61 protein-coding genes and 2 pseudogenes (1 of these 63 only partly in view) are annotated in these 56,449 nt (G+C 43.9%); 37 read left to right on the forward strand and 26 right to left on the reverse strand.

Translation table 11 applies throughout. The features are described 5' to 3' along the window. Both LAY57_RS04110 and LAY57_RS04115 read left to right on the forward strand, forming a co-directional pair. A pseudogene (locus LAY57_RS04110) lies at positions 1–858 on the forward strand (DUF4912 domain-containing protein); the annotation flags it as partial. A gap of 252 nt (positions 859–1,110) precedes the next feature. Beyond that, positions 1,111–1,269 (forward strand): YqaE/Pmp3 family membrane protein, encoded by a 159-nt coding sequence (locus LAY57_RS04115; protein ID WP_249065031.1) that lies wholly within the window; start codon positions 1,111–1,113, stop codon positions 1,267–1,269. Positions 1,270–1,450: 181 nt separating this feature from the next. Here the strand turns inward: LAY57_RS04115 and LAY57_RS04120 are convergent, their stop codons facing one another. The 4 genes from LAY57_RS04120 to LAY57_RS04135 all read right to left on the reverse strand — a co-directional run bounded on the left by LAY57_RS04120 (position 1,451) and on the right by LAY57_RS04135 (position 8,603). Next, on the reverse strand, positions 1,451–4,135 hold the full coding sequence (locus LAY57_RS04120) for a CHAT domain-containing protein (protein ID WP_249065032.1): 2,685 nt from the start codon (positions 4,133–4,135) through the stop codon (positions 1,451–1,453). 253 nt (positions 4,136–4,388) lie between these two features. Next, positions 4,389–7,799, reverse strand: coding sequence for a two-partner secretion domain-containing protein (locus tag LAY57_RS04125; RefSeq protein WP_249065033.1), 3,411 nt, complete (start codon positions 7,797–7,799; stop codon positions 4,389–4,391). A gap of 265 nt (positions 7,800–8,064) precedes the next feature. After that, positions 8,065–8,262, reverse strand: coding sequence for a hypothetical protein (locus LAY57_RS04130; protein WP_249065034.1), 198 nt, complete (start codon positions 8,260–8,262; stop codon positions 8,065–8,067). Next, on the reverse strand, positions 8,259–8,603 hold the full coding sequence (locus tag LAY57_RS04135) for a hypothetical protein (RefSeq protein ID WP_249065035.1): 345 nt from the start codon (positions 8,601–8,603) through the stop codon (positions 8,259–8,261). Before LAY57_RS04135 ends, LAY57_RS04130 begins: the two co-directional genes overlap by 4 nt. A gap of 11 nt (positions 8,604–8,614) precedes the next feature. Between LAY57_RS04135 and LAY57_RS04140 the strand changes: the two genes are divergently transcribed. The 3 genes from LAY57_RS04140 to LAY57_RS04150 are packed head-to-tail and all read left to right on the forward strand — an operon-like array spanning position 8,615 to position 9,476. Next, positions 8,615–8,848 (forward strand): hypothetical protein, encoded by a 234-nt coding sequence (locus LAY57_RS04140; protein WP_249065036.1) that lies wholly within the window; start codon positions 8,615–8,617, stop codon positions 8,846–8,848. Positions 8,849–8,904: 56 nt separating this feature from the next. Further along, positions 8,905–9,171 (forward strand): type II toxin-antitoxin system ParD family antitoxin, encoded by a 267-nt coding sequence (locus LAY57_RS04145; protein ID WP_249065037.1) that lies wholly within the window; start codon positions 8,905–8,907, stop codon positions 9,169–9,171. Then, entirely contained in the window at positions 9,168–9,476 is a 309-nt protein-coding gene (locus LAY57_RS04150; RefSeq protein WP_249065038.1) for a type II toxin-antitoxin system RelE/ParE family toxin, read from the forward strand. Before LAY57_RS04145 ends, LAY57_RS04150 begins: the two co-directional genes overlap by 4 nt. A gap of 148 nt (positions 9,477–9,624) precedes the next feature. Here the strand turns inward: LAY57_RS04150 and LAY57_RS04155 are convergent, their stop codons facing one another. Continuing rightward, positions 9,625–10,401, reverse strand: coding sequence for a DUF928 domain-containing protein (locus tag LAY57_RS04155; RefSeq protein ID WP_249065039.1), 777 nt, complete (start codon positions 10,399–10,401; stop codon positions 9,625–9,627). A gap of 361 nt (positions 10,402–10,762) precedes the next feature. On the opposite strand from LAY57_RS04155, the gene LAY57_RS04160 reads away from it, so the two are divergent. Next, a complete protein-coding gene (locus LAY57_RS04160; protein ID WP_249065040.1) occupies positions 10,763–11,029 on the forward strand; it encodes a hypothetical protein in 267 nt (88 codons plus the stop codon). Continuing rightward, positions 11,026–11,493 carry a PIN domain-containing protein gene (locus LAY57_RS04165; RefSeq protein ID WP_249065041.1) on the forward strand — a complete coding sequence of 156 codons (468 nt, stop codon included), beginning with the start codon at positions 11,026–11,028 and terminating at the stop codon, positions 11,491–11,493. Before LAY57_RS04160 ends, LAY57_RS04165 begins: the two co-directional genes overlap by 4 nt. 52 nt (positions 11,494–11,545) lie before the next feature. Here LAY57_RS04165 and LAY57_RS04170 read toward each other — a convergent pair whose 3' ends face one another. Further along, positions 11,546–13,816, reverse strand: a complete 2,271-nt coding sequence (locus tag LAY57_RS04170; protein WP_249065042.1) for a CHASE2 domain-containing protein — start codon at positions 13,814–13,816, stop codon at positions 11,546–11,548. Between the two features lie 117 nt (positions 13,817–13,933). Here LAY57_RS04170 and LAY57_RS04175 point away from each other — a divergent pair, with 117 nt between their 5' ends. From LAY57_RS04175 to LAY57_RS04190, 4 genes are all read left to right on the forward strand, one after another. After that, on the forward strand, positions 13,934–15,001 hold the full coding sequence (locus LAY57_RS04175; RefSeq protein ID WP_476727007.1) for a multicopper oxidase domain-containing protein: 1,068 nt from the start codon (positions 13,934–13,936) through the stop codon (positions 14,999–15,001). Between the two features lie 359 nt (positions 15,002–15,360). Beyond that, positions 15,361–16,395 carry a chlorophyll a/b binding light-harvesting protein gene (locus LAY57_RS04180; protein WP_249065043.1) on the forward strand — a complete coding sequence of 345 codons (1,035 nt, stop codon included), beginning with the start codon at positions 15,361–15,363 and terminating at the stop codon, positions 16,393–16,395. Between the two features lie 96 nt (positions 16,396–16,491). Next, a complete protein-coding gene (locus tag LAY57_RS04185; protein WP_249065044.1) occupies positions 16,492–16,785 on the forward strand; it encodes a hypothetical protein in 294 nt (97 codons plus the stop codon). 109 nt (positions 16,786–16,894) lie between these two features. Next, the gene (locus LAY57_RS04190; RefSeq protein ID WP_249065045.1) at positions 16,895–17,113 is read left to right on the forward strand and encodes a hypothetical protein; all 219 of its coding nucleotides are present in this window, start codon (positions 16,895–16,897) and stop codon (positions 17,111–17,113) included. A 236-nt stretch (positions 17,114–17,349) separates the two neighbouring features. On the opposite strand, the gene LAY57_RS04195 is transcribed toward LAY57_RS04190, so the two are convergent. Further along, positions 17,350–17,631: a GGDEF domain-containing protein gene (locus LAY57_RS04195; RefSeq protein ID WP_249065046.1), complete on the reverse strand. Its 282-nt coding sequence runs from the start codon at positions 17,629–17,631 to the stop codon at positions 17,350–17,352. Positions 17,632–18,045: 414 nt separating this feature from the next. On the opposite strand from LAY57_RS04195, the gene LAY57_RS04200 reads away from it, so the two are divergent. The 4 genes from LAY57_RS04200 (at position 18,046) to LAY57_RS04215 (ending at position 21,482) form a co-directional block, all read left to right on the forward strand. Then, complete coding sequence (locus tag LAY57_RS04200; RefSeq protein ID WP_249065047.1) at positions 18,046–19,065, forward strand: ComEA family DNA-binding protein; 1,020 nt, start codon at positions 18,046–18,048, stop codon at positions 19,063–19,065. A 123-nt stretch (positions 19,066–19,188) separates the two neighbouring features. Beyond that, positions 19,189–19,989: an EAL domain-containing protein gene (locus LAY57_RS04205; protein ID WP_249065048.1), complete on the forward strand. Its 801-nt coding sequence runs from the start codon at positions 19,189–19,191 to the stop codon at positions 19,987–19,989. 34 nt (positions 19,990–20,023) lie between these two features. Next, the gene (locus LAY57_RS04210; RefSeq protein WP_249065049.1) at positions 20,024–20,458 is read left to right on the forward strand and encodes a ferritin-like domain-containing protein; all 435 of its coding nucleotides are present in this window, start codon (positions 20,024–20,026) and stop codon (positions 20,456–20,458) included. A 49-nt stretch (positions 20,459–20,507) separates the two neighbouring features. Then, positions 20,508–21,482 (forward strand): FTR1 family iron permease, encoded by a 975-nt coding sequence (locus LAY57_RS04215; RefSeq protein ID WP_249065050.1) that lies wholly within the window; start codon positions 20,508–20,510, stop codon positions 21,480–21,482. Positions 21,483–21,948: 466 nt separating this feature from the next. Here LAY57_RS04215 and LAY57_RS04220 read toward each other — a convergent pair whose 3' ends face one another. Beyond that, complete coding sequence (locus LAY57_RS04220; protein ID WP_249065051.1) at positions 21,949–22,368, reverse strand: DUF6220 domain-containing protein; 420 nt, start codon at positions 22,366–22,368, stop codon at positions 21,949–21,951. Between the two features lie 112 nt (positions 22,369–22,480). On the opposite strand from LAY57_RS04220, the gene LAY57_RS04225 reads away from it, so the two are divergent. Both LAY57_RS04225 and LAY57_RS04230 read left to right on the forward strand, forming a co-directional pair. Further along, positions 22,481–23,200 (forward strand): helix-turn-helix transcriptional regulator, encoded by a 720-nt coding sequence (locus tag LAY57_RS04225; protein WP_249065052.1) that lies wholly within the window; start codon positions 22,481–22,483, stop codon positions 23,198–23,200. A gap of 142 nt (positions 23,201–23,342) precedes the next feature. Next, positions 23,343–24,230, forward strand: coding sequence for a bifunctional transcriptional activator/DNA repair enzyme AdaA (locus LAY57_RS04230; protein ID WP_249065053.1), 888 nt, complete (start codon positions 23,343–23,345; stop codon positions 24,228–24,230). Positions 24,231–24,348: 118 nt separating this feature from the next. Here LAY57_RS04230 and LAY57_RS04235 read toward each other — a convergent pair whose 3' ends face one another. Then, complete coding sequence (locus LAY57_RS04235) at positions 24,349–24,597, reverse strand: hypothetical protein (RefSeq protein ID WP_249065054.1); 249 nt, start codon at positions 24,595–24,597, stop codon at positions 24,349–24,351. Between the two features lie 277 nt (positions 24,598–24,874). On the opposite strand from LAY57_RS04235, the gene LAY57_RS04240 reads away from it, so the two are divergent. From LAY57_RS04240 to LAY57_RS35715, 5 genes are all read left to right on the forward strand, one after another. Continuing rightward, entirely contained in the window at positions 24,875–28,318 is a 3,444-nt protein-coding gene (locus LAY57_RS04240) for an NACHT domain-containing protein (RefSeq protein ID WP_249065055.1), read from the forward strand. Between the two features lie 73 nt (positions 28,319–28,391). Continuing rightward, positions 28,392–28,625, forward strand: a complete 234-nt coding sequence (locus LAY57_RS04245; RefSeq protein WP_249065056.1) for a hypothetical protein — start codon at positions 28,392–28,394, stop codon at positions 28,623–28,625. After that, entirely contained in the window at positions 28,622–29,077 is a 456-nt protein-coding gene (locus tag LAY57_RS04250; protein ID WP_249065057.1) for an HNH endonuclease, read from the forward strand. The genes LAY57_RS04245 and LAY57_RS04250 overlap by 4 nt, the downstream gene beginning before the upstream one ends. A 49-nt stretch (positions 29,078–29,126) precedes the next feature. Beyond that, complete coding sequence (locus LAY57_RS04255; RefSeq protein WP_249065058.1) at positions 29,127–29,336, forward strand: hypothetical protein; 210 nt, start codon at positions 29,127–29,129, stop codon at positions 29,334–29,336. Further along, the gene (locus LAY57_RS35715; RefSeq protein ID WP_275993580.1) at positions 29,333–29,464 is read left to right on the forward strand and encodes a hypothetical protein; all 132 of its coding nucleotides are present in this window, start codon (positions 29,333–29,335) and stop codon (positions 29,462–29,464) included. Before LAY57_RS04255 ends, LAY57_RS35715 begins: the two co-directional genes overlap by 4 nt. A gap of 7 nt (positions 29,465–29,471) precedes the next feature. On the opposite strand, the gene LAY57_RS04260 is transcribed toward LAY57_RS35715, so the two are convergent. From LAY57_RS04260 to LAY57_RS04275, 4 genes and pseudogenes are all read right to left on the reverse strand, one after another. Next, positions 29,472–30,008 (reverse strand): hypothetical protein, encoded by a 537-nt coding sequence (locus LAY57_RS04260; protein ID WP_249065059.1) that lies wholly within the window; start codon positions 30,006–30,008, stop codon positions 29,472–29,474. Further along, positions 30,009–30,206, reverse strand: a complete 198-nt coding sequence (locus LAY57_RS04265; protein WP_249065060.1) for a hypothetical protein — start codon at positions 30,204–30,206, stop codon at positions 30,009–30,011. 165 nt (positions 30,207–30,371) lie between these two features. After that, positions 30,372–30,578 carry a hypothetical protein gene (locus tag LAY57_RS04270; RefSeq protein WP_249065061.1) on the reverse strand — a complete coding sequence of 69 codons (207 nt, stop codon included), beginning with the start codon at positions 30,576–30,578 and terminating at the stop codon, positions 30,372–30,374. 62 nt (positions 30,579–30,640) lie between these two features. Continuing rightward, positions 30,641–30,836: pseudogene (locus LAY57_RS04275) on the reverse strand (transposase); the annotation flags it as partial. 160 nt (positions 30,837–30,996) lie between these two features. Between LAY57_RS04275 and LAY57_RS36395 the strand changes: the two are divergent. From LAY57_RS36395 to LAY57_RS04295, 5 genes are all read left to right on the forward strand, one after another. Next, positions 30,997–31,137: an NACHT C-terminal alpha/beta 1 domain-containing protein gene (locus tag LAY57_RS36395; protein WP_420839060.1), complete on the forward strand. Its 141-nt coding sequence runs from the start codon at positions 30,997–30,999 to the stop codon at positions 31,135–31,137. A gap of 146 nt (positions 31,138–31,283) precedes the next feature. Further along, complete coding sequence (locus LAY57_RS04280; protein WP_249065062.1) at positions 31,284–31,502, forward strand: type II toxin-antitoxin system HicB family antitoxin; 219 nt, start codon at positions 31,284–31,286, stop codon at positions 31,500–31,502. Continuing rightward, positions 31,502–31,741 (forward strand): type II toxin-antitoxin system HicA family toxin, encoded by a 240-nt coding sequence (locus LAY57_RS04285; RefSeq protein ID WP_249065063.1) that lies wholly within the window; start codon positions 31,502–31,504, stop codon positions 31,739–31,741. Before LAY57_RS04280 ends, LAY57_RS04285 begins: the two co-directional genes overlap by 1 nt. Positions 31,742–31,950: 209 nt before the next feature. Further along, on the forward strand, positions 31,951–32,151 hold the full coding sequence (locus LAY57_RS04290) for a hypothetical protein (protein ID WP_249065064.1): 201 nt from the start codon (positions 31,951–31,953) through the stop codon (positions 32,149–32,151). After that, positions 32,151–32,411 (forward strand): ParE family toxin-like protein, encoded by a 261-nt coding sequence (locus tag LAY57_RS04295; protein ID WP_249065065.1) that lies wholly within the window; start codon positions 32,151–32,153, stop codon positions 32,409–32,411. The genes LAY57_RS04290 and LAY57_RS04295 overlap by 1 nt, the downstream gene beginning before the upstream one ends. A 42-nt stretch (positions 32,412–32,453) precedes the next feature. Here the strand turns inward: LAY57_RS04295 and LAY57_RS04300 are convergent, their stop codons facing one another. From LAY57_RS04300 to LAY57_RS04330, 7 genes are all read right to left on the reverse strand, one after another. Beyond that, complete coding sequence (locus tag LAY57_RS04300) at positions 32,454–32,729, reverse strand: BrnA antitoxin family protein (protein WP_249065066.1); 276 nt, start codon at positions 32,727–32,729, stop codon at positions 32,454–32,456. Continuing rightward, positions 32,692–32,967, reverse strand: a complete 276-nt coding sequence (locus LAY57_RS04305) for a BrnT family toxin (protein ID WP_249065067.1) — start codon at positions 32,965–32,967, stop codon at positions 32,692–32,694. Before LAY57_RS04305 ends, LAY57_RS04300 begins: the two co-directional genes overlap by 38 nt. Before the next feature lie 144 nt (positions 32,968–33,111). Beyond that, the gene (msrA, locus tag LAY57_RS04310; RefSeq protein WP_249065068.1) at positions 33,112–33,705 is read right to left on the reverse strand and encodes a peptide-methionine (S)-S-oxide reductase MsrA; all 594 of its coding nucleotides are present in this window, start codon (positions 33,703–33,705) and stop codon (positions 33,112–33,114) included. Positions 33,706–34,162: 457 nt separating this feature from the next. After that, positions 34,163–34,900, reverse strand: coding sequence for an anti-sigma factor (locus LAY57_RS04315; protein WP_249065069.1), 738 nt, complete (start codon positions 34,898–34,900; stop codon positions 34,163–34,165). Between the two features lie 6 nt (positions 34,901–34,906). Then, complete coding sequence (locus LAY57_RS04320) at positions 34,907–35,497, reverse strand: sigma-70 family RNA polymerase sigma factor (RefSeq protein WP_249065070.1); 591 nt, start codon at positions 35,495–35,497, stop codon at positions 34,907–34,909. A gap of 543 nt (positions 35,498–36,040) precedes the next feature. Then, complete coding sequence (locus LAY57_RS04325; protein ID WP_249065071.1) at positions 36,041–36,733, reverse strand: cytochrome c biogenesis CcdA family protein; 693 nt, start codon at positions 36,731–36,733, stop codon at positions 36,041–36,043. Between the two features lie 4 nt (positions 36,734–36,737). Then, positions 36,738–37,325, reverse strand: coding sequence for a thioredoxin family protein (locus LAY57_RS04330; RefSeq protein WP_249065072.1), 588 nt, complete (start codon positions 37,323–37,325; stop codon positions 36,738–36,740). Between the two features lie 328 nt (positions 37,326–37,653). On the opposite strand from LAY57_RS04330, the gene LAY57_RS04335 reads away from it, so the two are divergent. Then, on the forward strand, positions 37,654–38,262 hold the full coding sequence (locus LAY57_RS04335; protein WP_249065073.1) for a cytochrome b/b6 domain-containing protein: 609 nt from the start codon (positions 37,654–37,656) through the stop codon (positions 38,260–38,262). Between the two features lie 9 nt (positions 38,263–38,271). Then, positions 38,272–38,994, forward strand: coding sequence for a molybdopterin-dependent oxidoreductase (locus LAY57_RS04340; protein ID WP_249065074.1), 723 nt, complete (start codon positions 38,272–38,274; stop codon positions 38,992–38,994). A 201-nt stretch (positions 38,995–39,195) separates the two neighbouring features. Here LAY57_RS04340 and LAY57_RS04345 read toward each other — a convergent pair whose 3' ends face one another. Both LAY57_RS04345 and petG read right to left on the reverse strand, forming a co-directional pair. Continuing rightward, positions 39,196–39,384, reverse strand: coding sequence for a CsbD family protein (locus tag LAY57_RS04345; RefSeq protein WP_249065075.1), 189 nt, complete (start codon positions 39,382–39,384; stop codon positions 39,196–39,198). A gap of 347 nt (positions 39,385–39,731) precedes the next feature. After that, positions 39,732–39,845, reverse strand: a complete 114-nt coding sequence (gene petG, locus LAY57_RS04350; protein ID WP_249065076.1) for a cytochrome b6-f complex subunit V — start codon at positions 39,843–39,845, stop codon at positions 39,732–39,734. A gap of 228 nt (positions 39,846–40,073) precedes the next feature. Here petG and LAY57_RS04355 point away from each other — a divergent pair, with 228 nt between their 5' ends. Next, on the forward strand, positions 40,074–40,463 hold the full coding sequence (locus LAY57_RS04355; protein ID WP_249065077.1) for a c-type cytochrome: 390 nt from the start codon (positions 40,074–40,076) through the stop codon (positions 40,461–40,463). 55 nt (positions 40,464–40,518) lie between these two features. Here the strand turns inward: LAY57_RS04355 and LAY57_RS04360 are convergent, their stop codons facing one another. Next, positions 40,519–42,243, reverse strand: coding sequence for an ABC transporter ATP-binding protein (locus LAY57_RS04360; RefSeq protein WP_249065078.1), 1,725 nt, complete (start codon positions 42,241–42,243; stop codon positions 40,519–40,521). Between the two features lie 468 nt (positions 42,244–42,711). Between LAY57_RS04360 and LAY57_RS04365 the strand changes: the two genes are divergently transcribed. Beyond that, positions 42,712–46,050: a two-partner secretion domain-containing protein gene (locus LAY57_RS04365; protein WP_249065079.1), complete on the forward strand. Its 3,339-nt coding sequence runs from the start codon at positions 42,712–42,714 to the stop codon at positions 46,048–46,050. A 15-nt stretch (positions 46,051–46,065) separates the two neighbouring features. Beyond that, entirely contained in the window at positions 46,066–46,902 is an 837-nt protein-coding gene (locus tag LAY57_RS04370) for a hypothetical protein (RefSeq protein ID WP_249065080.1), read from the forward strand. A gap of 78 nt (positions 46,903–46,980) precedes the next feature. Here the strand turns inward: LAY57_RS04370 and LAY57_RS04375 are convergent, their stop codons facing one another. Together LAY57_RS04375 and LAY57_RS04380 are read right to left on the reverse strand one after the other, a co-directional pair. Beyond that, the gene (locus LAY57_RS04375) at positions 46,981–47,352 is read right to left on the reverse strand and encodes a hypothetical protein (protein WP_249065081.1); all 372 of its coding nucleotides are present in this window, start codon (positions 47,350–47,352) and stop codon (positions 46,981–46,983) included. A 92-nt stretch (positions 47,353–47,444) separates the two neighbouring features. Continuing rightward, on the reverse strand, positions 47,445–47,711 hold the full coding sequence (locus tag LAY57_RS04380) for a hypothetical protein (RefSeq protein ID WP_249065082.1): 267 nt from the start codon (positions 47,709–47,711) through the stop codon (positions 47,445–47,447). Positions 47,712–47,959: 248 nt separating this feature from the next. Between LAY57_RS04380 and ahcY the strand changes: the two genes are divergently transcribed. From ahcY to LAY57_RS04405, 5 genes are all read left to right on the forward strand, one after another. Next, complete coding sequence (gene ahcY / locus LAY57_RS04385; RefSeq protein WP_249065083.1) at positions 47,960–49,237, forward strand: adenosylhomocysteinase; 1,278 nt, start codon at positions 47,960–47,962, stop codon at positions 49,235–49,237. 75 nt (positions 49,238–49,312) lie between these two features. Beyond that, positions 49,313–49,945, forward strand: coding sequence for a DedA family protein (locus LAY57_RS04390; RefSeq protein WP_275993585.1), 633 nt, complete (start codon positions 49,313–49,315; stop codon positions 49,943–49,945). A 96-nt stretch (positions 49,946–50,041) separates the two neighbouring features. Further along, positions 50,042–52,768, forward strand: coding sequence for a pentapeptide repeat-containing protein (locus LAY57_RS04395; RefSeq protein ID WP_249065084.1), 2,727 nt, complete (start codon positions 50,042–50,044; stop codon positions 52,766–52,768). A 92-nt stretch (positions 52,769–52,860) separates the two neighbouring features. Next, complete coding sequence (locus tag LAY57_RS04400) at positions 52,861–54,555, forward strand: DUF262 domain-containing protein (protein WP_249065085.1); 1,695 nt, start codon at positions 52,861–52,863, stop codon at positions 54,553–54,555. Between the two features lie 212 nt (positions 54,556–54,767). Beyond that, on the forward strand, positions 54,768–55,301 hold the full coding sequence (locus tag LAY57_RS04405; RefSeq protein ID WP_249065086.1) for a hypothetical protein: 534 nt from the start codon (positions 54,768–54,770) through the stop codon (positions 55,299–55,301). A gap of 402 nt (positions 55,302–55,703) precedes the next feature. Here LAY57_RS04405 and LAY57_RS04410 read toward each other — a convergent pair whose 3' ends face one another. Beyond that, positions 55,704–56,449 carry the 3' portion of a TRC40/GET3/ArsA family transport-energizing ATPase gene (locus LAY57_RS04410; RefSeq protein WP_249065087.1) on the reverse strand. The gene runs 442 nt beyond the window's last position, so only the last 746 of its 1,188 coding nucleotides appear in the window; its start codon lies off the right edge, out of view; the stop codon is at positions 55,704–55,706.

Consider the following 56,449-nt stretch of genomic DNA (forward strand, 5'->3'; position numbering starts at 1 on the left):
GCTGTCAGTTCCTACGGCGTCAGTTCCTACGCGGTAAGTTCTTACGAACAAGCGCTGAGTTCCTACGGTGTCAGTTCCTACGCCCTAAGTTCATACGAACAGGCGGCAAGTTCCTACGCTTTAAGTTCTTACGCAGTGCCGGTAAGTTCCTACGCCCTAAGTTCCTATGCCCTAAGTTCATACGAACAGGCGGCAAGTTCCTACGCTTTAAGTTCTTACGCAGTGCCGGTAAGTTCCTACGCCCTAAGTTCCTATGCCCTAAGTTCATACGAACAGGCGGCAAGTTCCTACGCTTTAAGTTCTTACGCAGTGCCGGTAAGTTCCTACGCCCTAAGTTCCTATGCCCTAAGTTCATACGAACAGGCGGCAAGTTCCTACGCTTTAAGTTCTTACGCAGTGCCGGTAAGTTCCTACGCCCTAAGTTCATACGCCCTAAGTTCATACGAACAGGCGGCAAGTTCCTACGCTTTAAGTTCTTACATCATCCCCTCTGGTGTAGGAATGTGGGCGCTTCCCACTGAGTCTGGGATGGGGATGTCGGGTGTCGGGTTCTCGGCTTCAATACCTCCTATCCGTCCTCGCCAGTTCTGGTTAGTTGCTGATGCTGAGCTAATTGTTTACGGTGCAACTGAGCCGGATGCTACGGTGACGATCGGCGGTCGTCCGATTAAGCTGAATCCAGATGGTACTTTCCGCTTCCAGATCTCATTCCAAGATGGTGTAATTGACTTTCCAGTCCTGGCGGTGGCGGCTGATGGAGAGCAAACGCGATCGATTCACATGGAGTTTACCCGCGAGACGCCATCGCGGCAGACCAACACTAAGGAAGAAGCTGTTCAAGAATGGCTCCCCGCTTAGTACCTTTTGTTAGGCAGGGGTTTTCCCCTGCTTGCAAAGTTACAGCCTTCTTCTTCTTTGTAAGTTTGCTGTTTCTGAAGCCGAAATCATGGCGATGACAGGAGTTCGCAGTGATTCGTAACAAGCCGCTTTCGTTAATATCGCATATTCGGGCCTTGGCGAAAAATCTGGCATTGTGCTTAAGATTTCTTCAGCGACAGCGATCGCTATTATAGAACTGTGTCTGGAGATAACCGGAAAAGGAGATTTATTATGGATATCGTTCGCATTATCATCGCGATTTTCCTACCCCCGCTTGGTGTATTCTTGCAAGTTGGTTTGGGAGGACATTTCTGGCTGAATATTCTGTTAACGCTTCTGGGCTATGTTCCGGGACTGGTTCACGCCATATGGATTATCGCGAAGAAATAAGCAAATTCGATCGCAAAGAAGCCGAAGATAAGTAGGTGGGCCTAATTAAAAATAAAACTGCCGCGCCCTTAGAAACCCGGTAACTCCTGCGAAACCGGGTTTCTGGGTGTTCAGTTTATTTACGCCTACCTACTTAGAACCTTAAGAATACCAATCATCAATCACCAATCACCAATCACTATTATCGCCAATTACCTACCAAAACGTAGGGGGCCCAATAAAAGGGAAGTCTGTAGCGAGAGTCTTGCAAAAGAGTTTGCTGAGCTAGCCGAAGTGCCTCGGATTTAGTAACTCCTGGTTTGCCTAATTCACTGTAGAATTTAGTCATTAAGGTAGCTGTAGATTCATCGCTGACTTGCCACAGAGTTGCTAGGGTGCTGCGTGCGCCTGCTCTCATTGCTACTCCAGCTAATCCCAAAGCGGCTCGATTGTCTCCTGCTGCGGTTTCGCAAGCACTGAAAACGAGTAATTCAATTGGCCGCGACTCGTCTTGTTCTCTCCTACGCAATAAGTTATCTAACTCTTTGACATTAATCTTCTTATCCCAAGTCAGAATAAAAGTTTTTTCAGCTAACGAACTAAATTGACCGTGAGTGGCGATATGCACTACCGGAAAAGGAAATGATTTGAGTGCTGTTTGCAGGTTTATGCTGGTAAATTCTTGATTCAACAACTCTTGATTTGTGGATGGTTGAGTTTTGATTTCTGCCAACTCTCGCGTTACATTCGGAAGCGCAGAAAATCCTTGGCGTGCTTCCGATAAACCCACTGCCAGTGTCCTTAATTGTTCGCGTTTTAAAGGTTGCGGAGGGAGTAACTGCAATCCTGGGGTGAGGGCGATGCTGTATTTTTCTATTAAATATTGTTGTCCGTCGTGCAATGCTGCCATCGGAATATTCCGCAACAAACCATCAAGGACAAATACTAAGGTTTGGACTTTGGCGTTTTTTATATCTGCTTCGGCGGCGCGGATAATCCAATCGTATAATTGTTGGGAAAGACGCAAAACTTGCTGATTATTGCCGGTAAGTCTGCCTATGTCTTGTTGCAGTTGATCGAGTACAGTTACGATCTCTTGTTCGGGTTTAATTATAGCATAGTAGCGCAAGGGAGATTGAGGCAATGCCAAAATTATTGCTAATTTATCTGGTAATATAATTGGGTAAATTACAGCGGCGGTGGAGTCTACTTGGTCGATCTGCACTGGTTTGGCATCGAGACAAGCTTCTTGAAAGAAGTTGTCTAATTCTGCTAACTGGAGAGACTCAATTATAAAACGGGCTTGAAGCAAATTTTCTTGACTGGGTTCTACTTCTGTACTAAGCAATAAATCGACTAATTGTCGATAAACTGGCTCTACACTTTCGCGAAAAGAAAACTGCACATCTGGGTTATCGGGATTGATGGCAACTAAGTCGCTACGCAGGGATTTGAGGGTTTCTACTGCTGTGGTATAAGCTGCGATCGCATCTTTCCTATTCCCCTGATTTTTCGCCAGTCTTCCTAACTGCCATTGCCATAAATAGGCGATATCTGAAGCGTCGATTGATTGAGCGGAAATAAGGGCGTGCTGGGTGAGGTTTTGCGCTTCTTTATATTGTTTATTTAGTTCGTAAAGTCTGCCTAAGCTTCCGACAGCGTATGATTCAGCTTGTGTATCTTTTAAAGTTTTTGCTTGTTGTACAGCTTTTGCTAAAATTTGGGCAATGTCAGTTGTCCGTTTTTCGTCGCCACTCACAATTGACGACTGACGACTGACGACTGACATTTTCATCAAAGTTTGTGCGAGATTAACTTGTGCGTAGATTGCACTGCGACTGGGAGGTAATTGGTTGAATTGAATTTGCGATCGCAATTCTTCAGCTTCTGCGAATTGCTGGTTTTCTACTAACAAACTAAGTAGACTCAGTTGTGCTTGCACCTGCATCTTTGGTGATGTGGATGATTTCGCAGCTTCTTGATAAGCATTGACAGCATTTTGAATTTCAGTTTTGGCTGCTGTATCATCCGATTGTGCTGCTCTTTTGGCTAAGGCGCGGGCAGTATTTCCCAAACTGAATTGGGCGGCGCTGATAGCTGCTGGCGATCGCAATTCTTGGGCTATCTTCAAACTCTGCTGCAACAATAGGCGGGATTTTTCCAATTCGCCGATCGCACGCATGATACTGCCTAAACTGTGCAATCCTGTCGCTTTTATCGAAGAATCGGGTTGATTTTGGAGAGTAGTTTCTAGCTGTTCTAAACTTTTCCTAGCTTGGCGATAAAGCCCCAAATATTGCATTGCTTGGGCTTGATTGATTTGGCTGCCAATTATCCCTTCTGGGTGTTTAATTTGGGAGTAGATGGCAGCAGCTTCTTGCCAAGTAGTTAAAGCGTCTTCCGGTTTCCCCAAGGCTAATTGCAAATGACCTTGGGTATTCAAAGCTTGTGCGAAAATTGATAATTTATTTGTGGAATCGCCGCGATTTTCTGGCGATCGTAATAGTGATAAACTAGAAGCTATAGCCTCTTGAGCTTCTGGCAATTTTCCCAGTTGTTGATAAGCCGCAGAGAGGAGATTATAGGCACGAGCTTGATTTAGTTTATCGCCAGAAACTTGGTATGCTAAAACAGCTTGTTGCCAAACTGTGAGCGCTTCGGAAAATTGTTCGGCTTGGAAGAATTCTTTACCTTGTTGCAGTAATTGTTGGGGATTGGCGATTGGCGATTGGGAAATGGGAATAGGGGATAGATTAGCGGTGATTGTAGATTTGGGAACCGCAGTGGCAATGTTGGTGCTGAAAAATGCTGCCAAAAGTGCAAGTGCGATGCGGGTTAACCACTTTTTAACTTGGGATATATTGCAAAGTGAATAGTGCTTACTCATGGTAATGATGGAATAACGGGTATAAAAGTTCTATATTGGGTTTTTTTTAGGCCAAATATGCTGTAGGGGCACGGCATAATTAAACCTTGGTATAACCAACATATTGATGATGCCGTGCCCTACAATAATGTTCATGGTACACATTAGCATAATAATTCCAAAAAACACGAAAAATTTCCTATTTCTGCTGGTAGCAAATCCCGCTTGGGAATTGAATCCCCTTCGGGTGAAATGGTTAGTGCCAAATATCAGATTAACGCTCATTGCATTCTGGTGATGAAAAGCTGGGACTGTGAAGAGTTGCGGTTGGCGCTTGTGCTACGAGTTCCACTTGTCCAGAAGAGTTAATCGTCCATCCTTGCGCCTCCACAATTTGGGAATTGTTGGCTGTGGATTCCACCCCTATTCTCGTGGGATTCTGCGACCCTGCGACTTTGCTAGAAAGCGAGGCTACTGTTAAATCTATCCAAGTGGCTTCATCGCTAATTCCTTCAATTGGATTAGGCGGTAAACCACCTCTACCCGTGACGATAAATTGGTTTTGTTCTCTTCTTTGGCGGCGACAGCTAGAAGCGACTAACCTGGTGGCATCAACGAGATTATCAGGCAAAGTTAGTAAGCCAGAACTGGGGTCAACATCGGGAGTGTTGACGGTGATAGTGCCTTCAAATTGCGGCCCACCCTGTTGGGAAATGGCAGTGATGTCGCTAGTTTCTAATAGTGTGGGATCTACATCATTAACATCTTCTGTGTTGAGGAGAAGTTGTAGTTCTTGTCCTGTACGCGGAATTGCACCAAAGATAGCTTGAGCGTTAATCGTAATTTCGCCACCTTTGCCTTCTTGTGCGTTGGCGGTGATATCGCTGTTTTCCAGAGCGGCTAATACACCTGTGTTGAGGATGATGTTACCGCCGCCGATATCTTTGCTTCCAGTTGCGTTGGTGGTGATGCGACTGTTTTGACGTAAGATTAGAGAACTAGAATTCAGTTTGATATCGCCTTCACCCGCTACAGTATTGGAGCTTATTAAAGCTTGGTTGTCCAGACGGATGTCCGTAGCATCAACTACTATGTCACCTGCTGCCCCTTTCCCAAAACTGCTGCTACTCAGTGCAGCGCCATTAGTAACGAAAAGGGATTTGGCAGTAATGCTCACCCCCCCCGCATCCCCCACTGCATCTAGTCCCACCGAGCTGAAGGCTATACTGGAGAATTTTCCGTCCTTGCTCAAACCATCAAAGGTAACCGTATCGCTGGCTGTAATCGTGATGCTCCCCGCATTCCCTTGCCCAGAGGTGGTGGCATCTAGTCCAGCGCCATTAGTAACGAAAACGGATTTGGCAGTAATGCTCACCCCCCCCGCATTCCCTACTGCATTCCCTACTCCATTATATGATATCACCGCGCTAGCGGCTCCACTGGGGATTTCATACTTGTTGCTCTCACCATCAAAGGTAACCGTATCGCTGGCTGTAATCGTGATGGTCCCCGCATTCCCTTGCCCAATGGTGTTGGTATCTAGTCTAGCGCCATTAGTAACGAAAACGGATTTGGCAGTAATGCTCACCCCCCCCGCATTCCCTACTGCATTTGGTGCCACCAGGCTTCCGGCTCTGCTCACGAAGCTTCCATCCTTGCTCTCACCATCAAAGGTAACCGTATCGCTGGCTGCAATCGTGACGCTACCCGCTTTCCCTCGCCCAAAGGTGCTGGCACTTATTTGAGCGCCATTAGTAACAAAAAGGGATTTGGCAGTGATGCTCACCCCCCCCGCATCCCCTACTGCATCTCGTTGCACCCCGCTTGCGGCTGCACTGGAGGAGCTTCCATCCTTGCTCTCACCATCAAAGGTAACCGTATCGCTGGCTGCAATCGTGACGCTCCCCGCTTTCCCTCGCCCAAAGGTGTTGGCACTTATTTGAGCGCCATTAGTAACAAAAAGGGATTTGGCAGTGATGCTCACCCCCCCCGCATCCCCTACTGCTTTTGATGCCACCGTGCTGTAGGCTCCGCTCACGAAGCTTCCATCCTCGATCTCACCATCAAAGGTAACCGTATCGCTGGCTGTAATCGTGACGCTCCCCCCTTTCCCTTGCCCAAAGGTGCTGGCATCTAAGTAAGCGCCATTAGTAACGAAAAGGGATTTGGCAGTGATGCTCACCCCCCCCGCATCCCCTACTGCATCTCGTTGCACCGTGCTTGTGGCTCCGCTGGAGAAGCTTCCATCCTTGCTCTCACCATCAAAGGTAACCGTATCGGTGGCTGTAATCGTGACGCTCCCCGCATTCCCTTGCCCAAAGGTGCTGGCATCTAGTTGAGCGCCATTAGTAACGAGAAGGGATTTGGCAGTGATGCTCACCCCCCTCGCATCCCCTACTGCATTTGGTTGCACCGAGCTTCCAGCGGAGCTGGCGAAGTTTCCATCCTTGCGCTCACCATCAAAGGTAGCCGTATCGCTGGCTGTAATCGTGACGCTCCCCGCATTCCCTTGCCCATAGGTGCTGGCATCTAGTTGAGCGCCATTAGTAACGAGAAGGGATTTGGCAGTGCTGCTGATGTTGCCGCTATTTCCCACTGCATCAGGAGTGACGTTGTTTTGTATTAGGCTCTCATCAATTGCGATACCTTCAGTAGCACTTAGCTCGATATCCCCTGCTATACTCTCACGCGACCCCAAACCAGTTGCTATCCCAGCACTCAGCAAACTGTCTCCCGAAATATCTATATTCCTCCCGGTAATGGCAATACTCCCGCCACCACCAGCTAGCACGTTAATTCCCGCTTTATTGATAATGGAAACATCTCCACGCGCCACGCCTTCAGGGAAACTCAAACTACCATCAGCATTGATTCCTACTGTTCCCTCTCCTGCTAATCCGCCCAACTGCAATCGACCGCCAGGAGCCTGTAAAATCCCGCCATCAACGATTACATTGCCACCAACTATAGTTAAATTTTTGCCGGGGGTAACTTCTAAGGGATTTAAGGAAGTATCGAAACTTTCTGTCGCGCCATCAGCACCCAATTCTTGACCTTTCCCCTGTACGCGAATCTCTCCAGGATTGTTTCCATATTGCAATCCCATAGGAACATTAATACTTAACAGGGGTGAAATTTGAGGATTAGTAGCACTAAACTCTATCCCATCCCCAAATTTGATACTATTCGCCGTACTCCCCAAAAACGAACCACCAATATTCAATCTCGCATTTGGCCCGAAAATAATCCCATTCGGATTAATCAAAAATAAGTTAGCCGCGCCGTTTGCTCTTATCAATCCATCTATATTGGATATCGATATACCCGTCACCCGACTAAATATATTCTGAATATCGACAGCGTTATTAAAAAATGCCTCACCGCCAGTGGGAACAGAAAACTCGCGAAAGCTATGGAACAGATTATTTCCGGCTCGGTTGCCGTCATTTATCGTAAAGTTAAGATTATCTGGGGTTGTAACGTTGGTAGATAAAGTGCCGTCTGGGGCAATTTGCGATCGCACTTCCCCTCCCCATCCCAAATAAAACAGCGCCAAACCACTTGCCAACCAAAACTTGACGCTAACTTTAGGACAGGCTTGCAGAGATACTTGTGCGTAGGGCGATCGCTCTTGCATAAATGAACCATGAACGATTTCAGGATTATATCTCGATTCATTAAACATTTACCCAGGCGCAACAAAATGTTACCCAAGTAGGCGCGATCGCTTGTAATATTGACCTAAAACTAATGAGCGCGATCGCAATTAAGCTAACACGCATCTAATTCGGATATTTCTAATCCGGCAATCAAACCTTCAATTCCTCTCCCACTCCCCCACTCCCCCACTCTCCCACTCCCGCTAAACATACAAATTAAATGCGTAGCAGCTTACTATATGGGAAGGTTACGTCTATGCGATCGCTTTACCGTATCATTACAAATACTTCTTAATTAGAACTCTCTTCCATCTTTTGACGCACTTTTTCTAGCCTATTCCTCTTTTGTTCGCGAATATGTTTTTCTAATCCAGCCTCAATCTCCTCCAATTGCAAGCCAAATTCTTGCAATTGGAAGATACTTTTGCGTAGGTTATTTGAGAGGCGTTTTCTCGTTTTTTCATCAGGAATACGCGGTTGTTCGGTCATGGCAAGTTCCACTCCATCTTTATTTCTTGTATGCTGCGCTTCCAAGCTGGAATTCTCAACTCAGTCTCGGTTATAGCTCGCTCCAATAATCTTAGCATATCAGCAGAAGCGGCGGGCTGAGCTTGCCCGATGCGAAGTCGGATGTTGGAAAGTCGAAAATATCTAGCTGCTGCTTCTTCGCCAACTGTTTTAAGATCGGTCAAATTTTCAATTGTGCTGTCTATTTCGCCAAATCGTTCAAACAAAATAAATTCTGCTTCGCTGGCATCTTCTACAATTTCCATTAGTTGTTCTAGCTGGTTCCTAATTGTTTCTCTTGTTTCTGAAGGTAATCTTGCCATACTAAAATTTCTTGCGTACCAGCGATCGCTCTTGCGATGAACACGAACGATGGCAAATATTATATCTCATTCGAGTTAAACATTCACCCAGATGTAACATTTTGTTACCCAAGCAGGTGCGATCGGCAAAGGAGCTACAATTACCATCAGCGATCGATCGGGTAATAAAAGAGCGTCCAGCTCCATTTGGCTCTGGTTTTGGTCGTTTCACCGCCCAAACCAGAGCCGGACTCGATCAAATGTAGGCATGACTTAAGCGATCGCGTTAGGTAATTCAGGTAAAACAGGTAAAAATTGACTTATGAACATATCTTTAACCCCAGAATTAGAGCAACTTGTTTGCGAAAAGGTCAAAAGTGGCAGATATCTGTCTGTTAGTGACGTGGTGTATGAAGCACTACAATTGTTAGAAGAACGCGATCGCCAGCAACAAATGCGTTTGGAAACCTTACGACAGGAAATTGCTATTGGTATCGAACAAACCGATAAGGGAGAAGTATTCGATGGCGAAGAGGTTATCCAAGAATTACTAGATGAAATTGTTCAAGCTCGGCAAGGTAATCAATGACCAAGCGTTACACCCTTAGTAAACAAGCAAAGCTTGACCTTAAGGATATTAAAAACTACATCGTCCGCGACAGTTTAGATAATGCTGAAACATTTGTTAGGGAGATCGCAGAGCGTTTTCAATCACTAGCTGATTTCCCCGGTATGGGTCGAAGTTACGAAACGTTGATGCCTAATTTACGAGGCTTTATTGTGGGAAATTACATTATCTTTTATCGTCCTACAAAGAATGGTATTGCCATTGAACGAATTATCAGTGGTTATCGAGATATTGAAGCAATTTTCTTACAAGACAACGAAGGATGAGTCAAATCAACTTACAAAATAAAAAAATACTCCCCTCTCTGTGCCTCCTCTCTCCGACCTCGGAGAGGGAGGGTAAAGAAATACTCCCCTCCCTGTGGCGGGGAGGGGTTCAAGGGTTCAAGGAGAATGCTTCGTCCCTACCCACTAATTATTCGCCTTCTAACTGAGTCACAGTAAACGGAACATCGCCAATTTCCTTAACTTTCGCTGATTCTAATAACTTTTTCCACTCAGCTGCTAATTCTGAATCGTTAGGAGCTTTGCGGCGTTCCTCAGCTAAGGTTGACACTGCCTCATGCCAGATGCCATTTTGGGCGTAGAGATTGGCCCGATCGCGCTCTGAACTACTCTTTAACTTATCCACCAAGTTAGCAGGCATTTCAACTCGCCGACTCCATCCGTCTACAGTAAGATCTTTTCGGCGATTTCTAGGATTGCAAATTATTGAAAAATACCAATGATAATTTTTGCCCACCTCTAGTTTAACAGTGTTAGTCGGTAAACTCAAGCCCACAATTCCAGCCTTGCCATTTATCGGTAAATTAGCTCTGTAAAGATCCTTCTCCTCTTCGTCTTTTAAAACAAACTCCACACTACCTGCCAAAGTTTGCGGCACATATACAAAAAATTGAGGATTTTCTGATACCGTCAATCCCAAGCCATTTGCTAAACTCGCATCTGGGATTATGGGAGTTAAACCGGGCTGAGAAACATTAGCATCTTGGTCGCATTTTTTTCCACTTCTCGATCCCCCTGGAACCGTAGGAGGTGCCCCTATGCCTTTTGGAGGTTCATATTCTGCAACCACACCAATTTCTCGGCGCATCGCTGCTGTTGCTAGGTGAGCATTGTCAGCCAAATTTGGAATCAAAATTATCGAAGATATCGCTAGATGCAACAGCGAACTTTGCTTGGGTAGAATCATTTTAACAAATTGCTTATCTTGGCGTTATTCTAACCTTGGCAAAGTAAGATCGTCAAGATAATATTCAATATAAACTTGGAGCTTACCCCTGGTAAACACTCTACTTAAGAAAAAGCTTTCATCGTAAATTACGTATTGTTACGTAATTTTATATAAAGCAACCGCCAAGGCGGTTAGGGCATTCTGAATTCCTGAAACGTTGGCGGATTCTAAACCCTTCTTCCCCCAGTCCCTAGCCCCTAGTCCCTTGCTATAATATTTTTACCATTTTACACTCTTTAGTTAGAAATGGGCGAAAATTTATGCTAAGATACATTAGGTGTTAGGTATCGTAACAGCTTTATGGAGGCAAGCAATTTGTATGGCAACTAATCATAATCAAGCCGAAGAATCATTAATAGAATTTAACTCTACTCCTAATGGTTTATCTCAATATCTAAAACATTGGGGGAAAACGGAAGCCGAACAAATTGAGAAAAATCAAGCAGCGATTCGGTTACTCAGGGATTGGCACTTAGAAAAGCTGGAAGCGGAGGAGTTAGAGAAACAGCAAGCGGCATTTGAAGTCTTTAAAAATATTATCGACGATAATCGCACCCCTGAACGCAAATTATATAGCTCTTTATGATTGTTTTGTTAGATACGGGAGTTTTAGGTACGCTGTGTAATCCTAATTTTTCTCAGGAAGTTTATGATTGTCAGAGTTGGTTGGAACAATTACTGGCAAGAGGAGCTTATGTTACCACTTCTGAAATCTGTAATTATGAAGTCAGGCGGGGATTAATTCTGGCTAGAAAAATGGGGCGTGAAAGTTCTGGAATTAGCAAACTCAATGCCCTCAGAAAAGTAATTGACTTTTTGCCAGTTACTACAAATATCATCCAAGAAGCCGCAGAATTTTGGGCAGAAGCACGTTATCAGAGTCAACCCACATCAGAGGATAAAAATATTGATGTTGATATGATTATATCTGCACAGTGGAGACTTTTAATGCGGGAGTTTCCAGGCAGATATATTGTTGTAGCCACGACGAATTTGAAACATTTACAAATATTTACTCAAGCTGAAAATTGGCGAAATATTCGATATTAATTTGTTACGTTATACTGAGTTAATCCGATCGTAAAAATTAAGAAGCGAAAAGTTAGCCACTCGCTGAAATCGATTTGTAAAGAGTATCAAGCTTTACTTTTACATCCGGCGGCAGCGAAGTAAAACCGATGTAAAAATTGCCACTATCCGCAGGTTTTTCCAAAACTTTTGCATAGATATCTTCGCTGACTTCTCCTGGATTATGCGGTGTTAAAAAATTAAGCTTGATATTGTTTATACCTAACACCGCTTCCGCAGCTTCCACCGACTCAGCCCTAACTAAAGCTTGCTTAGCGGAAAGTTTAATTAAACTTCCCTTGTACAGAGTATCGTTAATGTGCTTGCCATCCAAAACCGAGTATTGCAAAGGGATTTCTTCAGGAACGAGAAAGAAAACTTGTTCTTGTTTAGGCAGAAACAGATTATATTCTCCGCCTAGCCCACTAACTTCATATATAGTAATAGGGTGTCTGATTCCTTTTGGTTTTACTTCCCTTTGCGAATCAACGCTTACAATTGAGTTCACCTCATTTAAAGTAGATTGTGAAATAAAAACTTCCCCATCTTTTGTATAAGTTTCGATGCGAAAAGCCAAATTAACTTCGGAGCCAATAGCAGTGTACTTAGTGCGTTTTTCAGAACCGATATTCCCTAACAAAGAAATACCCGTATTAATGCCAATACCCATTTCCAGGTGCTGCAAACTAACCACATCGCTGATCTTTTCGTTCACAGCAGGCATTGCCAATTGCATCGCTACGGCACAAGCAACAGCCCTTTTCGCATCATCTTCTTGGGATGTAGGGATACCAAAAATAACCATAATACCATCGCCAATGAAATCATTAATACTTCCCCGGTACGATGTAATTATCTCCGTCATGGATTCCAAATAAATATTGAGGACTTTAACCCCTTCTTCCGGCGAAAGTCGTTCCGATAAAGCTGTGAATCCTCTCAAATCCGAAACTAACACAGTGATTTTACGCCGTTCGCCTCCCATTTTCAATCCAGAAGGACTTTCCAGCAAAGTTGGCACAATTGCATCGCTCAAATAACGCCCAAAAATCTGGCGAATTACTCCCGCCGTGTGGGCAACATAACCTATAATAACTACAGCCGATCCTGCGAACGCCAAGAAAGGGGGTACAACAGGTATCCACCAACTCCACAAAAAAGCTACATAACTGCTGCCCACCAATACAGTCGCTGCTAAAATTAAAATACCTACTTTTTTTAAAGATAACTTCCTAACTTTATCTGCATATCGCCATTGCCAAGTGAGAGTGGCACCAACGCCAGACCAAAATAAAATCCACAACCACTCGAAGGGATCAGACCAAACTTTAATCAAAGGTCGCTCATTAAGTGCCGCACTGATAAATTGGCTGGTTAAATTCGCGTGAATTTCTACTCCAGAAGTGCGGCTGGGAGAGGCGATCAAACCGTGATCGTAGGGAGTTTGGAAGAAATCTTGCAAACTGGGTGCGGTTGAACCGATTAAAACAATGCGATCGCGAAATAAATCTGCCTTAACTCGGTTTGACAAAACATCTGTCAACGAGACTATTCGGAAACTTTTTCGTGGGTCCCTAAAATTCATTAAAATCTGATATCCTTGAGCGTATGTGCGTACATAACCGCCATCATTCTCACCCAACGGCACAAACACTGCTTGACCTAATTGCATATATTTAGGGTTTACCGCTGCCTTTTGAGGGACAACACCTTTACCCTTCAGATAAATAAAAGCCAGCTTTAGCGCCAAACTCGGTACAACTTTGCCATTTTTAGATTCTAGATACAACAAACCGCGACGGACTTTGCCATCAGCATCCAACACCATATCGGCAGCAGCAATTTGACCGAGTTTCTGCAACTCTGGTGGTGGATTAATGCCAACGCGATCGCTGTTACTACTTACTTTCTCGACACCAATCAAATTAGGCGTTGTCTGAAAGACTTTTACCAAATTTTTATGACCTGGTTCTACTGGTAAATCTCGATAAATATCGATGCCAATGGCTCTAGGCTGCTGCTGTTTTACTTTCTCAAGTAACTGTGCAATAACAGCATCAGGGAAAGGCCATTTTCCCACTTTTTGGAGATCTGATTCAGAAATTCCTATAATAATAATCCGGTGATCGGCAGGTTCTGGCGGACGCCAGTGAAAAAAGCGATCGAGCGCTACCAATTCCAAAAGCTGTAACAATCCGGCTAAACGTAGAACAATTAATAGTCCCGCTATACTCGGAGCTGTAATTAGTACGCCGCGCCATTGCCTAACTAAACTTTTATAGCCTAAATAGCTAAAACCCTTCATAGTTCATTCCTGTTTCGGGCTTGCTTCTTAGCTAGTTTCTCTGCTTTGGTAAAGTTTAACACAGTAGGTATGAGAGCAGCCTAGAGGCATATTACCAAAGCCATTGGCAATACAGAAATGGTAAGGATTCTTCCTCAGTTGGAAATTATTTGCAATAATGTTCTGAGAACTACTGAGAATGAGATGGGTCATCACTTTGTGCCAGAGAAAGGAAAACCTTGGAGCCGACGACAAGTTTTGCAGCTGGGATTGGCAGGCGGTATTGGGATAGCCGGTGCTGGAATAGCACTCCAAACTCTGATATCAAAACGAACATCACAGGTAAAGGTGCCGCCAATACCCAGCGATACACCAAACTTTGGCAATGGTATTAACCCAATGGCGATGCTGCGCGATTTTGACTACGGCACCGTCAAGCGGGAAAACGGGCGTACCATCCGGGAATTTCGGATGGTTGCCAGTACTTCCACGCTTCAGCTCAATAGTGCTGTCACCTTCAATACCTGGAATGTGAACGATCGCGTACCTGGGCCAACGCTGCGGGCGCGTGAGGGCGATCGCATCCGAGTCCTTTTCCACAACAAAGGCGGACATTCCCACTCCCTGCATTTTCATGGCGTCCACCGTTCGGAGATGGATGGCGTAAAACCGATCGCAAATGGTAGCGCCACAATTTATGAGTTTGACGCCGAACCTTATGGCGTCCACCTTTACCACTGCCACGTTGAGCCCGTCACTCGTCATATTGGCAAAGGGCTGTACGGGATGTTCATCATCGATCCACCGGGTGGGCGTCCCCCAGCTGATGAGATGGTGCTGATCATGGCTGGCTATGACATAAATGACGACAAACGCAACGAACTCTATGCCTTTAATGGGTTGCCGCATTACTATATGCACCATCCCATCCCCATTTACAAAGACCAACTAATCCGGCTGTACGTCCTCAACATGATTGAGTTGGAAGCTGCTGTAACCTTTCATCTGCACGCCAACTTTTTTGATGTTTTTCGCACGGGGATGACCTTAACGCCTAGCGAGAAGGCGGATGTAATTACGATGGGCGTAGCTGAACGTCACATTCTAGAGTTTGTCTTCCGTTATCCGGGGAAATATATGTTTCATCCCCATCAAGATGCGATCGCCGAAGCAGGTTGCATGGGCCAGTTTGAAGTGATTAACTAGGTAGCCATAATTAAACGTAAAACTGCCGCGCCCTTAGAAACCCGGTTTCTGGGTGTTCAGTAAAGCACTATAGCCTTACTGCAAGTGATTTTAAATATATTTGATAATTTATCTCATTAAATTTACTTAATAAAAGTACATATTTTAAATAATTTGCCGTTATACAAGGGTTTCAGAGTTAATTTACAAAATTTAATAGAAATTATTTGCAAAAAACTTGCTAGTGATGCTTTACTTTGTACAGAAGCTTATTGACTAATTTTTGCAATAAAAGCTGCCATGACAACCGTAGTGATGTCGCCCGACACCGGGGGCGGACAAGTGGACTTATTGCAATAACTCAAAGTAGAGGATACCTCATGCAAACCTATGACAATCCCAATGTGAAATACGACTGGTGGGCTGGAAACGCCCGCCTCGCAAACCTTTCCGGCACATTCATAGCCGCCCACGTAGCGCAGGCGGCGCTGATCGTTTTTTGGGCTGGAGCCTTTACCCTGTTTGAACTTTCTCAGTATTCGCCCGATCTGCCCATGTACGAACAGGGGCTGATTTTGCTCCCCCATTTAGCCACTTTGGGCTTTGGTGTGGCAAAAGGCGGTCAAATAGTTGACACCTATCCCTATTTCGTTATTGGAGTCTTGCACCTAATTTCATCCACTGTTCTGGGTGCGGGCGCGCTTTTCCATAACTTTAAAGGCGCAGCCGACTTGAAAAAAGAGTCCGGTCGCGCTCGCAAATTTCACTTCGAGTGGAGCGACTCCAAGAAGCTGGGCTTCATCTTGGGACATCACCTGATTTTCCTGGGAGTGGGCGCTATGCTGCTAGCAGCTAAAGCCATGTACTTTGGCGGACTATACGACAGCACAATTCAAGACGTTCGCGTAATTACCGACCCAACTCTTAACCCGTTTGTAATTTACGGCTATCAAACACACTTTGCGAGTGTGAACAACTTAGAAGATTTAGTCGGCGGTCATATCTATGTTGGCTTACTTCTAATTGCAGGCGGTATTTGGCATATCATCATACCGCCGCTTCCCTGGGCGAAGAAGCTTTTGATCTTCTCCGGCGAAGCTATTCTTTCTTACTCTCTTGGCGGTATTGCTTTAGCAGGATTTGTTGCGACTTACTTCTGCGCCGTCAACACCTTAGCCTATCCCGTGGAATTCTACGGGCCAGTGCTGGAAGTAAAACTGGGTATCACCCCATATTTTGCTGACACCATACAGTTGGCGAACGGCGCTCACACGCCTCGTTCTTGGTTGGCAAATGCCCATTTCTTCTTGTCATTCTTCTTCCTACAAGGTCATCTGTGGCACGCACTGCGAGCGATCGGTTTTAACTTTAAGGAAGTTGAAAAGGCATTGGATACTGCTGTAACCGAGGTGTAAAACCTCAGAATTATGTAGGGTGGGCAATCTCCACCCTACTCCTAATCTTCGCATCCAAAATTGATATCGGGATTTAATTAGCTTGAAGGTATGCAAATGCTGACTGTGATTTTTTGTTCTTTCTGTGCTTGGATGTTGCCGGTCTTATTTTTTGTGAGTGTATTTGTTACGCTCAATAAAGGAGTAGCTTATGTGAAACGTCTGCATCAAATTCCCTGCGCGGGTTGTGATTTTTTCACTAATGACTACCGTCTCAAGTGTACGGTGCGACCATCGATTGCTTGTTCGGAAGAAGCGATCGGCTGTCGTGACTTTGAACCGAAAACTTCAGCTTGTAATGCTTGTCAGAAATACGCAGGATCTGATGTAATACGTAAGTTTAAAGCATAAACTTTCAAAATTCAGGAATTATAGCTAGGGATCGGCGGCGTCTGATTGTTTTAAATTAATCAGTTATCCTCGCATGGTGCTACATACACGAAGAGTTCAAAAAAATACCATGAATACTTGTCCTTGTTGTTCTGCCAAGATGCTACGCCACGTTAATCGTAGTGGCGTTTATTGGTTTTGCCCCCATTGTCGTCTGGAAGTAACGGATTTGTCTAATTTGAGTTTAATGGTTGAGCGGAAAATTCCTAATTATTCCCTTACTATCCAAAGAATACCAATGAAGCAGCGGCTGCATCCGACTTTGGAAAAAATACCTGGCGATTTCTAATCGCGGCTACACAAACTCTTGTCCGCAGCACGCACTTTTACAGCGGCTTGCAGCCCTTATGAAGTACACGCCAGAAACCCGGTTTCTATGTACCTCACCGATCCCAAAGGCGCTGTAGGCGAGGCTGAGCCTCCTGTGTCCGCACTAAACTTAGTGCCATTTATATATAGCCTGGGTCGGCAAGCTTTGTTTGTGTAGCCCCAGTATGAGAGGCTAGTGGGCGATTTAGTGAAATTTTACGACATCCGCAAACAGTTGCGACCATCTTGTTTAGCTTTGTACAAGTTGGCGTCAGCTTGAGCGAGTAAAGTTTCACCGTCGAGTTTGTTGGTTTGGGTGGCGAGCGCTCCCCCAATACTAACTGTAATTGATAGCACCAACTCGTCAGAAACCACAATCGGATCGTTAGCAATGTTCCACTGTTCCCAGTTCCGCACCATCAAGCTAGCCGCCACAGTTAGAACAATGCCGATACAAATTGCCAGCTGCACTGGTACGTCCCGATACGCAGCTGGCATACTCTGATAAAGCGATCGATAGCGTCGCATTTATAGTTCAGGCTTTTATTTATAAATTTTATCAATTACTTCCATCCGCAGAACCCTAATATTCAAGAATCTTTTCCGGCGTAACGATCGTCCATTAGAGCCGGAAACCTATGCAGGCTGGTAGATTGGTGACCCAGGCGATCTAGAAAGTCCTTACCAAATAATTGTAAGCTTATTAATAAATTTTATCAATATATTATAATAAAATTTGCCCACTTCAGAAGCGGTGCTGGGTTGCACCGCTTCTGAAGTGCTGAGTGGTGAGTTTAGTGAAAAAGATTTTTAACTGTATTGAAAATCTTTCTCACTAGCTATAAAATAAAAATTTTCAAACTCCCAAGCCCTAACCCCCCGCGCTATAGACCCCCAACCCCTAGAATTAACATGATGTTTACTTTTCGTTCTTTGTCACTAGCCGTTTCGATCGCCAGCCTAGTTGCCCTCACCTCCTGTGGCGGTAGTCAAAATACAGAGAGTACGTCAACCCCAGCCGCCACTTCCAGCCCTGTAGCCGCCACGGAGATGGGAAGTAACAATATGACAAGCACTGGCAAGCCGAAAATCAATATTAATACGGCAATTTTGTCGGAATTAGATAAGTTAGAGGCCAAATTAGGTGTTCCAGCCCTATCCAACAAAATTCAATCCAGTCGTCCCTACGGCAACATCGAGGAACTGGTGTCTAAAAAGGTGATCGACCAGCCGCAATTTGACCAGATTAAAGATATGGTGACGATCGAAGATGTCGTACTCACGGGTGAAGCCAAAGATGTTGACTACATGACCAAACTCGGCTTGATGAAGGGACATCTTCTGGTAGCTAAGGAACTGCTGGATTTGCAACAGCCAAAGCAGGCTGAACCTCACATCGGTCATCCGGTAGAAGAGATTTATGTCGATGTGGAAGATCAGCTTAACGAACGCAAAGTCAAAGAGTTCAAGACGACTTTAGCTGGTCTGCAAGATTTGGTAAAATCTAAGCCGAAGGATGCCAAGGTGGGTACGGAGTTTGCCAATTCCATGCAGGCGGTGGATGGAGCGATCGCATCCCTACCAGACACTCAACGTCAGTCTCCTCAATTTGTATTGAAGGTGATTAATGGGTTGCTGGATACCGCTAACTCCGAATATGGAGCTGCGATCGCAAATGGCAAAGTGGCAGCTGCAATTGAGTATCAAGACTCACGCGGCTTTGTCAACTACGCCAATACCCTTTATAAGACGATCGCCTCTAGCGTAGCTAAGGAAAATCCAGAAGCTCACAAAGCGATCGAAACCACTATGGCTCAGCTGAGCAAAGCTTGGCCCACCGCCACCGCCCCAGCTGCCCCAGTGCTGACCCCAGAGGAAGTGTCACAGCTGATTAAGACAATTGAGCAAAATACCCAAAAGGTAGGAAAATAACATCACGTTTGTGTTGCCAATGTTAGCAGGGAGCGTTTGAGTTTTGGCTTCTAGCTTCCTACTGACACTTTTTTTGGCCCGATCGCAAATAACCTTGAATAGCTGGGACTATACTTTTTTATCATGAGCTTAACCGAGTCTGGAAACTCTAAAATAGATAATATTTACCTTAAAGAAGATTTGATGAAAGCAAATATTTTTCAAATTTTAGAGCAAAATTTATTTTTTTGTGAATATCAGCCAATAGTTTGTCCAACAAATAATATCATTCATGCTTATGAAGCATTGGCCAGATTTAAAATAAATGGCGAATACATTCCACCAGACTTAGTGTTTGGTTCCCTACATCAAGACAAAATGCTATTTTTTAAACTAGAATCTCGAATAAAAAACTTTCAAATCTGCCATAGACCAGCAAATTTTAATCTATTTTTAAACTTAGATCCCCATGTTTGCGAAGAAGATTATCAGTTAGAATATTGGTTATCTACCTTTTCCAACCAAGTAAACCTCGTAGTCGAAATTATTGAAAATACCAGCGTCAGCAATCTTTATAATATTAAAAAATTCATGCAATTATTAGGAAAATGTGGGATAAAAGTTGCTTTAGATGACATCGGAGGGATAAATAACTTATTTTCTTTTGAATTGCTGGAATATGCCAATTACCTTAAATTTGACAGGAGGTGGTTTGAACTAATATATTATAGTGAGTCATACAAAATTATCCTCCAAGGTTTGATTGCCTTTGCCAAATCCAAAGGCAATCTGTGTATATTTGAAGGAGTTGAAACAGAAGAACAATTGAAATTAGCTGGCGAATTAGGTGTAGACTATGTACAGGGGTTTTTGTTCCGAGATCGGTTTATACTAGCTCAAGGGAATGAAAGCCCAAACTTGATGGATGAAAATTCCATTTTCTAATTGTTAACTCATCACTTTATAAGGATGAAAAATCGTGAGAGAACTTGACCACAAAAAGACTGTAGACCTGCTAAATACCATCATGGAATTTGAACTGGCAGGCGTCGTGCGTTATACCCACTACTCCTTGATGGTCACTGGCCCCAACCGAATTCCAATTGTGGAGTTTTTCAAATTGCAGGCAAATGAATCATTAACCCATGCCCAGCAAGCCGGAGAAATTCTCACTGGTTTAGAGGGACATCCTACCCTGCGGATCGCTCCTATGGAAGAAACCTACAAACACACAGTGCGAGATATTTTGGAAGAAAGTTTATCCCACGAAAAAAAGGCGCTCGATCTTTATAAAGCCTTACTAGAGACAGTTGAAGATGCCAGCATTTATCTGGAAGAATTTACCCGTACCATGATTGGTACAGAAGAAATGCACAACATCGAAATCAAAAAGATGTTACGCGATTTTAGCTAATGTTTATTCAGATATTAGCGATCTTTTGACTTTTGACTTTTGAGTTACTATGGATTTTAGTTCTGCTTTACCTACGTTTATCATTACCCTGCGAGAAGGGGTTGAAGCGGCTTTAGTTGTGGGAATTGTGCTAGCTTTGCTCAAAAAAGCCAAGCAAAGCAAACTCAACCCGTGGGTTTATGCCGGGATCGGGGTTGGAATTATAGCCAGTGCTATGGTGGGTGTGCTATTTAGCTGGATAATTCAATGGCTAGGCACATCGAATACCCAGTATGCGCCTGTAATAGAGCCGCTGCTAGAGGCTGTTTTTGGCGTGGCGGCGATCGCAATGCTCAGCTGGATGCTAATCTGGATGACCCAGCAAGCACGTAGCCTGAAAGGTCAAGTCGAAGGAGCCGTAACCGCTGCTCTCAAAGACGATGCGGCAGCCGGTTGGGGCGTTTTTAGCCTCATTTTAATCGCGGTTTTGCGCGAAGGCTTTGAAACCGTTCTGTTCATAGTAGCCAAATTTCAACAAGGATTAATTCCCGCGTTGGGCGCATTAGGCGGTATAACAATGGCAGCTGGGATTGGCGTACTTCTATTTAAATGGGGAGTCAAGATCGACATCCGCCGATTTTTCCAGATAATGGGAGTTTTTTTGCTCCTAATTGTAGCTGGTTTGGTTATTTCGACAATGACAGATTTTGACACTGCTGTTAAAACTCTCTCCCAGATGAATCGCGAGTCAGAATCTCTTTGTTTTTACTATGAAAGGTTTACCAAAAACTCCTCCTGCATTTTGGGGCCGATGGTTTGGAATACTACCCAAGTCCTGCCACAAAATAAGTTTCCCGGCATTATTCTGCATACCCTGTTCGGCTACGCCGATAAGCTGTATATCGTGCAAGCAGTGGGTTATCTAGTGTTTTTATTTACCATCGGCGGTCTTTACTTCCGCAGCTTAAACAGTCGAAATCCTTTGCCTGCGAAAAATGGTAAAAGCAGTTCCACAACTGGTGACAAATCAGTCAGTTCTCGATAGCCATAAAGATAATCGACTTTTCTGGCGCTCTTAATCTCTCATTTTTGTCAATAAGCCCCGTCTAATAGACCTCTCCAAAAAAGATTGTAGAGACGTTTCTATCAACGCTCTCTACAAGGGTTTCAGCTAACGCACCTTTAATTTTTGGAGATGTCCAATACAATTTAAAACTAGCATATTGATAAAAGACGGGACTTATTGACAAGCTGGCGAGGGCTAGGGCAACTCCAACTCTTGCTTCTTTTCCAAATCCCTTACGGAGTAGTAAGCTAACACGCATCTAATTCGGATATTTCTAATCCGGCAATCAAACCTTCAATTCCTCTCCCACTCCCCCACTCCCCCACTCTCCCACTCCCGCTAAACATACAAATTAAATGCGTAGCAGCTTAACCTTTCCCCTCTTCCCTAGCCCCTAGCCCCTAGCCCCTAGCCCCTAGCCCCTAGCTATATATTCAATTTGCGCTTATTCTTCATCAAGGCTGGGGGAAATAGTGCGCCACACTCGATGAACTAAACTTGTAGAAGCAGAAAACAAGGCGAATCCAATTAGCGGGTGAAGTATTCCCAAAGGCAGGGGAAATTTCAGGTGAATTGTCAGGAATTGCAGCCCTAGTAGTACTGGCAGACTTACCGTAAGGCTACGAACTCGGCGCGAAAATGGAACCCAGTATACCCATACCAGCAGAATGAGTGATAGCCCACTGTATCCTCGTACCAGCCAAACATGGGTGTTCCACCACTCAGGGTTGTAAAAGTGTGCCAGTCCGACTGTCAGTACTTGAGCGATCGAGCAGAGGTTGAACAGTACTGCTACGATGTAAAAAAACATTTGACTCTGGCGTTCTGATGCCTGTACGCCATCAGAACTAGAACTTGCAGTCATGCTAAAAATATCCTTTAAGCTGGATTGGTAGAGGATTTACCTCTACTAAAGCTAAGGTAGAATGTGCTACCTAACTCCGCCTAGACCTCGATCGGGTACACTTTGCTGTGTTATGGCTAACTTGCAATCTTTATTTCAAACCGTCACTCAAGCCAAAGACGAACAGGAGTTGCGATCGCACATTTACGCAGAAGTGCGCGAGTATTTCGCCGCCAAACGATCGGGATTATTTTTCTTCGACGCGCCTTACAGCACAATACCCGATCAGGCTCCGCAACGCTGGCGCGATCGCAATCTTCAAAACCTCGTGCAACTGGCGTTATCCACCGAATACAACCCGATTTTGCGCTACCTGGTGGAACGACACGCCCCTGCTCACGAAGCTTTGGTCGGATCGCCGAAAGCATGGCAATTGATTTGTCCGCGTGCCGACCACTGGCACGTCATGGCTGGCCCGATCGTAAACCAAGGACAATTAGTTGGTGCAGTTGGCTTTACTCGCGTGCAAGGAATGCCCTCTTTCGATCCGCAAAATTTGATGGATTTGAGTGCCCTTTGTCTTCACCTCTCGACTTGGGTGGCAACAGTGCGATCGTCACAGCAAATGTTCAAGACAAATCGCCTCACATCCCGCGAACTGCAAATTGCTTCACTCGTAGCGCAAGGGCGAACAAACGCAGAAATTGGTGTTGAACTTTGGATTACTGAAAACTCGGTGAAGCAAGCTTTAAAGAGAATGTTTCGTAAGCTTGAGGTTTCCTCTCGTACCCAGATGGTTACTCAACTTTCTGCCAATACAAAACTTTTCTCAGCTAGCAGCAAACCTGGCTGATTTGCGTTCGATTTATCGAAAAATTTGCATCCCCAACCCACAAATTCATAGACTCAATTTATACACCGCAAGAAACGGGTGGTTTTGGGCTTACACCATCAGTAAAATCAGGGAATAGAAAAACTCTCTTGACTCAGCCTATATGACTTCAATGAAGAGTGTGAGTGTCTATAACAGCAAAGACTACAGCCGAATTGCAGGTGCGATCGCATTCATGCGGAAACATCATCTGACCCAACCCGATTTGGCAACTGTGGCACAGCACATCGGTCTTAGTGAGTATCATTTTCAACGGCTATTTAGCCAATGGGCAGGCATCAGTCCCAAGCGTTTTTTGCAATATCTCACTGTTGAATATGCCAAATCAAAAATCACCCAGACTAAAAGCCTTTTAGACCTGACCCTAGATGTGGGACTCTCAAGTCCAGGACGATTACACGATTTATTTGTGAACATAGAAGCAATGTCTCCTGGTGAGTTCAAGACAGGAGGAGCAGGGAAACAAATTCGTTATGGGATTCATGATAGCCCATTTGACAAATACCTACTTGCCACAACATCTCGTGGTATTTGTAATCTGTATTTCTTAGATTCATCAGATCAGCAGACTGCCGAGCAAATGCTTCGTCAGTCATGGGGAAGTGCTGAAATTATCTACGATCCACAAGCCACTCAACCTCTGCACGATCTGATTTTCAATCCAGATGGCTTTATTGATAAGAAACCATTAACGCTTTTGGTCAAGGGCACCAATTTTCAGATTCAAGTTTGGCGGGCACTTTTGAGAGTACCATTTGCAGGCATCGCAACTTATCAGAATATCGCCTCACTAATTGGTCGTCCAACTGCTGCTAGAGCCGTGGGCAATGCTGTGGGTAATAACCCTCTAGCCTATCTCATTCCCTGTCATCGTGTGATTAGGGAATCTGGGGAACTCGGCGGCTATCACTGGGGCAAGGAACGTAAGGCAGCCATTTTGGGTTGGGAAGCCAGTCGTACTTCAGGGGGCGAATCTTTCAATCAAGTCTGATGTGGCAACGCATTTTCATGCTCAATAGCCTGATGGCTGTAGGAAACCACACATTTAGAGGAAGGACGTATGGGTGTTGCGCGATCGTTAAATTAACCGTTGGTAGCAGTTTTCCAGGTTAGTTTTTTCGAGGCGATCGCATCCAAACACAATATAACATTGTCAGCAGTAACCATCCCGATGCACAGCAAAAACCAGGAAATGCAACGGGAATGGGTAAAAACTGTGCGTTAACTTCAATCAACTGATTAACATAAGGTTGAACAAAATTGTCATAGGCATTTTCTAAGGCTTCCCGTTGTTTGATTTTATTGATAGGCGCTTGGTCGATCCCAAACCCAAGTTTATTTTCAGGTAAAATATCCATATTTGTCTCTCCAGAAGTATTGATGGAATCAAGCTTTTTTGCTTGTTAATTTCACCGTAGGAGAGAAGAAATAGAGATAAAATTAGTAATAAATAGAAATCAAATAGAAAAATTCTATTTGACGCTGGAGGCTTCAGCAGTCCAATTGTTTCTGGAAAAATCCGTCAAATTACAGGACTGACGCATCGCTTAAAAATTATTAATGAAGATAAAAAAAATAATCTCGTTTCCTGGTAAATGTCGTAAAATAAAATATAGTTGAGCGATTGTGGGCTAGATGAGCGATCCAAAGTATCAACGGCAGTTTTTAGAAGACTTGGCAACCCAGTACAAGTTTTATGGAGATACGCGGACGGCTTTTTTGGGTCGCTTCGCCCAAGAGAATGCGGATAAACAAAATAACCAACTGCGCCTGACTTGGACAAAAGACGACCTTTTAAATAAAGAACAGAAGATCCAAGATGAGTTAAAGAAAATTTATCCTGCTTTGCGAGAAAATGGCTGTGACATTCCAGAAACCAAGCAAGGGAGATATAAAAAAGGTGAAAGTCCTTGGGAACTGGCGTATAAGTGGCTATGGGAGGTAAAGTTTCCAGAGTGGAAACAAAAACAACCGGAAACGGATAAACCCACAGAAATCCTCAAGCGTTGCGTATTAGGACTCAAGGGAAACTATCAACAAGCACAACAGAAAATCACCGAAATTACCCAACATCTGCAAACACTCCTCAACGATGACACCCTCTCGATTACCGTAGAAGAAGGCAGTATTATTATCATTGTCGAGAGTTCCCAAAGCGACTACGACCAAATCAAAAAACGCCTCATTGGTCGAGAGATTGCGGGTTTTCCGGTAGAATATGTGATTGATGAGTGGCAAGATGTCTGTCGTCGGATGTTGAAAAGTCAGACTCAGTTAAGCAGTAATAGTGTCTTACGTCGCGCTTATTGTAATCGTAATTTAATTGAAGAAGAGTTATTTGTTGATTTGGCACTGGTGCAACCGAAAAAAGACCGCAATAAAGCACACAAACAGGATATCGAACCTCATCGCGGTTCCGAATATTACACCCGACAAGAAGAAGCAGTAGAGAAACGGTTTGCCTACCCGGAGTTTCTCAAGGAAGTGATTAGCAAACCCACTCAGAAAAATATTGCCATTATTGGGGAACCCGGAGCGGGAAAAACCACTTTATTACAGAAATTGGCGTTTTGGTTATTACAAGAAACCGATGATTTGGTAATTTGGATACCCCTGCGAGATTTAGGCGAGAAACGCTTGGGGGACTATTTACAAAAAATTTGGCTCAAAGATGCTTTGAGGTCTGCTAGAGAGGAAATTAAGGCAGACTGGGAGCAGAAATTTAAGGATGGTAAAGTTTGGTTACTGTTGGATGGTTTGGATGAGATGGGGGATACAGCTAGGAATGCCTTATCGTTCCAAGGTTGGGTGACACAAGCTCAGTTAATTATCTCCTGTCGGTTGAATCTGTGGCAAGCAAACCCCGTGCAGTTACAGGGGTTTCAAACCTATCTCACCCAACCGTTTCAGGATGAACAAATGCAGCAGTTTATCCAAAAGTGGTTTCGGGTTTTGTCAGGGGAAGGACAGGATGTGAGGTTAGCTGAATCCTTGTGGTCAGCACTGCAAACTACAGGTAAGGAACGGATTCAGGATTTATGCCGCAATCCCCTCCGTTTAACGTTATTATGCTCGATTTGGCAAGGGAGAAAGGGAGATTTACCGGATACCACTGCTAAGTTATATCAGAAGTTTGTGGACTATATTTATGAGTGGAAGAAAAAAGAGTTTCCGGTGACAGATGAGGAAAGGCAACGTTTAAATTCAGGTTTAGGAGAGTTGGCGAAAGCATCCCTAGAAAGGGAGGTAACTCGGTTTCGGTTAACCCATCGGTTTGCGTGTAAATATTTGGGAAAACCGGATAATAATTCTCTGTTAGACACGGCGTTAAGGTTGGGTTGGTTGAATGAGGTGGGGGTGGATGCGGATGAACCGGAAGATCCGGTTTATGCGTTTTATCATGCTACTTTTCAGGAGTATTTTGCAGCGTTGGCAGTGGATGATTGGGATTATTTTTTACCTCGGAATCATGTTAATTTTCTGGTTGAGGGGAAGAAATATCGGATTTTTGAAGTGCAGTGGAAGCAAGTGATTTTGTTGTGGTTGGGGCGTGGGGATGTTGCGGATGAGGAGAAAGAGAAGTTTATTCAGACATTAGTTGAGTTTGAAGATGGATGTGGAGAGTGGAATTTTGACAAAGTAGATAAAGGATTTTATGAATATAGAACTTATTTTATAGTAGCAACAGTAGTTGCAGACTTTAAACAATGTACTTTATTTAAAGAAATCATAGACAAAATTGTTCAATATTCTTTTGGTTCTTTTAATGAACAGAAAAAAGATCGTGAAAAATATTTATCGCCGATCTTTTCTGCCTCAAGAAATGTATTACTAGCAGAGATAGATAAAAAAAGCGCGATTGCTGTATTAGAGCAAATGTTAGATCGTTCCGATATTGACGTTCGTCTCCAGTGGCTAGCATCTGACGCTTTAAGAGAAATTGCTCCGTCAAATAACCAAGTCATACTTTTCTCAAAGAAACTTTTATCTAGCTTAGACTCTAACACATTAGTATCCTTAATTTTGGAGGAAGCTGAATCAGTTAATGACCAGACTATTTCTACCTTATTGTCACAGTTAACCAACCCTGATTTTCACACTTGGCGTGAAGTAACCAGCAGTTTAATGCAAGTAGCACTAGGAAATAATCAGCTTATTTCTGCATTAGAACAACTGAGAAATGATGCTAACGTACTAGATACAGTATTTGAAGTTGCAAAGAAAATTTTACCCGAACACTATCAGGTAATTCAAGCATTATTTGGCGTGATAAAAAATACGGAGAATGAAGATAATGATGGCGTTTCTACAGAGAGTTTAGAAAAACTTACTCTGGCAAATAATCAGGAGGATGTGGAATTAGTTCAGGTACTAAAAACTACTGAAGATAAATATAGTCGGAAGGAAGCTGCGGAGAGTTTGAAAGAAATATTAACCACATCCGAACAATATGCAGGTGTCGTCTTAGCCTTAAAAGACTGCCTCAGCGATGAAGTTTACCAAAACAACTTTGACCGATTCAATCAATGCTACAAAGTCCTTTGGGATTGTGCCGCCAACCTGCCCTATCCCGAATTTTATCAAGCATGGCATCATCCCCCCACAACCCCCCATCCAGAAGTCGCAGAACACACCCCAGTGGGGCATAACTCAACCATTGCCAGCCTAGAAACTCAACAGATAGACCTTTTCGGGCAACTGCAAAATCTGCCCATTTTTTGCCTCAAAGCCCACATCCTAGCCACCGAAACCAGAGAAAGCGAAATCGCCAAAACTCTGTGCAGACTGATCTGGAAACAAGCCCTTCCCAATCAACGCTATCCCCAACCCACCACACCCGCCGATCTATGCTATGAACTAGATGAACTCAAACTCACCCTCAACCTATCCAAACTCGCTATTTTACTGACAGAATGCGAAACACCCACCCCAGAATTAATTGCCTTTTGCCACAAACTCACCGACACTGTTGATATTGCTTGGTTAACGGACGAACCCCTAGAAGCGCCGTTAAAAGGCTTTCCCCCTCATCAATCTAACCTGTTATCTGCGATTCAAACCTGGTTAGAGGAGACTTGAGAAACCGGGTGTATAAAAGGTCAAAATCAATTAAAATAAATAGGAGTGTTCACCTTTCATTAAGGTCAAAATCATGCAAGTTGTCATTCAACCTCCCTCCCTCATAGAAACTGGAATTAAAGTCGAAACAGTCAACAATAGATCTCTGTTCAAATTTACCGATCCACTTCAATTACACCTAGAAACCTTGCTAGAAAAAAATAAAGTCAATTCTCTAACTGCTGAAGAACAAGACGAACTCAACGCCATCAACGAACTCGATCGCCTTTTTACTTACCTAAACTCCCTCCTGATTGCTCAAAAATGACCATTACCGAAGCAACCCGCAAATATGTCAGACAACGGGCTAAATATCTTTGCGAATATTGTCATTCTCCAGAAGAAATCAGTACCTCTCGTTTTACCATCGATCATATTAAACCCCGTTCTTTAGATGGTACGGATGAAGTGAATAATTTAGCCCTTGCTTGTAGCCGTTGCAATCAGCGCCGTTACAATTTTATAGCCGGGAACGATCTAGAAACTCAATTAGAAGTAGACCTATTTAACCCTCGAAGTCAGCAATGGCAAGAGCATTTTATATGGACGAGAGATGGGATAAAAATTCTCGTAGTTACACCAATTGGTCGTGCTACTTGCGATCGCCTTGACATAAACGACGAACGATATCAAGGAGAGCGATCGATTCAGGAAGCACGCGCTTTATGGATTAAAGCTGGCTGTCATCCATCACCAGACGATCCCAGAGAAAGACAATAAGCTTTTTAACCTAATAATAAATCAAATATCAGCAAACTAAAAAAAAGCCATGACTAAAATTACCCTAGACGAAACTAAACTCAAAGAATTGATTAAAACAGCTATTTTTGAGTTAGTGCAAGAAGAAAAAGAAGTGTTTTCCGAACTTTTAGCAGAAGTCCTTGAAGATATCGGCATGGAAAATGCAATTAAAGAAGGCGAAAATACTGAAATAGTCAGCCGCGAGGAAATATTCAAAATACTCAATAGACAACCATGAAAATTGAATTTAGAAAGAGTTTTGAAAAAGATTTACTTAAAATCCTTGATGGCAACCTGTTACTAAAGATTCAGGAAGTTATTGAACAGGTTGAGCAAGCCAAAAACTTAACTGAAGTCAGTAATTAATTTAATATCAATAACGTTCATGAATTGATTTGCATTCCCAAAAAAGTCCAGTCCCAACCGTCAAAACTTGCTCAGTTGGCATGAACAATTCCCAATAGGGAAGTCCAGAATCATCTTGGAAATCTGGCTGTAAAATTAGTTGGTAATCACCCTCAAAAACTAGAGTGAGACTAATATTATGAGCATAAATCACAAAATCAATCAATTCTTTATTTTCCAATTGCTGCAAAACTTTTTTGACAGCATCTATTTCTGTCTCATCTATTTCTACATCTATTTCTACTGGCAAAGAAGAAGTTAAAACTTGCTCTCCTTGCTTGAAAACCCAAGGTGTTGCCCTTGTGCCAAATTGCCAACTACCTTTGCGTAGATGTGCTAATTTTGGGTGAGTATAGGCAGACATCTCACCGAAATCTAGCCGTAGTTCATCCCCATAACTAAATATAACCTGATGACAAATTTCTCCGATCATCGGTTTAGTAATGACTGAAATAATTTGCTCGATATCTGGCTTCTGATTAGCAATAGATGTTTGAATAGCCATTTAAAGATCCTCTAAAAATTCTTTTGCTTTCTGGCGGAGTTCTTCATAAGTAAAATCGCCTCTACGGTTTAAAGTTCCACCATAACCATTTTTCTTTTCTTCTTCAAGGAATAAACCAAAACCAATCCTTAATTCGCCTCCCATCTTAAACTCCCTAGCGATCGCATCAACCTGTTTAATATCGCGTTTTCTACCCATCAATACATAGAACCCCAATTATTTAAAATTTAGCATATATGGTACATAAATGCGTTATATAAAAGTATTCCCTGCTTTTCTGCCAATTCAATATTTTAGGATTAGCCTCTTCAAACGCTGTTTTAATCTCTTCATCAACTTGAATGATAATGTTTGCCATAGTTTTTATTCCTCAATCAGTTGTCTCAGTTCATTAATATTAGAAGAAAACTTCAGTTCACCTTGTTGTTGTTCCACCTGCGCTAACTTGAAATTCTCATATATCTCATCACGACGTTCTTCAAGGATGTATTGGTTCAACAACAGTTGAATTTCCTCTTTTTCATCCGTAGAAAGACCTTTGATTACCTCAACTACATCATTAAATTTCATCACTAACAAAGCCTCAGTGTAATTTCATCTATTATTCACTGTAATGATAAGCTGCTACGCAGCTAAACCGGACAAACAGCATTACCTTTATTTTTGATTTTCCGCTCCCATTTAATCACAAGTTCTCCTTCATTTAATAATTTATGTAGCAATTCTTCTAATTGTTCTACTGATTCAAATAGCCGATGAGCTATATTGCCACACCAGTTCAATTAAATTATAATCAGGACTGTAAGCTGGCAAGAACTCTAAAATAATGTGAGGCATCTTTTAAACGATAAACTGTTGACATGATTGATACCTATTTTCGATGCTGATATAAAGCACAGTTTAATCCTAGCATAGTGACATCCCAACCCTCAACCAGCCCAAACTCGCCATCCTACTAACAAAATGCGAAACACCTACCCCAGAAGCGATCGGCTTTTGCGGCAAACTCACCGACACCCTAGCTATAGCATGGCTAACGGACGAACCCCTAGACCCCCCATTAAAAGGCTTTCCCCCTCATCAACCCAACCTGTCATCTGCCATTCAAACTTGGTTAGAGGAGACTTGAGAAGGCTTTTAGAAACCCGGTTTCTCCAAGAAACCGGGTTTCTGACCCCCAAAGTCCCAGTGATGCTATAATCAAAGTAGAATATTGGCCAACCTTAACCCTAATTCAATTCGATCCTACTCCGTTGTTTTTTGGGAGAAGTAACTATGAAAAATATCAAAATTATTGTAGAAAAGCACCCTGATGGTTATGTTGCCTATCCTTTAGGTATTCAGGGGGTTGTAGTTGGTGAAGGTGATACCTATGAAGAAGCTCTAAATGATGTGCGATCGGCTATTTTATTTCATATTGAAACTTTTGGAGAATCGGTACTAGAAGCTGAATCCTCAATACTCGAAGCTTTTGTAGCAGAGGCAAGCATATAATGGCAAAGTTTCCTGTTGATGCCCCCAAATCAAAGGTAATTAAGGTGCTTGAGAGTTTTGGATTTTCAATAGTCAGAGAAAAAGAACATATTTCTATGATTAGACAAAATCCTGATAGCACAACTACTCCTTTAACTTTGCCAAATCATAAACTGATTAAAGGTTCTACCCTCAGAAGTATCTGTACTCAATCTGGTATCTCACGAGATGATTTTATTGCTGCTTACGAACAAGTGTAGGAATATATTCGCTTTCCCCCGTATCAACCCAACCTGCCATCTGCCATTCAAACCTGCTTAGACGAGACTTGAGAAACCTTTAAGAAACCTGGTTAGAGGAGACTTGAGAATATTAGTTTCTGAATCCACCGATTTTGGGTTATCTGGTTTACAATTAGCCTTTTCAGCCAAGCTATAATTTCATCAACAGTAGAGAGGTAAAACTTTATATGTCAAACCTAGAACAAATTGAAGCCGCAATTCTCTCACTTCCATCCAATGAGTTTGAGCAGCTAAAACGATGGTTTTTTGACTTGGATTATGAACGCTGGGACGAACAGCTAGAGCAGGATATTGCCGATGGTAAATTAGAGGCATTAGCTCAAGAGGCGATCGCAGAGTTTGAAACTGGACATTGCCGAGAAATCTGATGCACTACACCACTCGACGATTTTGGCAATGCTACAACGCTTTACCTGAAAATGTGCAACAAACGGCTGATGAGTGCTACAAGTTACTCAAGATCGATCCGTCCCATCCGTCCCTACATTTCAAGAAACTGGGCAAAAAGTATTGGTCAGTCCGAGCAGGGTTAAATTACCGTGCTTTGGGTGTTGAAGTAGAGAACGGCATTTCTTGGTTCTGGATTGGGACTCACGCTGAGTATGACCAATTGATTAGCAAATTATAGCCTGACATCACAACTTAAAATTTTGTAATTTCATCTGTTTCGCTATTGATGAGTTTCCATGTAAGATCGCAGTAAGCTATTAATCTGGCTTTGATAACCTTGACCTTGAGATTTAAACCACTCTAAAACATCACTATCAATCGGTAAAGTTACTTCAGTTTTAGCCTTAGAATTAGGCAAGCCTCGCCGAACTACTGCTTTCGCCAACATTTCTGGCGTAATTTCTGGACAATCAGAAAAATCAATCTCTTCATCAGTCATCGCATCTAGGCGTTCCCAGTCAGTTTGAGAGTTGCTCGAAGTAAATTTGTTGTTCATATTTAGTTGCCTTTCTAGCAGAAATAATGCGGATACATTCCTCTCGTTCTGTATGGACAATCGCGACAACTCGCCCTTGCAATAAACCAAAGGTCACAAACCTCAGAGCCCCATAATTGAATCGTTCATCTTCAACCGTTACGATGTCTCCCTCAAAAACAATGGGAACATCAATAAAATCAATTCCATGTTTGCGGAGGTTGGCAAGACGTTTCGCCTCATCCCATTCAAATTCCATACATTGATGTTTAATTCTAGCATAGTGACATCCCAACCCCAACTTATCAGATTTCCCCTGTTTCTGTTCCCAATCTATCTCCTACTCTCTAAATAACAGCGGTTCCCGCTGTTATTTATTGTACCGCCTAACAGCGGGAACCGTTTAGTTCTTGTATATGTCGGGGAACTGTGTTCGGAGTTGATTGAGCTTCGGCAAATCATTCACCACCACGTAGGGATAATTCGGATTGCGATCGATAAAGTTCTGATGGTATTCCTCAGCTGCATAAAAACCGTTCAAGGGAACTATTTGGGTGACTATAGGCTTTGGGAAGGTGTGCGCTTTGTTGAGTCGATCGATATAAGCTTGGGCGACCCGCTTTTGTTCCTCGTTGGCAAAAAATATCGCCGATCGATATTGCGGGCCTCTGTCAGGCCCCTGTTCGTTCAACTGCGTGGGGTCGTGCGCCACCAAAAAATAGATCGAGAGAAGCCGATCGTAGGATATCTGCGACGGATCGTAGGTGATTTTCACAGACTCAGCGTGTTCAGTCCCTCCGGAACTGACCATCCCGTAGTGCGCGGTAGCCTCACTACCACCGGAAAAGCCTGAGACGACATCAGAGACGCCTTTGAGATGCTCAAAAACTGCTTCCATTCCCCAGAAGCATCCTCCAGCGAAAACAGCAGTCTGTGTTCCCTTGACCGTAGAAGTCGGGATATCGGTGGCCCGATCGGGAAGTGTCGCACGGGACACACCGTACAAGAGTGTAACAGCGGCCAACGAAATGATTGACAAGCCCTGTACTAGGTGGCGTTTGTTAGTAAAACTTCTTCTTAGCATAGCGTTGTGAACTCTGAGGGTTATTGAATATTGCTTAGTTCTTTTAACCAACTGATTTATATACGAATAAAAATCTCCACCGGATTGGATAAAACTTTCAAGCACGGCTCTTTCGGAATTATTATGCAAATGTTCTTTATACAGCGGCTTGCAGCTGCATGAAGTATAATGAAATGATTTTCTTTCAGGGCGCGACATTTGGGGCGGGTTTTGCCACGATTATTGTCCGTCAGCCACAAATTATCTGCCAAACCCGCCCCTACAATTTACCTAAGCAACGCTGCACGCATAGTTAAAACCCAAAAGTCGTTAAATCAAGAAATCAAGGCGCAGCTCACTCACTTGAAAATCTCTGTAACCAAACATGATATCAAAGGTTACTTGTCATTACCATAGGCCCAGATGGACTTTGAGGCACGGGTGACACTTCTACAGTTACAACTAACCCTGTTACCTCTAGAGCAGAGGGAGTAGGAAGTTTGACTAAAACTGTTCCCTTCTCACTTGCATTAAACTGCCCCGAAGGTATTTTTTCACCGCGAACGACTGACCAAAGCTGATAGAACTTACCTTCAGGTAAAACAGGAAGATTCTGTAGAATCAAAACCGATTTAGGTTCGCCGGGAGTCATCACAATACGTCCAGTAGCAGCAGATGCCATGTCCATCCCTTTGAGGGAAACTAAATGAGTATCGGGATTTCGGAGCATGGCAATCACATCTTTTTGGCGAGCCACCTCGGTTTGCACAGCAGTTAGATTTTGCCTGAGATTGTAGTTATCCCAACCGAGAGCCACAACTAATACTGCTGCAATACTTCCAGCCATCTGACGCCACGGTAAAGAAAACTGCTTTCGTGGTGACTCTTGTTTGATTTCAACATTGGCTTCTTCAAGAATAGATTGGCGAAGATGTTGTGGCAGAGTTACTTCAGGTAGGGCATAAGGCATAAGTTCCAGCACTTCTTGCAAACTATTTAGTTCCTTAGCTTGTTCAGGATGTTCTGCCAGCAGCCGCTGCAATTGCTCAGCTTCCTCAGAGCTAAGGTTGCCAAGGACATAACCAGCCATCAATTCTTCTAATTTTTCAGGCAGTTCGGGCGAACTCATAGCGTGTTATTCAATAAAGTCTTTTAGGTTTTTTCTTAAGTTCAATAATCCTTGGCGAGACCAAGTTTTAATTGTTCCTAGTGGTGTATCTAACTTTTTGGCAATTTCTGATTGCGAGAGTCCATCATAATAAGCCATCTCCAAGACTTGACGCTGAGAAGAGGGAAGTTGGGCTAAAGCTGAATTGACTTGCTGGGAACGCTGACTTAAGGAAGCTACCTCAAAAGGTGTGGGAGAGGGTGTTTCAGCCGTCATCATTTGACCCCATCGCTGGAGAAATTTCAGCTTTGTGCCACGGGAACGTAGTTTATCAATGGCTCTAGAGCGAGTCATGGTCGTCAAAAAGCTACTGAGAGAACCGCGATCGGGATTGTACTTGCCACTACGCCAGAGATTCAGAAAAATCTCTTGTGTAAGATCTTCTGCCTCTTGGGGATTAGCCAGGATTCTGAGTGCCAATCTGTAAACAAGACTGGCATAGCGATCGTAAAGAATACCCAGAGCCTTAGATTCTCCACCCTTCAAGGCGCGAAACACTTCTGCATCTGTCTGTAGTACCTCGTTAATCGGACTGGAATCAGCAGAGTCAAGATCCATAGGTTTTGAATAATAGGCGATCGCCGTCAACCGATTTTAGATTTTGGATTTTGGATTTTAGATGAAAAAGTCCAAAATCCAAAATTGTTAGTCAAGCTTCAAAATCGATTCCTGTTTAGGAGGCCCAGCCCAGCGTCTTTAACAACAGCATCTCATCTCTTTAAATACGATCGACAGAGCTAATTGGATGTCTTTTAGATTCTGGCAATCCAAAACGGGAGCGGATTCGTATTACTTGAGTAATCACCATGAGGCAATATCCTGGACATGGTGCGACCCGGCTTTATTAAGTACAAACACTCAGAGGGTTGAAAAAAGATATGAATTGGAAAATGCTTGGTTTAATCGCTAGTCTAACCTTAACCGCTGGTCTTAATTTCTCCGCTGCCGCTTTTAGCAACAATCAGATTACTCCCAACAGTACCCAACTGGCTTCAACAGGTAAGCTAGCTAATGCTATGAACAAGCAGCAGTCTGGTGATGCGATGAGTAAACCTGCTGATGCTATGAAGAAGGCTTTTTTGAGTCGGTGTAACAATTGTTTTACAGCGGTAGAGGGGGAAAAAGAGGAGCTAACCAAAGTTGTATCTGGACATCCCAACCCAAAAGAATTGCGATCGCACTCACCACCACAATTACACCCCCAACCTTCTGTAAAACTGCACTCTTTGAGCGTAATTTCCCCAAATATCGGCTCAGATAACGACCTCCGTAAGCTAAAACCAGCAGAGGTATGCCCGCTCCCAAACCATAGAAAACCAGCAAAAAGAATGCTGTTGCTGTATCGTGCTTAACAGCAGCCAGAATCAGAATGCTAGCTAAAACGGAACCTGCACAGGGAGTCCAAAGCAAACCGAGTTGTGTTCCTAGCCAAAATTCGCCCACTAATCCAACTCTTACTGGTTCTTTTAGCCAACTGCCGAAACGCAAACGACTGAACAGTCGATAATTCCATTCAGGAAAAATGGCGCTGAAGCCAGCAAGGAGAAGTAACGCGATCGCTCCATTCCGCAGTAAACTAGCTAATCCGGCAAACCAGCTAGCCGTTACACCCACTAGACTGCCAATTGTAGCAAAACCAGCAATCAATCCAGCGACTAAAGCCAAAGGGCCATAGCGATGAGAAGTTAGCGATCGGCCCACCAAGATTGGCAAAATCGGCAACACACAAGGCGATAAAACTGTCAAAATTCCGGCTAAAACTGCGATCGCAGCAGATAGATTAGAATTCGTCATTTACTTAGCCTAATAATCTGCGAATAACTTGTTCAGTTTCGTCATAAGCACCTTCCCCAATATGGTCATAGCGCTTAAAACCCTGACGATCTGCTAAAAATAGATGAGGCCAGTAACCGTTGTCGTAAGCATTCCAGGTTTTAAACTCATTATCCAAGGCAACCGGATAAGTAATTTGGTGTTGTTTCAAAGCTCTTTTAACATTGTTTACATCCCGTTCAAAAGGAAATTCTGGAGTATGTATCCCAACGACCTTTAGTCCGCTTTTTGCATACTGTCGATGCCAACGAGTAATATAGGGGAGAGTGCGCTGGCAGTTGATGCAAGCAAACGTCCAGAATTGCACCAAAACGACATTGCCTTTGAGGTCAGCAGTTTTGAGAGGATCGGAATTTAGCCACTGGCTAATATTCTCAAACTCTGGTAATAACTCTCCACTTGGTGAGGTAGCAACAGCAATTGAGTTAGAAGTGTCGATAGCAGCAGAAGTTGGATTGACAGTTTTTTTTAATCCAAAGCTGAGGGCTGTTGCACCAATTCCCAACCCTAAATACCAAAATAATTCGCGTCGCCGTAGCAAGTTTTTCTTCATCTCGGTAAGTTCCCACAGCGTTAAGCCCGGTGCCGATACTAACAAAGCCTGTCTACGCAGGCTGAAATCTTAGCCTGCATAGGCAGACTTTGTTTGTGTAGCCGCACCCTTGAGGGTGTCGGCTTATTCAATCTACGGATAACAAAAGCGATCGGATGTTTTAAGTAGGTGGTCGTAAATAAACTGAACATCCAGAAACCCGGTTTCTGGGGCCCGCAGTTTTACGTTTAATTATACCCACCTACTTATTTGGTGAGTTTCTTATAATTACAATCCAAAACCTAGCGGTTATCGTATGATCTTCATAAGACACTAAGACTGAAAACCTATGGTGCGTGACGTTCCTGCTCAAAAATCTAAATCCCCACCTAAACCAAATCAGGCGATCGCCGCCAAAATCTTTCACTGGATTAACCTGATTAGCCTGATTTTGATGATTGGAAGTGGGCTACAAATTTACAACGCAAATCCAGTGTTTGGCGGACGAGGTGGCTGGCACTTTCCATCCATATTTTTGCTAGGAGGTTGGCTTGCTGGAGGTAGACACTGGCATTTTGCTGCTATGTGGCTATTTGCACTTAATCTACTTGGCTATGGCATATACATTTTCATTAGCCGCCGCTGGAAGCATAGGTTTGTGAGTAGCAACGATCTTAAGGCTTTGCAAAAAAGTCAGAACGTAAAACGCAAAACTTATGCTTGGCACCGATTAGCTTTCACAGCGATCATTCCTGTTTTACTGCTTGCCATTCTCACTGGTTTGGGAATGTATAAACCAGCCCAGTTACATTGGATAGTTGATTTATTTGGTAGTTGGCAGGCGTTGCGAGTTGTTCACTTTATTTCAGTGCCAGTTTTTATCACCTTTGCAGTAATTCACTCTTTGTTGGGTCTAAAGGTCGGAGGTTCGCGTTTAATTAAATCCATTTTTTTCTAAAGGTATATCATGCGTCAGATTCAAGTTCCAAAACCCTACTTGCCGCGCCGTCGATTTCTTCAGTTGTCTGGAATCTCCAGTCTAGGTTTAATCTTGGGCGGGTGTGGAGTAAGTTTATTTGATGATGTTGTCCAAAAAGCAACAGAACCTCTCAACGAGAGTGTGGAAACCTTATTATTCAATCCGCAAAAGCCTGTTCCAGAATTTCCGGCAAGTGCAATTGAACCAGATGCCTTGCTAGTTAATACTTTTGATTTTACCCCAGATCTCGATCCCGCAAAGTTTCGTCTGACGGTTGATGGTGAGGTTAATCGTCCGATGAGTCTTAGTCTGGCAGAAGTTGAAAGAATGCCCTTAACTTCAATGACAATTCGCCATGTTTGTGTAGAGGGTTGGGCAGCTATTGTGCAATGGGGCGGAGTGCGATTGCGCGATATCGTAGCACTTGCTCAACCTAAAGTCAATGTACGCTACGTTTACTTTAAATCTGCTGATGGCTATTACGAAAGTTGGGATTTAGCTTCGGCGTTGCATCCTCAAACGCTGTTAGCTTATCAGAAAAATGGACAACCTTTGCCTATTGAAAATGGTGCGCCTCTACGTCTAGCTTCTCCGATTAAACTAGGTTACAAACAAAGCAAGTGGATTACTCAGATTACGCTACTCAGTCAGAAGCCTCCCTCTTTGGGCTATTGGGAAGATCGGGGTTATGAGTGGTTCGCAGGGCTATAGACGTTTTTTATAGCAACCGCTTTCGTCGGTTAGGACATTCTGAATTCCTGAAACGTTGGCGGATTCTAAACTTTTCTTCCCCTAGCCCCTAGCCCCTGGCTATATATTCAACAGAACGGTAAAGCAGCCTAACGTCAACAGTTAAATCCAGCAAACTAGAAGTTCGCTGGATAAAAACAGCAGTAATTTTTGATTTAAAAACTAAGCTCTGTTGATGATTTCTTTGGCCTTATCTTTGAGGTCTTCTACAGCGTGGATTACCGCTGCTTCATCCTGCTTTGCTTGACCTTCTATTTTGTCGTTGGGGTTTCCAGTGATTTCGCTAACGGCTTCCTGGACTTTACCTTCAATATTTTTGGCAACTGCCTTTGCCCGATCTTCAATGCTCATATTAAACTCCTTTGAACCGCTAGGGACTTAAAAATCTGAAACTCGGATGACCATATTATATTATAGGAGTTTATGGTGGTAAATAGGCTCTTCCTCTGGGAAGATATAAATAACAGGGAAAATTACTAGCTTTCCGCTAAAAGAATATCTATAAGGCCGCAGAGGGGAGGGGGTAAGAGGGGAGGGGGTAAGAGGGGAAAAAGAATGATCATAGATAATCTTCTGGCCTGAACGGAGTAATCAGAAAAGCGCCCAAATGTCTAACTAATGACTCATGACTGTTGACTGCAAATAGCCAACAGTCAACAGTAGATTTCCGCTTTTAACCGTCTTTGGTATCAGAGCTTCTATAGGCCCAGCTGATTGCCGCGCTTATACTGCATATAAGCGGCGAAAAACAGCCCAGTGAGGGTAACCAGCACTAAGCCCAGTACGATTCCTGAAAGTAGGGGTTCTACCACGTGAGTTCTCCTTGAATGTTAACGTTTATTTCCTGTATTTCATATTACTACTAGCTATTGCTGCCACGACGAAGCAACTGGGTATGATGCTAAAACTGGCTTAAGTCTAGCAGGTTAGGGCTGGACAGGTTTACAGGGGCGACATATTGGCCGATCGCGCACTTGCCTGAAGTGTCTAGAAATTTTAAGCTATGTATATCAATAAAAATTTACTTGTATTTTCTTACCGTGCTAAGTAACCATGTGGAAAAGCAGCCTAATAAACTAGAAGTCGCGATCGCGCAGCTCACCTTGATGGTTCTAGCACTGGTGCTGGCAATCCTGGTAGTGATGGTGGGCTTTCACCAGTGGCAGATGTCCAACCCTTATGTCAAGAATGTCTTGTCGCTGAATGGCGATCCAGTGCAGGGTCATGCCATTTTTCAAATGAACTGTTCTGGGTGTCACGGTTTGAAGGCGGATGGTCGAGTGGGGCCTAGTCTGCAAGGTGTCTCGAAACATAAGTCGGAAGTCAGCCTGATTCACCAAGTTACGAGTGGCAAAACACCACCTATGCCACAGTTTCAGCCTACACCTGAAGAAATGGCCGACCTGCTGAGTTATTTGAAAAAATTATAGCTGGAGGACACTAAGTGCTGAGTGCTGAGTCAGTACATCAGTGCTATGAGTGTTGTCAGGTTTGAAACTGTTTGGCATAAAATCGGGCATAGCGATCGCCTAATTGCAACAGTTCCTCGTGAGTGCCCGATTCGAGAATTTGCCCCTGTTCCAATACTAAAATGCGATCGGCCCGACGCACAGTAGCAAGTCTGTGGGCGATAATCAACACTGTGCGGTTTTTCATAATTCGTTCCAGCGCCTCCTGTACCAAAGCTTCCGACTCGGAATCTAGGGCGGAGGTGGCTTCGTCAAGGATGAGGATTCTGGGGTTGAGGAGGACGGCGCGTGCGATCGCAATTCTTTGTCTCTGTCCTCCCGATAAGTTTACACCCCTTTCTCCCACCCAAGTTTGATATCCTTGGGAGAATTGAGTAATAAACTGGTGAGCATTAGCAATCTTAGCTGCCGCCTCTACCGCTTCCAAATCGAAATCAGCTTGTCCAAAAGCGATATTCTGAGCAATAGTGCCAGAAAATAAAATCGTTTCCTGGGGAACAATCCCAATTTGTCGCCGCAGACTCCGCAACGTCACATTTTTTATATCAACGCCGTCAATAAAAATCTGCCCAATTTGGGGGTCATAAAATCGGGGTAGCAGATTCGCCAAAGTGGTTTTACCCGCACCGGATGGCCCGACTAAAGCGATCAATTCTCCCGGTGAGACTAATAAATTCATATTTTCCAGTACGGGTTTGGCGTCGTAGGAAAATGAAATATGCCGATATTCTACTTTACCCGTAACTTGTGGAAGTTCTTCTGCATCTGGGTTTTCCAGCACTTTCGGTTGAATTGCCATCAATTCAAAAATGCGATCGACAGACGCCTCACCCTGTTTAAAATCGTTGTAATTGCTAGTAATATGGGCGATGGGGTCAATTAACAACCCCACACCAGCAATATAGCTGACAAATTCTGCGCTAGTCAGGTTACCAATAGAAATTTGCCAACCGCCTAAGAAAAATAGCAGCATGACGCTGATAGCATATAAAAATCCCACGACTGGATTCTGAATTGCCTTGAGCTTTTCAGTTGCATACTTAGCTTGGCGATTAGATTCAGCTTCCTCAGCAAAGCGCTGAATTTGATATTCTTCTGCCGCAAAACCTTGCACCAACCGAATGCCGCTGAATACTTCTGTCAGCAAAGAAGATAAATTCGAGATCTGATTTTGACTGCGGCGGGAAAACTTGAGCATCTGTTCGCCAAACCAACCAATTAAAATGCCCATTAACGGTGCAACTATAAAAGTGGCTAGGGTGAGTTCCCAGTTCAGATAAATCATGTAACCCAGCACTACTATCAGCTGCAATACGCAGGGGGTAAAGTCGTGAAAGATTTTATTGACAACTTCTCCAATGCGATCGATATCTTCGGTGAGTCGATAAGTTAAATCACCTGTCTGTGCTGTTTCAAAATAACTAAGATTGAGACGCAGCAGGTGAGAGTAAATTTTTTTACGCAACTCTAGGGCAACCGAGAGGGCTGCTTTGGCCATAATCGAATCCTGACCGTACTGCATGATTTTCTGGATGAGGAAAACCACGGCAAGGATGCCTGATAACCGCGCCAGCGCTATTATATTGCCCTGTCCGATAAATTCGGCGATTCGCCCTGCCAATGCAGCTTGGATCGGCCAGAATACAGTAAATGCAAGGGTGCAAGTCAGTGCCTGTGCGATCGTTTTCCACTCTTGGCGGATGTAGGGGATGAGTTGGTAGTAACTAGAACGGGTTTTCAAGGCGATATCCAAGATAAGCTATGCTTTGACATAGGCTACCACCACCGCGCCCTTAGAAACCGGGTTTCTTGGAGAAACCCGGTTTCTGCCTTGTACTTCATGCAACTGAAACCCGCTATAGTGTTTCCATTTGAGATGTAAACAATGGTAAGTTGAGTTAGACGCGGTAATTAACTTAATAATGCTCACAGATAAGTCTTTTCCCGCGTCGTAACCCAACATTCACTATTAAATATGCGTTCACGACTCATTTGAAAACGCTATATAGTATTTTTAAATAATTCGTAAACAGCAAAAGTGTTGAAACCCTTATAAAATAATGACTTTTACTTTACATCTCATTTGAAAATGCTATATAAGGGGGGCTAGGGGGATCTAGATTCCAGGCTTTCGGTGCGTAAATACTATTGAAGTTAACGCCAAAAAGTGATATAATAACCAAAAATCTATACAACTAAATTCCTCCTGATGAAAAGCTCTCCTCTCGGATTTTGGGCTGGATTAGGAATTGCATCTGTGTGTCTGTCGGCGCAAAATCCCATATTGGCACAGATTGTACCAGATGCGACACTTCCCAACAATTCAATCGTCACGCCTTCTGGCAACAGCCTCACTATCGAGGGAGGAACGCCAGCGGGTAGCAATTTATTTCACAGCTTTCGAGAATTTTCTGTACCCACGGGGACAGAAGCATTTTTTAATAATAGTTTGAATATTCAGAATATTTTTAGTCGGGTAACGGGTAGTTCAATTTCTCATATAGATGGATTGATTAAAGCTAATGGCACAGCTAACTTATTTTTAATTAATCCAAATGGGATTATTTTTGGGCTAAATTCTAAATTAAATATTGGTGGCTCATTTTTTGGGAGTACGGCGAGTAGCATTAAATTTGGTGATGGAATAGAGTTTAGTGCTATCAATCATCAAAATTCACCATTGCTGAGTATTAATATTCCCATTGGGTTGCAATTTGGCAATAATCCCGGAGAGATTCGCGTACAAGGAAAAGGTCAGGAATTTGGTCTAAATGGCACAACAGAAAGTTTTGATAGCTCGTTAAATCCCTTAGAAGTTAATCCAGGAAATACTTTAGCTCTGATCGGTGGCAATGTAATAATTGATGGCGGTATTTTACAGGCTCCCGGCGGTCTTGTAGAGTTGGGAGGAGTAGCCGGAGGGGGAACAGTAGGATTTAATCCCGATCGTAGTTTGAGTTTACCCGATGACTTGGCGAGAGCAGATATATCAATTATCAACAAAGCTGGAATTAACGTACTTGCTGCTAGTGGCGGTAACATTGACATCACTGGAAGGAATCTAGATATTTCGGGAGACAGCCTCCTGAGTACTGGGATATCAACGGGTAAAGGTTCACCTGAAATAATGGCAGGAGTCATTTCCCTAAATGCCACTGAAGGGATAAAAATTGCATCGAGTCGGATTGGGAACAATGTGAATATTGATGCAACTGGAAATAGCGGCAACATCAACATTACAACCGGACAGCTTTCTATTACCAATGGCGCTCAACTGAATGCCAGTACTTACGGACAGGGGAACGCCGGAACTATGACAATTAATGCCCGCGATACGGTTTCCTTAGATGGGGTGGGTAGCAATGGACTCCCCAGTGCAGCTGGCAGCAGAGTAGAATTGGGAGCCGTAGGCCAGGGTGGAACCGTTAACATCACTACCGGGTCACTTAGGATTACTAATGGGGCTGTATTGGGAGCCAGTACTCTTGCACAGGGGAATGCGGGAACCGTGACAATTAATGCCCGTGATACTATCTCCTTGGATGGGGTGGGTAGCAATGGATTCCCCAGTGCGATCGGCAGCAGTGTAGAATCGGGAGCCGTGGGCAAGGCTGGGGATATCAACATTACCACGGGGTCGCTTTCTTTGACCAATGGCGCTCAACTCAATACCAGCACTCTTGGACAGGGCAATGCGGGAACTGTGACAATTAATGCCCGCGATACGGTTTTCTTGGATGGCGTAGGTAGGGTTGTGAGTTTTGTACAACCGGGAGCCATAGGCAAGGGCGGGAGTATTAACATCATAACTGGATCGCTGTCTCTGACCAATGGCGGTCTACTAGCTGCCAGCACTTTTGGACAGGGAGATGCAGGAACCGTGACAATTAATGCCCGTGATACGGTTTCCTTAGATGGAGTGGGTAGCAATGGACTCCCTAGTGCAGCTGGCAGCCGGGTAGAATTGTCCGGTGTAGGTCAGGGGGGGAGCGTCAACATCATTACTGGGTCACTTAACGTTACTAATGGCGCTGTATTGGGAGCCAGTACTCTTGGACAGGGGGATGGGGGAACGGTGACAATTAATGCCCGCGATCGGGTTTTCTTTGATGGGGTAGGTAGCAATGGATTCCCCAGTGCGGCTGGCAGCCGTGTAGAATCGGGAGCCGTGGGCAAGGCTGGGGATATCAACATTACCACGGGGTCGCTATCGATCGCCAATAGCGCTCAACTGAATGCCAGCACTTTTGGACAGGGGAATGCAGGAAGCGTGACGATTAATGCTCGCGATCGGGTTTCCTTGGATAGCGTGGGTAAGGCTGTGAGTTTTGTGCAACCCGGAGCCTTGGGCAATGGTGGGAGCATCAACATCACAACTGGATCGCTTTCTGTGACCAATGGCGGTCTAGTAGCTGCCAGCACTTTTGGACAGGGGAATGCGGGAACGGTGACTATTAATGCCCGCGATCGGGCCGACTTTGATGGCGTGGGTAGCAATGGACTCCCCAGTGCGGCTGGCAGCAGGGTGGAACCGGGAGCCGTAGGCCAGGGTGGAAGTGTCAATATCACTACCGGGTTCCTTAACGTTACTAATGGTGCTGTATTGGGAGCCAGTACTCTGGGACAGGGGAATGGGGGAAGGGTGATAATTAATGCCCGCGATCGGGTCGCCTTTGATGGTGTGGGTAGCAATGGAATCCCCAGCGCGGCTGGCAGCACTGTGGAATCGGGAGCTGTGGGTAATGGTGGGAACATCAACATCACTACCGGGTCGCTTTCGATCGCCAATGGCGCTGTACTGACGGTGAGCAGTCAAGGAAATGGTTCAGCAGGCAACATCGAGGTTACATCTCGCGACTTTCTATTGAACAATAACGGCAATCTCATTGCTACATCGGTAACAGGTTCAGGGGGAAATATTCAACTGCAAACCAGAAATATCCAATTACGCCATCAAAGTACAATCTCTGCTGTTTCAGCCCCAGGTAGCGCTGAAGGTAATATTGATATCAATACTCAAACCCTAGTTCTCCTAGAAGGTAGCCAAATTAGAACAGATGCTTTTGCTCCCAAAGGCGGTAGTAACATCAGAATCACACCGGCAAATAGTTTTGGTTTGGCGGTATTTCAGTCTCAAGATAGTGTAATCAGTGCCAGTGGCAACACGACTTTAGAAAGAGATATACAACCTCAAACTTCTGACATTCCCAAAGTCGAAGTAGTCGATCCCACTAGGCTAGTTACCCAAAACTGTCGCAGCAGGGGACTAGAGCAAAATCAATTGATTGTTACCGGCAAAGGTGGTTTACCACCTAACCCGAATGAAGCGCTTAATGGTAATGCCTTATGGGTAGATTTAAGAGCAACAGCAGCACAAAGTGCAAAAGGGGGAGAATTATCAATCACCGATCGCACTTCACCTCGTAGCACTCCCCAAATTGTAGAAGCTATTGGTATTGCGATCGCTCCCGATGGTAAAGTTATCCTCACTGCCAATGCTTCCACCGTCACCCCACCTTCTCTAACTCATCCCTCTTGTTATCAGTGAGGAAATAGACGACAAATGAACCCAAAAGTAAAGTTATTGTCGCTGACTGTTTGGATAACTGTCTCCCTCTTGACAATTGGCGCAACGCTAGTCGTTCTGGGAATTTTTAACGCCGCACTGCAATGGGATATTTTCAGTTCCCAAGTTGAAGCCGTCTTGTATGGAATCTTTTTCTCTTGTGTAGCTCTCAGTGCTTTCGGCGTCGCCATGACTTTTGTACTTGGCATTAAAAAAATAGTCGAAGCAGTCGAATCTCTTGAGCAAAATCGACGCTTAGATAGTTCTTTAGTCGTCCCGGAAGCACGACGAATAACATATGCAGGATATATGTTGGGAATCGTCACTGCTATGTCTGCTCTTATAGGTGTGCTTGCGTTAGTAGATTACCAAGTTCAGATTCATCGCAGCCAAGTTTTTAAACGGGTAGCGTCGGAACAAATGGAAACCTTTAGAAATAAATTTTTACAGCAAGTAACCCTCCTGAAGAAACCACCTGCAAATAACATTCCTAAAACTCTTCCGGAACTGGTAGAAAGCATAGGTGGATTGTCATTTGTTCGGAATATTACGCTATATGTGCCAGACTCTCAGGACGAGTCCGCGATGTGGCGTTACACAAGATATCAGAGAAACTCTAAAGGCGAGCCTATTTTTGAAAGGTTTTTTGTAGCCAAAGACTATGAAAAAGCTATAAAACAAGCTTTAAAAAACAATTCTAAATCTCTCAACTCTCTAAATCAAAAAACTGGCTTTCAATGGTATTACGTCCTTAAAGATGCACGGGGTAATTCTATAGCCGTGATTAGAGTAGATGGCAACCCACAAGAAAACTTTAGGGAATACACATTTTAATAATTTAGAGCAAACAAAAAAAAGCAGTAGGACAAAAGCCCTACCGCTATCCAACCCAAAGGAGAAAACTTGCTATAATTAAAAACCAACTAATTCTCGCGCTTCTAAACCAGCGAGTTGTTGTGCTATTGCTAATCGCGCTTCCAGCTTAGCAACGCTAAACTGATTGCGGAGATATTCCAGGTAAGCGATCGCATTCGCTTTTTCCGTATTTAATTGCGTTAAAAGATCCAGCGCCTTTTGATATTCCTGATTGAATTGCAACAATTCAAAACGACGCGCCCTGCGTTGAACTTCATTTCTTAATTGAGAACTAGCCGCCACCATCATATCAGCTCTGCCTTCAAAAGCATTAATTAGCTGCCGCATTGCAGATAATTCGTAGTCCAATTCAGCGATTCTTTGGGCGGCTTGAGAAATAGCAAGGGGATAATCACTGAGTTCGATCATCAAGTTATTTCCTCATAAAAAAAACGGCAGTCAAAAGTCAAAAGTCAAAAGTCAAAAGTCAAAATTTTCTTTTTTTTGCCTTTTGACTTTTTTTAAGCAACAAGTTCCTGCCGTTGAGAATGTACGGAAATCTCAGGAAGATGGAGAGGAAGCTGCTCAAATTGCGATATAGGGGCTTTTTCCAAAACTTCAATTTCGATCCGCACAGAAACGAGGTAAGAACCAGCTTTTTCGCCAACCGCTTCAGAAATCAGCTTGGCGAATTCCGGGCGCTTCGCTGTGAGGGGGTCTCGCAAAGTGCAACGATCCCAGTCGTGCTTGGCATTCGGATTGAGGCTGAGAATGTAGTGCTTAGTCATAGGGCAAAAACCTGAATCCATCCTCTAGAACGTCGCCATTGAACCATTTCCAAGGAAACTGGGCTCGATGACTCTACCTTTATATTATAGTACAGGTGTACTGTTTTAGCAAGAGTGTGCGATCGAGAGACAAAAGGTGGAAAAGGTGGAAAAGGGGGACAAGGGATTTCCGAATCCCCCTACCCAAAGACAGATGGAGTAATCTAGATTAGACCTGAAAGTTTAATGTTTCTCAAACAACCAATTTCATGACTGCAACTTACACACAGCCAAAGCACGAAGTAAAAGACCTGTCCCTCGCGCCGCTAGGAAGGCAGCGGATTGAATGGGCGGGACGGGAAATGCCCGTGTTGCGGCAAATTCGCGATCGCTTCGCCGCTGAGAAGCCCCTCGCCGGTATTCGCCTAGTCGCCTGCTGCCACGTTACCACCGAGACTGCAAATCTCGCCATTGCGCTCAAAGCAGCAGGTGCAGACTCCCTCCTCATCGCCAGCAACCCCCTGAGTACCCAAGATGACGTAGCCGCCTGTCTCGTTGCCGATTATGGCATACCAGTATTTGCCATCAAAGGCGAAGATGCCGAGACTTACAGCCGCCACGTCCGCATTGCCCTGGATCACCGTCCCAACGTGATCATTGATGACGGCAGCGATGTCGTTGCCACCCTCATCCAAGAACGGCAACACCAGATTGCCGATTTGATTGGCACCACCGAAGAAACCACCACAGGCATTGTGCGTCTCCGCGCCATGTTCCGCGATGGCGTTCTCACCTTCCCCGCCATCAACGTCAACGACGCCGACACCAAGCACTTCTTCGACAACCGCTACGGAACTGGGCAATCCACCCTTGATGGCATCATCCGCGCCACCAATATCCTACTAGCAGGTAAAACGATCGTCGTCGCCGGATACGGCTGGTGCGGCAAAGGCGTCGCCCTTCGCGCACGCGGTATGGGCGCTAACGTGATTGTGACAGAAATCGATCCCACTAAAGCGATCGAAGCAATCATGGACGGCTTCCGAGTCATGCCAATGTCAGAAGCCGCAGCCCAAGGCGACTTATTTATCACCGTCACCGGCAATAAGCACGTCATTCGCAACGAACATTTCGATGTCATGAAAGATGGCGCAATTGTTTGCAACTCCGGTCACTTTGATATCGAAATCGACCTCAAAGCACTTGGTGCAAAAGCCACAGAAGTACGAACAGTGCGGAACTTCACCGAAGAATATCGCCTGAAAAATGGTAAATCCATTGTCGTAATAGGTGAAGGGCGTCTCGTTAACCTAGCAGCAGCAGAAGGACACCCCAGCGCCGTCATGGATATGAGCTTTGCTAACCAAGCTTTAGGTTGCGAATATCTAGTTAAAAATAAGGGCAAACTAGAACCAGGTTTACACTCTATTCCTGTTGAAGTTGACAAAGAAATTGCTCGTCTGAAATTGCAAGCAATGGGTGTTAACCTTGATACCCTCACGCCAGATCAAATCGAGTACATGAACTCCTGGACTTCTGGAACATAAAAAAGTAGGGTGGGCATTGCCCACCCTACTTTTTGATCGAGTAAGCGCAAAACTTCTACTAAAAGATACTTACCAATGAGCCAATGGATTAATGCCTGGGTAATCACTACCATGAATTCCCTCGGACATTTGGGAATCGGGCTGCTGATGTTCGCCGAAAATATATTCCCTCCTATTCCCTCAGAGTTAATTATGCCGTTTGCAGGGTACACGGCAAGTCAGCCGAATAGCCAGATACAGCTTTTACCTGCTATTTTGGCGGGAGTGATAGGTACTATGCTGGGGGCGCTACCGTGGTACTACGTGGGCAAACTCGTTGGCGAGGAAAACTTAGCGAGATTAGCCGACAAGTACGGCAAGTGGATTTCGATATCAAGCAGAGATATTGAAAAAGCAGATAATTGGTTCGACAAACACGGCGAGAAAGCTGTATTTTTCTGCCGCTTAGTACCGGGAGTTCGTACTTTGATTTCGCTTCCAGCAGGTATCAGCGGGATGCACTTGGTGCCATTTTTAATTTACTCAACCGTTGGCACTACGCTGTGGGTAAGTTTGTTAACCTACACCGGATACTTTCTGGGAGAAAAATATGAGCTTGTGGATAAGTATGTCGGTCCGGTTTCCAAAATAGTGTTTGTTGGTCTGATTGTGGCGTTTGTTATTTGGATAGTGAGGAAAAGGCAAAATAAAAAAAGAAAACTGCTGTAACATAGGCACAAAAAATTGTTGTAAATCAACCAGGCTTGATGTCCAAAATTATGGTTTTTAAATTACAATTCCGATTTGATGATGTTTGATTAAAAGATGGCGATCGTTCCCCCAGATCTAAGCCGCAAGTTCATTACCACAGAGTCACTTGGTCAAAGCGGACAGAGAGGCGAACGCAAGGTTTGGGATACTGTCAAAACTGATTTTGTAGATAGGCAATGTATTGCTTACTGGCGTTATCCCATTTTTTCTAAAGTTGGAAAAACTCGCAAAGAACCTGATATCTTAATAGCCGATTTTGAACTCGGTCTAATTGTGATTGAAGTAAAGTCGGTCACGATCGATCGGATAGTAGCCATCAACGGTCATCGGTGGGAATTCCGCAATTTTTACATCAGAGATGGGAACCCCTACGAACAAGCAGAGAATCAGTTATTTGCTTTATTGGGATATTGCGATCGCGAACCAATTCTTCGCAGAAAAGTAAATGGTAGAGCCATTGTTGCCTTACCGTTAATTACAGAAAAACAATGGCAGGAAAAAGGCTTTCAGCAACTACCAAGTTGTCCCCCCATCATCTTCCAAGAACATTTGGATCGAAAGTCAGAAGCTAAAGACGAAGAATTTTCTGAAAAAGACTTTGCATCTAACCAACAAATGATCGCGGCAAATGCTGAGCCCCTACTCAAGCTGATTGAACAAATCACCCCCGTCATCAAAGGGGTAAAACTGAATGACGAACAATGGAAATTATTACTATCCGTAATAAGTGGAACGCCAGTTTTTCGCAAACCTCCAAACAATCTGCAATTTAAGTTAGCAGTCAGCGAAATTTCCCCCCCAATTCCTGGAAGTCGCGCCAGCATTTTAGCTAAAGCGCGACAACACTTATCCGAATTTGATTTACAACAAGAACACATTGGCAAACAAATTCCACCTGGTCCCCAGCGAATTCGCGGTATTGCTGGTTCGGGGAAAACGGTACTGTTGTGCCAAAAAGCTGCACATCTGCACTTAAAATACCCAAATTGGGATATTGCTTTAGTGTTTTTCAGTCGCAGTTTGTACGACCCTATCACCAAACAATTAGATAAGTGGTTGCGTCGGTTTAGCAGTGGCGAGGTGGAATATAAGCCAAACAATGAAAAATTGCGCGTATTTCACGCTTGGGGGGCCAAAAATCAACCCGGACTCTACAGTATAATTTGTGAAGCAGCTGGCGTTCAGCGTTTAACTGCTTATGACACCGATCGCAACCAACCCAACGAAGCGTTAGCAGAGGTGTGTAGTCTGCTACTCCGTACAGCAGTAGTTCCCCAAATATTTGATGCCATCCTAATCGATGAAGGTCAAGACTTAATTGTTGATGACGAGTTTAAATTTGAGGACAAGCAACCTTTTTACTGGATGGCTTATCAAGCATTGCGACTTGTTGACCCCCAATATCCAGAACAGCGGCGCTTAATTTGGGCTTATGATGAGGCGCAAAGTTTAGAAAGCTTGAATATGCCAACAGCGGGGGAATTGTTTGGTGATGAATTAGCGCATTTGGTGACTGGGGAATATCCCGACGGCATCAAAAAAACCGAAGTTATGCACCGCTGCTACCGCACTCCCAGCCCCATTTTGACGGCGGCGCACGGTATTGGCATGGGATTGTTGCGATCGGGCCGAATGCTATCGGGAATTACCCGGACTGAGGATTGGAAAGCGATCGGCTACGAAGTGACGGGTCGCTTTACTCGCGGTCAACGAATTACTTTGAAGCGTCTGAGCGACAACTCGCCTAATATTATACCACAACTCTGGGAAAAACCAGTAATAGAGTTTGAAATTTATCGCGATCGCCAATCAGAATTAACCGCTTTAGCACAAAACATTATATATAACCTCAAACACGATAATCTGAACCCAAGTCGCGATATCTTGGTAATAGTTTTAGGCTCCTTTTTCGAGGCAACTATCCTAGAAACTCATGTAGCTGAATTTTTGATATCCCAAGGCATTAATATATTTATTCCTAGTACAACCAACTGCAATATATTGAAACCAGATTCAGAAAACCGCGACCCCAACAAATTCTGGTGTGAAGGTGGCGTCACAGTGTCTCGCATCCACCGCGCCAAAGGCAATGAAGCGGACATGGTTTATTTAGTTGGTTTGGATAATATCGCCAAAGAAGAGAGTAATATTATCTTACGCAATCAGTTATTTATCGCTTTAACCAGAACACGCGGTTGGGTAAAATTGAGTGGAATTGACAACTATCCCATGTATGAGGAAATGCGACGAGTGATTAAGAGTGGCGACACTTTCACCTTTACTTTTAATCAGCGCCCAAAACGGGAGATTAGCCTCACGGATGCCGGAGAATTGCTCAATAAATATGCGGCTGGTACTAGAAATTTTCAAGGTGCAGATTTGCGTTATATTCAATTGCCTGGTGCGGATTTGCGGGATGCCAATTTAATTAGTACGCAATTGACTGGTGCTAATTTGAAAAATGCCCAATTGGATGGCGTAAAATTGGTGATTGCTGATTTGAGTAATGCGGATTTGAGTAATGCCAGTTTGCGGAAAGCGAAGCTGATGGGGGCAATTTTGAGGGAGGCCAATTTGAGTCGCGCTGATTTGAGTCGCGCTGATTTGAGCGATGCAGATTTGCGGAATGCTAAGTTAGTTGGGGCGACGTTGGTGGGTGCTAATTTGAGTGCGGCTGATTTGAGTGGTGCAGATTTGAGTGGTGCGGATATTGCGGGGGCTGAGTTGAGTGATGTAAATTGGGAGGAGGCAATTATGCCGGATAGGAGTTTGAATGAATAAACGAATCACACTTTTAACTCAGTAGCTATAATAGCCGGAAATAATAAGATTGAAGAAACTGTTGCCAAAAGCATCTACTAAAGGAGCCATACATGAGTCCCGCCAAAATACAAGCTACTGAGTATCCCATTTATGACATATTTAGTGCTAAATTTGTCTTCACCATTCCCCTATACCAGCGTCCTTATGCCTGGACTACCGAGCAAGCTGGAGAACTGATTGAAGACCTGATTACATTCTTAGGCGACGGTAACGAGCCGATTGATGACCTCAACCCCTACTTCCTGGGGAGTATTGTACTAATAAAAGGAGATAACCCAGGAGCAGAAATTGTGGATGGTCAGCAGCGGTTGTCTACACTCACAATACTGCTTGCGGTTTTGCGGACATTAGTATCCCCTGATTATGCTACTGGATTAACCAAGTTGCTCTATGAAGAACGCGACCTGCTTCGTGGCACGCCGCCTCGTTACCGTCTGACTTTGGCAAAGCGAGACGCCGACTTCTTTAAGAACAATATTCAGGATGAAGGCGGTATTAGTAAGCTTGAGGCTTTTGACTCTGCTCAACTTTCGGATAGTCGTAAAAACATTAAAGAAAATGCGCTGTTATTTCTAAAGCGTTTAAAAGATATTTCTGATTATCAGCGGGTTCGTCTGCTGCAATTTATTAGTACTCGATGTTTTCTGGTAGTGGTTGCCACACCAGACCTAGACTCTGCCTATCGGATATTTTCTGTACTGAATGACCGGGGATTAGACCTTTCACTTACCGACATTTTAAAAGGTGAAATTATTGGCCCAATTCCCGATATTCAAAAGGAGACCTATACCTCTAAGTGGGAAGCAATTGAATCAGATCTTGGACGCGATGCTTTTAGGGATCTGTTTTCTCACATTAGAATGATTTACCGCAAGGCAAAGCTCGGTGAAAGCGTAATTAAAGAAATTCGTGAGTATGTTAAGCCTTCGGCTAATCCTCAACACTTTGTTGATGCAAAACTATGTCCTTTAAGTGATGCCTTTTACGATATCAAGACGGCAACTTATATAAGTATAAATGCCGAGCGTGCTGCCGAAATAAATACACTATTTAAATGGTTAATCCAGATAGATAATTCTGACTGGATACCGCCAGCCATTCTCTACTTGTCATGCTACAATAACGCTCCTGAAAAATTGGTGAAATTCTTTACTGATTTGGAACGTCTAGCTGCGGGGATGATGATTATGCGGGCTAATATCGGCGAACGCATTGGACGTTACAGCAAATTATTATCGGCAATTGAGGCTGAGGCAGATCTGTACGCACCTAAATCACCACTTCAGCTTACACCTGAAGAACAAACCAATATCGTCAAAATTTTGGACGGCGACCTTTACTCGATGCAGAAAATTCGGCTTTATGTCTTGCTTCGTTTGGATACTGCGCTTGCAGATGGCAGCGCCTCATATAATTTCCCCATTATTACGGTTGAGCACGTGCTACCGCAAAATCCAGCGGATAACAGCCAATGGTTACAGTGGTTTAGTGACGATAAAGAACGCGGGAACTACGTCCATCGTCTAGGAAACTTAGTTTTGCTTTCTCGAAGGAAGAACAGTGAGGCACAAAACTATGATTTTGATGTAAAAAAGAATAAATATTTCAAAACCAGCAGCGGCATTTGTCCCTTTGCCCTAACAACCCAAGTGCTAAACGAAGATAAATGGACACCTCAAAAACTCGAAAAACGGCAGAAAGACTTGCTTGATGTTCTTAAGGAGGTTTGGCGATTAGAGGGGTAGGCTGTTAAGTAGGCGATCGCACTCTCACCAGCCCCATTAATTCAGTAAGGAATGGGAAAGACTGGAGTGCAATCGCTTCCCTTGTCTTCCTTCCCATAACCTCAACAAAACGGAAGTAATATCGCGCCTTCACTAAATTTATAACCTGTTCGGGATGAAGTATCAGCATCAAATGAGAGCATAGGAAAGATCAGTGTCCGATCGTGCTTTATATGACTTCCTTAAACACCAATCTTTACCTCTGCCTCGAAAACCTGCTCTTTTTTGCGATCGCTACCTCTTTTACTGCGATCGCACATTGGGCGTGGAGAGACTTAAAACCTTTCACCCTTCCCGAACCACTGCCAAGCTGGTTTAAAATCTGGTTTGGTACAGTGCAGATAGTGGGAGGGTTAATTCCCCTGCTGGCAATGTTCCTGTGGGGCGTGTGGTGGGGCTACACCAGTGTCTTAACTGTGTTTATTCCCTACTTTGTCATCTTGGGATTGCAAATCATATCTGAGATTTTGACATTAAGGCAGTTTCGATCTGTCGTCTGGGTGATGGTTCCTTATTTATATTTGCCTTATCGCATCTGGCAGTTGTATGAGGGACTGACAATTTTAAGCCCTGAAAGCGAGCTGATTTGGATACGGTATTTGTTAATTGTAGAAATTGTGCTGTGGACTGGAAACTACGCTTTAGATCTGGCTCAGTTGCCAAGGCTTTTTCGCTGGGAATTACAAGAAAAAAAGGACATTTCTTGATAGCTAGCAAAAGTGCGCTCGCTAAACTTATCCTTTAAAAATTGGGAACTCTGCCAAGTTCGGAGTTCCCAATCTATCTAGCTATTTGAAGCAGTTTAGAGGATTTGATATCATGTCCGGTTACATCGGCCTTGTCTGTGGGAATCATTGGTTAAATTTTTACCGCAGATGAAGACAGATAAACGCAGATGAACGCAGATGCTGAAAAGAGATTTTTTAGCGTCCCGATGCTACCGGACATGATCTGACAGAAGAAATAGACAACAGATATATTACAGTCCTAAGTAGTGAATAAACTATTGACCATTTGTCAATTTTCTGGCTTGGATATTCTCTTTGATATCCTGCTCCGAAATCTCCCCAGCAGTCTAATCGATATGGGAAATAATAGCTCGATCGCTACTAAACTCTAGCCACCTCAGCAAACTTAATTTTCAGATAATCATCCTCCATCTTCGCACCAGCAGGTTGTAAAGCTGCCAAAGCTTGAGGCAAAACCAAATTGCGGCGGTGATTGCCAATTCGGATATTCAATTCATCCCCAGTTTTACTCAGTTGGATTTGGTCTTTAGCAATACCGGGCAAATACAGTTCCAAAGTGTACTGATTTTTGTCTTGCACCACCCTAAGCGTAGTTTCTTTGTAATAAACTTGCGCCGGATCTTCATCGGGATATAGCATATCTTTCAACCGCTCCAAAGCCGCCAAACCGCACATTTCTTCTGAAAACAGAGGAACTTCCTTCACGGGAAGAGGCAGAAAATTATCGTGAATTTCCTGGCGATATTGCTGTTGGTTTTCCTTCCAACGCTTGAAGAATGGATCGGTAACTTCTTCTGGAATAATCCGATTCGCTATTATCAGATCTGTGGCAACATTGTACAAACTCAAATAGGCATGGGCGCGTAAAGACTCTTTAATCACCATTTTTTCGGGATTAGTTACCAAACGTACCGAAGTCAGGGCGTTATTAGTTAAGATCTTTTCCAGCGCTTCGATCTGCTCGTAAAATTCGTAGGGAGCGTCCATTACCTCCTTATCAGGCAGAGAAAAACCTGCGATCGGCCTAAAGAATGGTTCCACAAGCGGTCTGAGCGCCACTGATATGCCTTGCAGCGGCTTGTAGAACCTCCGCATATACCACCCGC

It is taken from the genome of Argonema antarcticum A004/B2, from assembly GCF_023333585.1.
In the GTDB taxonomy this organism is placed as follows: Bacteria; Cyanobacteriota; Cyanobacteriia; order Cyanobacteriales; family Aerosakkonemataceae; genus Argonema; species Argonema antarcticum.

Bases quoted from the DNA above. Each gene is read 5' to 3' on its own strand.
- LAY57_RS04115 (WP_249065031.1), top strand. From the start codon at position 1,111: ATGGATATCGTTCGCATTATCATCGCGATTTTCCTACCCCCGCTTGGT.
- LAY57_RS04120 (WP_249065032.1), bottom strand. From the start codon at position 4,135: ATGAGTAAGCACTATTCACTTTGCAATATATCCCAAGTTAAAAAGTGG.
- LAY57_RS04125 (WP_249065033.1), bottom strand. From the start codon at position 7,799: ATGTTTAATGAATCGAGATATAATCCTGAAATCGTTCATGGTTCATTT.
- LAY57_RS04130 (WP_249065034.1), bottom strand. From the start codon at position 8,262: ATGACCGAACAACCGCGTATTCCTGATGAAAAAACGAGAAAACGCCTC.
- LAY57_RS04135 (WP_249065035.1), bottom strand. From the start codon at position 8,603: ATGGCAAGATTACCTTCAGAAACAAGAGAAACAATTAGGAACCAGCTA.
- LAY57_RS04145 (WP_249065037.1), top strand. From the start codon at position 8,905: ATGAACATATCTTTAACCCCAGAATTAGAGCAACTTGTTTGCGAAAAG.
- LAY57_RS04150 (WP_249065038.1), top strand. From the start codon at position 9,168: ATGACCAAGCGTTACACCCTTAGTAAACAAGCAAAGCTTGACCTTAAG.
- LAY57_RS04155 (WP_249065039.1), bottom strand. From the start codon at position 10,401: ATGATTCTACCCAAGCAAAGTTCGCTGTTGCATCTAGCGATATCTTCG.
- LAY57_RS04160 (WP_249065040.1), top strand. From the start codon at position 10,763: ATGGCAACTAATCATAATCAAGCCGAAGAATCATTAATAGAATTTAAC.
- LAY57_RS04165 (WP_249065041.1), top strand. From the start codon at position 11,026: ATGATTGTTTTGTTAGATACGGGAGTTTTAGGTACGCTGTGTAATCCT.
- LAY57_RS04170 (WP_249065042.1), bottom strand. From the start codon at position 13,816: ATGAAGGGTTTTAGCTATTTAGGCTATAAAAGTTTAGTTAGGCAATGG.
- LAY57_RS04175 (WP_476727007.1), top strand. From the start codon at position 13,934: ATGGTAAGGATTCTTCCTCAGTTGGAAATTATTTGCAATAATGTTCTG.
- LAY57_RS04180 (WP_249065043.1), top strand. From the start codon at position 15,361: ATGCAAACCTATGACAATCCCAATGTGAAATACGACTGGTGGGCTGGA.
- LAY57_RS04185 (WP_249065044.1), top strand. From the start codon at position 16,492: ATGCTGACTGTGATTTTTTGTTCTTTCTGTGCTTGGATGTTGCCGGTC.
- LAY57_RS04190 (WP_249065045.1), top strand. From the start codon at position 16,895: ATGAATACTTGTCCTTGTTGTTCTGCCAAGATGCTACGCCACGTTAAT.
- LAY57_RS04195 (WP_249065046.1), bottom strand. From the start codon at position 17,631: ATGCCAGCTGCGTATCGGGACGTACCAGTGCAGCTGGCAATTTGTATC.
- LAY57_RS04200 (WP_249065047.1), top strand. From the start codon at position 18,046: ATGATGTTTACTTTTCGTTCTTTGTCACTAGCCGTTTCGATCGCCAGC.
- LAY57_RS04205 (WP_249065048.1), top strand. From the start codon at position 19,189: ATGAGCTTAACCGAGTCTGGAAACTCTAAAATAGATAATATTTACCTT.
- LAY57_RS04215 (WP_249065050.1), top strand. From the start codon at position 20,508: ATGGATTTTAGTTCTGCTTTACCTACGTTTATCATTACCCTGCGAGAA.
- LAY57_RS04220 (WP_249065051.1), bottom strand. From the start codon at position 22,368: ATGACTGCAAGTTCTAGTTCTGATGGCGTACAGGCATCAGAACGCCAG.
- LAY57_RS04225 (WP_249065052.1), top strand. From the start codon at position 22,481: ATGGCTAACTTGCAATCTTTATTTCAAACCGTCACTCAAGCCAAAGAC.
- LAY57_RS04230 (WP_249065053.1), top strand. From the start codon at position 23,343: ATGACTTCAATGAAGAGTGTGAGTGTCTATAACAGCAAAGACTACAGC.
- LAY57_RS04235 (WP_249065054.1), bottom strand. From the start codon at position 24,597: ATGGATATTTTACCTGAAAATAAACTTGGGTTTGGGATCGACCAAGCG.
- LAY57_RS04240 (WP_249065055.1), top strand. From the start codon at position 24,875: ATGAGCGATCCAAAGTATCAACGGCAGTTTTTAGAAGACTTGGCAACC.
- LAY57_RS04245 (WP_249065056.1), top strand. From the start codon at position 28,392: ATGCAAGTTGTCATTCAACCTCCCTCCCTCATAGAAACTGGAATTAAA.
- LAY57_RS04250 (WP_249065057.1), top strand. From the start codon at position 28,622: ATGACCATTACCGAAGCAACCCGCAAATATGTCAGACAACGGGCTAAA.
- LAY57_RS04255 (WP_249065058.1), top strand. From the start codon at position 29,127: ATGACTAAAATTACCCTAGACGAAACTAAACTCAAAGAATTGATTAAA.
- LAY57_RS35715 (WP_275993580.1), top strand. From the start codon at position 29,333: ATGAAAATTGAATTTAGAAAGAGTTTTGAAAAAGATTTACTTAAAATC.
- LAY57_RS04260 (WP_249065059.1), bottom strand. From the start codon at position 30,008: ATGGCTATTCAAACATCTATTGCTAATCAGAAGCCAGATATCGAGCAA.
- LAY57_RS04265 (WP_249065060.1), bottom strand. From the start codon at position 30,206: ATGGGTAGAAAACGCGATATTAAACAGGTTGATGCGATCGCTAGGGAG.
- LAY57_RS04270 (WP_249065061.1), bottom strand. From the start codon at position 30,578: ATGAAATTTAATGATGTAGTTGAGGTAATCAAAGGTCTTTCTACGGAT.
- LAY57_RS04280 (WP_249065062.1), top strand. From the start codon at position 31,284: ATGAAAAATATCAAAATTATTGTAGAAAAGCACCCTGATGGTTATGTT.
- LAY57_RS04285 (WP_249065063.1), top strand. From the start codon at position 31,502: ATGGCAAAGTTTCCTGTTGATGCCCCCAAATCAAAGGTAATTAAGGTG.
- LAY57_RS04290 (WP_249065064.1), top strand. From the start codon at position 31,951: ATGTCAAACCTAGAACAAATTGAAGCCGCAATTCTCTCACTTCCATCC.
- LAY57_RS04295 (WP_249065065.1), top strand. From the start codon at position 32,151: ATGCACTACACCACTCGACGATTTTGGCAATGCTACAACGCTTTACCT.
- LAY57_RS04300 (WP_249065066.1), bottom strand. From the start codon at position 32,729: ATGAACAACAAATTTACTTCGAGCAACTCTCAAACTGACTGGGAACGC.
- LAY57_RS04305 (WP_249065067.1), bottom strand. From the start codon at position 32,967: ATGGAATTTGAATGGGATGAGGCGAAACGTCTTGCCAACCTCCGCAAA.
- LAY57_RS04315 (WP_249065069.1), bottom strand. From the start codon at position 34,900: ATGAGTTCGCCCGAACTGCCTGAAAAATTAGAAGAATTGATGGCTGGT.
- LAY57_RS04320 (WP_249065070.1), bottom strand. From the start codon at position 35,497: ATGGATCTTGACTCTGCTGATTCCAGTCCGATTAACGAGGTACTACAG.
- LAY57_RS04325 (WP_249065071.1), bottom strand. From the start codon at position 36,733: ATGACGAATTCTAATCTATCTGCTGCGATCGCAGTTTTAGCCGGAATT.
- LAY57_RS04330 (WP_249065072.1), bottom strand. From the start codon at position 37,325: ATGAAGAAAAACTTGCTACGGCGACGCGAATTATTTTGGTATTTAGGG.
- LAY57_RS04335 (WP_249065073.1), top strand. From the start codon at position 37,654: ATGGTGCGTGACGTTCCTGCTCAAAAATCTAAATCCCCACCTAAACCA.
- LAY57_RS04340 (WP_249065074.1), top strand. From the start codon at position 38,272: ATGCGTCAGATTCAAGTTCCAAAACCCTACTTGCCGCGCCGTCGATTT.
- LAY57_RS04345 (WP_249065075.1), bottom strand. From the start codon at position 39,384: ATGAGCATTGAAGATCGGGCAAAGGCAGTTGCCAAAAATATTGAAGGT.
- LAY57_RS04365 (WP_249065079.1), top strand. From the start codon at position 42,712: ATGAAAAGCTCTCCTCTCGGATTTTGGGCTGGATTAGGAATTGCATCT.
- LAY57_RS04370 (WP_249065080.1), top strand. From the start codon at position 46,066: ATGAACCCAAAAGTAAAGTTATTGTCGCTGACTGTTTGGATAACTGTC.
- LAY57_RS04375 (WP_249065081.1), bottom strand. From the start codon at position 47,352: ATGATCGAACTCAGTGATTATCCCCTTGCTATTTCTCAAGCCGCCCAA.
- LAY57_RS04380 (WP_249065082.1), bottom strand. From the start codon at position 47,711: ATGACTAAGCACTACATTCTCAGCCTCAATCCGAATGCCAAGCACGAC.
- ahcY (WP_249065083.1), top strand. From the start codon at position 47,960: ATGACTGCAACTTACACACAGCCAAAGCACGAAGTAAAAGACCTGTCC.
- LAY57_RS04390 (WP_275993585.1), top strand. From the start codon at position 49,313: ATGAGCCAATGGATTAATGCCTGGGTAATCACTACCATGAATTCCCTC.
- LAY57_RS04395 (WP_249065084.1), top strand. From the start codon at position 50,042: ATGGCGATCGTTCCCCCAGATCTAAGCCGCAAGTTCATTACCACAGAG.
- LAY57_RS04400 (WP_249065085.1), top strand. From the start codon at position 52,861: ATGAGTCCCGCCAAAATACAAGCTACTGAGTATCCCATTTATGACATA.
- LAY57_RS04405 (WP_249065086.1), top strand. From the start codon at position 54,768: ATGACTTCCTTAAACACCAATCTTTACCTCTGCCTCGAAAACCTGCTC.